General features: G+C 63.5%; 43 protein-coding genes, 1 tRNA gene and 2 pseudogenes (1 of these 46 only partly in view). 22 read left to right on the top strand and 24 right to left on the bottom strand.

From position 1 onward, the window contains the following. Window positions 1-91: 91 nt before the first annotated feature. The 5 genes and pseudogenes from UCD39_RS13515 to UCD39_RS13495 all read left to right on the top strand — a co-directional run bounded on the left by UCD39_RS13515 (window position 92) and on the right by UCD39_RS13495 (window position 5,058). Entirely contained in the window at window positions 92-511 is a 420-nt protein-coding gene (locus UCD39_RS13515) for a plasmid mobilization protein (protein WP_330496510.1), read from the top strand. Window positions 512-1,705: 1,194 nt separating this feature from the next. Next, window positions 1,706-1,765: pseudogene (locus tag UCD39_RS28525) on the top strand (hypothetical protein); the annotation flags it as partial. A gap of 154 nt (window positions 1,766-1,919) precedes the next feature. Beyond that, window positions 1,920-2,441, top strand: coding sequence for a hypothetical protein (locus UCD39_RS13505; RefSeq protein WP_330496508.1), 522 nt, complete (start codon window positions 1,920-1,922; stop codon window positions 2,439-2,441). 596 nt (window positions 2,442-3,037) lie between these two features. Beyond that, window positions 3,038-4,213, top strand: a complete 1,176-nt coding sequence (locus UCD39_RS13500; protein ID WP_330496507.1) for a DUF3991 domain-containing protein — start codon at window positions 3,038-3,040, stop codon at window positions 4,211-4,213. A 404-nt stretch (window positions 4,214-4,617) separates the two neighbouring features. Then, window positions 4,618-5,058 carry a Ros/MucR family transcriptional regulator gene (locus tag UCD39_RS13495; protein ID WP_330496506.1) on the top strand — a complete coding sequence of 147 codons (441 nt, stop codon included), beginning with the start codon at window positions 4,618-4,620 and terminating at the stop codon, window positions 5,056-5,058. Window positions 5,059-5,147: 89 nt separating this feature from the next. Here the strand turns inward: UCD39_RS13495 and UCD39_RS13490 are convergent, their stop codons facing one another. From UCD39_RS13490 to UCD39_RS28520, 4 genes are all read right to left on the bottom strand, one after another. Next, window positions 5,148-5,534 (bottom strand): hypothetical protein, encoded by a 387-nt coding sequence (locus UCD39_RS13490; RefSeq protein ID WP_330496505.1) that lies wholly within the window; start codon window positions 5,532-5,534, stop codon window positions 5,148-5,150. Window positions 5,535-5,566: 32 nt separating this feature from the next. After that, window positions 5,567-7,408 carry a replication endonuclease gene (locus tag UCD39_RS13485; RefSeq protein ID WP_330496504.1) on the bottom strand — a complete coding sequence of 614 codons (1,842 nt, stop codon included), beginning with the start codon at window positions 7,406-7,408 and terminating at the stop codon, window positions 5,567-5,569. Then, window positions 7,336-7,689 (bottom strand): hypothetical protein, encoded by a 354-nt coding sequence (locus UCD39_RS13480; RefSeq protein ID WP_330496503.1) that lies wholly within the window; start codon window positions 7,687-7,689, stop codon window positions 7,336-7,338. Before UCD39_RS13480 ends, UCD39_RS13485 begins: the two co-directional genes overlap by 73 nt. A 360-nt stretch (window positions 7,690-8,049) precedes the next feature. Next, window positions 8,050-8,391, bottom strand: a complete 342-nt coding sequence (locus UCD39_RS28520; RefSeq protein ID WP_442943638.1) for a helix-turn-helix transcriptional regulator — start codon at window positions 8,389-8,391, stop codon at window positions 8,050-8,052. A 367-nt stretch (window positions 8,392-8,758) separates the two neighbouring features. On the opposite strand from UCD39_RS28520, the gene UCD39_RS13475 reads away from it, so the two are divergent. From UCD39_RS13475 to UCD39_RS13445, 7 genes are all read left to right on the top strand, one after another. Then, window positions 8,759-8,844, top strand: a tRNA-Glu gene (locus tag UCD39_RS13475). A gap of 94 nt (window positions 8,845-8,938) precedes the next feature. Then, a complete protein-coding gene (locus UCD39_RS13470; protein ID WP_330496502.1) occupies window positions 8,939-9,598 on the top strand; it encodes a DUF6538 domain-containing protein in 660 nt (219 codons plus the stop codon). Beyond that, the gene (locus UCD39_RS13465) at window positions 9,553-9,903 is read left to right on the top strand and encodes a transposase (RefSeq protein ID WP_330496501.1); all 351 of its coding nucleotides are present in this window, start codon (window positions 9,553-9,555) and stop codon (window positions 9,901-9,903) included. The genes UCD39_RS13470 and UCD39_RS13465 overlap by 46 nt, the downstream gene beginning before the upstream one ends. Continuing rightward, window positions 9,903-10,343, top strand: a complete 441-nt coding sequence (locus UCD39_RS13460) for an IS3 family transposase (protein WP_330496500.1) — start codon at window positions 9,903-9,905, stop codon at window positions 10,341-10,343. Before UCD39_RS13465 ends, UCD39_RS13460 begins: the two co-directional genes overlap by 1 nt. 534 nt (window positions 10,344-10,877) lie before the next feature. Beyond that, entirely contained in the window at window positions 10,878-12,392 is a 1,515-nt protein-coding gene (gene ltrA / locus UCD39_RS13455; protein WP_442943625.1) for a group II intron reverse transcriptase/maturase, read from the top strand. Then, window positions 12,361-12,939, top strand: coding sequence for an IS3 family transposase (locus tag UCD39_RS13450; RefSeq protein ID WP_330496499.1), 579 nt, complete (start codon window positions 12,361-12,363; stop codon window positions 12,937-12,939). Before ltrA ends, UCD39_RS13450 begins: the two co-directional genes overlap by 32 nt. Window positions 12,940-13,281: 342 nt before the next feature. Next, complete coding sequence (locus UCD39_RS13445; RefSeq protein ID WP_330496498.1) at window positions 13,282-15,354, top strand: TIR domain-containing protein; 2,073 nt, start codon at window positions 13,282-13,284, stop codon at window positions 15,352-15,354. A gap of 314 nt (window positions 15,355-15,668) precedes the next feature. On the opposite strand, the gene UCD39_RS13440 is transcribed toward UCD39_RS13445, so the two are convergent. The 3 genes from UCD39_RS13440 to UCD39_RS13430 all read right to left on the bottom strand — a co-directional run bounded on the left by UCD39_RS13440 (window position 15,669) and on the right by UCD39_RS13430 (window position 20,031). Then, a complete protein-coding gene (locus tag UCD39_RS13440; RefSeq protein ID WP_330495033.1) occupies window positions 15,669-16,766 on the bottom strand; it encodes an IS5 family transposase in 1,098 nt (365 codons plus the stop codon). Window positions 16,767-16,838: 72 nt separating this feature from the next. Further along, window positions 16,839-19,358: a Crp/Fnr family transcriptional regulator gene (locus UCD39_RS13435; RefSeq protein ID WP_330496497.1), complete on the bottom strand. Its 2,520-nt coding sequence runs from the start codon at window positions 19,356-19,358 to the stop codon at window positions 16,839-16,841. Between the two features lie 13 nt (window positions 19,359-19,371). After that, on the bottom strand, window positions 19,372-20,031 hold the full coding sequence (locus tag UCD39_RS13430) for a hypothetical protein (protein ID WP_330496496.1): 660 nt from the start codon (window positions 20,029-20,031) through the stop codon (window positions 19,372-19,374). Window positions 20,032-20,891: 860 nt separating this feature from the next. On the opposite strand from UCD39_RS13430, the gene UCD39_RS28515 reads away from it, so the two are divergent. From UCD39_RS28515 to UCD39_RS13405, 6 genes are all read left to right on the top strand, one after another. Further along, on the top strand, window positions 20,892-21,308 hold the full coding sequence (locus tag UCD39_RS28515; protein WP_442943645.1) for a helix-turn-helix transcriptional regulator: 417 nt from the start codon (window positions 20,892-20,894) through the stop codon (window positions 21,306-21,308). A 214-nt stretch (window positions 21,309-21,522) separates the two neighbouring features. Then, window positions 21,523-22,134 (top strand): hypothetical protein, encoded by a 612-nt coding sequence (locus UCD39_RS13425; RefSeq protein ID WP_330496495.1) that lies wholly within the window; start codon window positions 21,523-21,525, stop codon window positions 22,132-22,134. Window positions 22,135-22,296: 162 nt separating this feature from the next. Continuing rightward, window positions 22,297-23,202, top strand: coding sequence for a tetratricopeptide repeat protein (locus tag UCD39_RS13420; protein ID WP_330496550.1), 906 nt, complete (start codon window positions 22,297-22,299; stop codon window positions 23,200-23,202). Window positions 23,203-23,225: 23 nt separating this feature from the next. Then, complete coding sequence (locus UCD39_RS13415) at window positions 23,226-28,529, top strand: beta strand repeat-containing protein (protein ID WP_330496494.1); 5,304 nt, start codon at window positions 23,226-23,228, stop codon at window positions 28,527-28,529. Between the two features lie 109 nt (window positions 28,530-28,638). Further along, complete coding sequence (locus tag UCD39_RS13410; RefSeq protein WP_330496493.1) at window positions 28,639-30,618, top strand: autotransporter family protein; 1,980 nt, start codon at window positions 28,639-28,641, stop codon at window positions 30,616-30,618. 93 nt (window positions 30,619-30,711) lie between these two features. Then, the gene (locus tag UCD39_RS13405; protein WP_330496492.1) at window positions 30,712-31,410 is read left to right on the top strand and encodes a sigma-70 region 4 domain-containing protein; all 699 of its coding nucleotides are present in this window, start codon (window positions 30,712-30,714) and stop codon (window positions 31,408-31,410) included. 1,063 nt (window positions 31,411-32,473) lie between these two features. Here UCD39_RS13405 and UCD39_RS13400 read toward each other — a convergent pair. The 8 genes from UCD39_RS13400 to hutI are packed head-to-tail and all read right to left on the bottom strand — an operon-like array spanning window position 32,474 to window position 39,902. Then, window positions 32,474-33,253 carry an ABC transporter ATP-binding protein gene (locus tag UCD39_RS13400; RefSeq protein WP_330496491.1) on the bottom strand — a complete coding sequence of 260 codons (780 nt, stop codon included), beginning with the start codon at window positions 33,251-33,253 and terminating at the stop codon, window positions 32,474-32,476. Then, window positions 33,250-34,020 carry an ABC transporter permease gene (locus tag UCD39_RS13395; protein ID WP_330496490.1) on the bottom strand — a complete coding sequence of 257 codons (771 nt, stop codon included), beginning with the start codon at window positions 34,018-34,020 and terminating at the stop codon, window positions 33,250-33,252. Before UCD39_RS13395 ends, UCD39_RS13400 begins: the two co-directional genes overlap by 4 nt. Beyond that, complete coding sequence (locus UCD39_RS13390) at window positions 33,983-34,693, bottom strand: ABC transporter permease (RefSeq protein ID WP_330496489.1); 711 nt, start codon at window positions 34,691-34,693, stop codon at window positions 33,983-33,985. Before UCD39_RS13390 ends, UCD39_RS13395 begins: the two co-directional genes overlap by 38 nt. Continuing rightward, window positions 34,690-35,604: a transporter substrate-binding domain-containing protein gene (locus UCD39_RS13385; RefSeq protein WP_330496488.1), complete on the bottom strand. Its 915-nt coding sequence runs from the start codon at window positions 35,602-35,604 to the stop codon at window positions 34,690-34,692. Before UCD39_RS13385 ends, UCD39_RS13390 begins: the two co-directional genes overlap by 4 nt. Continuing rightward, window positions 35,601-36,194, bottom strand: coding sequence for a HutD/Ves family protein (locus UCD39_RS13380; RefSeq protein WP_330496487.1), 594 nt, complete (start codon window positions 36,192-36,194; stop codon window positions 35,601-35,603). Before UCD39_RS13380 ends, UCD39_RS13385 begins: the two co-directional genes overlap by 4 nt. Further along, entirely contained in the window at window positions 36,191-37,858 is a 1,668-nt protein-coding gene (gene hutU / locus UCD39_RS13375; protein WP_330496486.1) for a urocanate hydratase, read from the bottom strand. The genes UCD39_RS13380 and hutU overlap by 4 nt, the downstream gene beginning before the upstream one ends. Continuing rightward, on the bottom strand, window positions 37,855-38,679 hold the full coding sequence (gene hutG, locus UCD39_RS13370; RefSeq protein WP_330496485.1) for an N-formylglutamate deformylase: 825 nt from the start codon (window positions 38,677-38,679) through the stop codon (window positions 37,855-37,857). Before hutG ends, hutU begins: the two co-directional genes overlap by 4 nt. A gap of 17 nt (window positions 38,680-38,696) precedes the next feature. Continuing rightward, on the bottom strand, window positions 38,697-39,902 hold the full coding sequence (gene hutI / locus UCD39_RS13365; protein WP_330496484.1) for an imidazolonepropionase: 1,206 nt from the start codon (window positions 39,900-39,902) through the stop codon (window positions 38,697-38,699). Window positions 39,903-39,993: 91 nt separating this feature from the next. Between hutI and UCD39_RS13360 the strand changes: the two genes are divergently transcribed. Then, on the top strand, window positions 39,994-41,370 hold the full coding sequence (locus UCD39_RS13360) for a formimidoylglutamate deiminase (protein ID WP_330496482.1): 1,377 nt from the start codon (window positions 39,994-39,996) through the stop codon (window positions 41,368-41,370). Beyond that, window positions 41,367-42,077, top strand: a complete 711-nt coding sequence (hutC, locus tag UCD39_RS13355) for a histidine utilization transcriptional repressor HutC (protein WP_145736692.1) — start codon at window positions 41,367-41,369, stop codon at window positions 42,075-42,077. The genes UCD39_RS13360 and hutC overlap by 4 nt, the downstream gene beginning before the upstream one ends. A 39-nt stretch (window positions 42,078-42,116) precedes the next feature. On the opposite strand, the gene UCD39_RS13350 is transcribed toward hutC, so the two are convergent. After that, entirely contained in the window at window positions 42,117-44,522 is a 2,406-nt protein-coding gene (locus tag UCD39_RS13350; protein WP_330496481.1) for a TonB-dependent receptor, read from the bottom strand. 100 nt (window positions 44,523-44,622) lie between these two features. Beyond that, window positions 44,623-46,635 carry a tetratricopeptide repeat-containing sulfotransferase family protein gene (locus UCD39_RS13345; RefSeq protein WP_330496480.1) on the bottom strand — a complete coding sequence of 671 codons (2,013 nt, stop codon included), beginning with the start codon at window positions 46,633-46,635 and terminating at the stop codon, window positions 44,623-44,625. 234 nt (window positions 46,636-46,869) lie between these two features. Between UCD39_RS13345 and UCD39_RS13340 the strand changes: the two genes are divergently transcribed. After that, window positions 46,870-48,360, top strand: a complete 1,491-nt coding sequence (locus UCD39_RS13340) for an HAL/PAL/TAL family ammonia-lyase (RefSeq protein ID WP_330496479.1) — start codon at window positions 46,870-46,872, stop codon at window positions 48,358-48,360. 201 nt (window positions 48,361-48,561) lie between these two features. Here the strand turns inward: UCD39_RS13340 and UCD39_RS13335 are convergent, their stop codons facing one another. The 6 genes and pseudogenes from UCD39_RS13335 to UCD39_RS13310 all read right to left on the bottom strand — a co-directional run bounded on the left by UCD39_RS13335 (window position 48,562) and on the right by UCD39_RS13310 (window position 57,286). Beyond that, a complete protein-coding gene (locus tag UCD39_RS13335) occupies window positions 48,562-49,287 on the bottom strand; it encodes a GntR family transcriptional regulator (RefSeq protein WP_145736643.1) in 726 nt (241 codons plus the stop codon). A 33-nt stretch (window positions 49,288-49,320) separates the two neighbouring features. Beyond that, the gene (locus UCD39_RS13330) at window positions 49,321-50,205 is read right to left on the bottom strand and encodes an N-acetylmuramic acid 6-phosphate etherase (protein WP_330496478.1); all 885 of its coding nucleotides are present in this window, start codon (window positions 50,203-50,205) and stop codon (window positions 49,321-49,323) included. After that, window positions 50,206-51,792 carry a sodium:solute symporter family transporter gene (locus UCD39_RS13325; RefSeq protein ID WP_330496477.1) on the bottom strand — a complete coding sequence of 529 codons (1,587 nt, stop codon included), beginning with the start codon at window positions 51,790-51,792 and terminating at the stop codon, window positions 50,206-50,208. 93 nt (window positions 51,793-51,885) lie between these two features. Next, window positions 51,886-54,636: a TonB-dependent receptor plug domain-containing protein gene (locus UCD39_RS13320; protein WP_330496476.1), complete on the bottom strand. Its 2,751-nt coding sequence runs from the start codon at window positions 54,634-54,636 to the stop codon at window positions 51,886-51,888. Between the two features lie 224 nt (window positions 54,637-54,860). Then, window positions 54,861-55,954, bottom strand: a pseudogene (locus tag UCD39_RS13315) (cysteine desulfurase). 177 nt (window positions 55,955-56,131) lie between these two features. Continuing rightward, on the bottom strand, window positions 56,132-57,286 hold the full coding sequence (locus tag UCD39_RS13310) for a CaiB/BaiF CoA transferase family protein (protein ID WP_442943636.1): 1,155 nt from the start codon (window positions 57,284-57,286) through the stop codon (window positions 56,132-56,134). 130 nt (window positions 57,287-57,416) lie between these two features. On the opposite strand from UCD39_RS13310, the gene moaD reads away from it, so the two are divergent. Continuing rightward, complete coding sequence (moaD, locus tag UCD39_RS13305; RefSeq protein WP_330496474.1) at window positions 57,417-57,668, top strand: molybdopterin converting factor subunit 1; 252 nt, start codon at window positions 57,417-57,419, stop codon at window positions 57,666-57,668. On the opposite strand, the gene UCD39_RS13300 is transcribed toward moaD, so the two are convergent. Then, window positions 57,596-57,671 carry the end of a HesA/MoeB/ThiF family protein gene (locus UCD39_RS13300; protein ID WP_330496473.1) on the bottom strand. The gene runs 767 nt beyond the window's last position, so only the last 76 of its 843 coding nucleotides appear in the window; its start codon lies off the right edge, out of view; the stop codon is at window positions 57,596-57,598. The two genes, moaD and UCD39_RS13300, sit on opposite strands and share 73 nt — an antisense overlap.

Here is a 57,671-nt window from a genome sequence, read left to right as displayed (position 1 = left end):
GGGCCGTTCGGACCTTGCCAAGGGGGTTACCCCCCTGGACCCCCCGGGGCCGCTGACGCGGCCCCGGCCCTAACTAGCTGGCGAGTGCAGCATGGTAGATCTGGCGGATCTTGGTGGGCGCGAGGGTGACGGTGGCGCGGGGCGTCGCCGTCACCGCCGCCCGCGTACGTCCCGCCGGCCGGGTCAGGTGCGGGCCTGCCGGATCCAGGCCAGGCTGTCCGAGGCCGAGGCTGAGGCCCTGGCCGCCCAGGCCGCAGCCGCCGGCCTCAGCCGCGGGGACTACCTTCGGGTCTTGGTGTCGGCCGGGCTCACGCAGCCGGCGGCCCGCGACCTAGCGGCCGAGGAGGCCGAGCGTCGCCGCGTTTGGTTGCTAAGTAATATCGCCAATAATATCAACCAGATAGCGCACCACGCCAACTTGTATCGCGAGGAAGCTGACGCCCGCCAAATAATTCAGGCACTTCGGAAAGTCGAGGTGGCTATTTCCCAGGCCATGGACCAAATCCAATGATGGTGATGTGGTCAGGGCACTCTGGCGCGGACGATAAGACCGGTCGAGGTGCGATAAAGTACCTCCTAGACGAGTCGGTTTACAAGGAAGGGCCGGACGGTAAGAAGTCATTGGTCCTTCGTGACCCAAAGCCGGAAATCCTTCGCGGCGATCCGAAGTTGATGGCCGCACTTATTTCGTCCATTCCGTTTGAGCGAAAGTATTCGTCCGCTGTCTTGTCGTTCGCCGCGAGCGACATCAATGTCGCCGAATTCAATGCCGGGGACAAAGAATTACGTCACAAGATCAATGATTTAATCGATGGATTTGAGGACGTGGCATTCGCGGGTATTCCCCGCGAAAATCGCCCTATGACGCTTTGGTCGACCCATACGCACTTGGGTAGACTAGAATTGAACGTGGTTATACCACGCGCCATACTTCATGGCGGGCGTTTAAAGTCGGTCAATCCTTGCCCCCCGGGCGCCGAAGCACGAAATACTTACGATGCACTTCGGGATTACTGGAACTGGCGGGAAGGCTGGGCTGATCCGACGGACCCGGCCCGGGCCCGGCCGGTCGCGCCGGCCGGCCATCTGGCCAAGGCCGGGCGAGCGGATCAGCGGGAGGAGCTTGCCGCCGGCGTCATGGCTGAGATCCAGGCCGGCCGGATCTCGGATCGGGCTGGGGTGTCCGCCTGGCTTGCCGGCCAGGGCTGGACCCTGCGGCGGGAGGGGGCCGACTATTTGAGTGTCGTTGGCCCCGCCGCCCCCCATGGCCTGCGGCTTAAGGGCCCGCTTTTTTCCTCGACTTTTCAGAAGGTTAGCGACCTACCGGCGGGCTTGATCCCGGCCGCCGCCGCCGAGGCCACGCCGGCCCGCCGGACAGATCCGGCCGAGGCCGCCGCGCGCCTGGCCGCCCTGGTCCAGCGGCGCGGAGACTACCACCGGAGCCGCTTTTCCTGGGGCGGGGACGAAAAAACGCGCTCTGATTTGGCCCTACGTCGCGCGAAGGCTGACGGAAGGGAGTGGGTCCAGAGAAAGGCCACGGAATGGAGCAAAAAGCGCTATCCCCTGCCCCCCGCTGTCCTCGCCCGCCTTCGCTTTATAGATCCGGCCGCCGGCCGCCTCGTGTTGACCGGCGGGACGCAGATCCTGGCGGGGACGGCGCGGATCAGAACCACCAACAGCCGCGATTCAGAACTCCATCAACCTGATGATCCAGGAGGCCAAGAGCCGGGGGTGGGGGTCGATCAGGGTCCTCCAGGGTGATCGGGCCTTCCGCAGCCAGGTGACCCGCGCCGCCCGCGCCGCCGGCCTGGCGGTCGAGGCCGACAGCGGCCCCCGTGTGGCCCGCCTTGTTCCCCAATTGTTCTTATCAACCGCACCCCAACCGCCGGGAGCGCCCGGCCGCAATAGTGAGGAAAAAAATGACTTTGTTGCCCACCATCGACCTGCCGGAATGGGACGCGCCGCCGTCTCTGTTGTCGAACGCGGCGCCAGCCCCAGCCCGGGAGCAGGACCCGCTGGCGCTGGAGGAGGCGGGCACGGACAGCCTGCCGCCGCTCCCGGATCTGGCGCAGCCGACCCCGTCGCCGGGGACGGCCTTGGCTTTGGCCCGGGATCCGGAGGCCGAGCGGACCGCGGAGATTCAGGAATGGGACGATTCGGCCGGCCGGGGCGTCAGCGTGGTCCCAGGGGTCCCGCTGCGCCCCGGGCGCCAAGCCCTGGTGGGCGGCCAGCACTCCCCCCGGGTACCATTGAGTCGATGCGAATCGTGCCACTGGGCGATCTGGATGGGGCTTGGCGAGACCAGCGGACGGCCGGCATCCGACCCGATTTCGGCCCAGGTGTTTTGCCAGGTCATGCGGGCCATCGTCTGGAAAAGCGAGGAAAATCAACCACCTATCCTAACCTGCGACGGGGCCTCGATCCCGCCGCGCGAGGATTAGAGGTCGCCCCCTCCCCGCAGCCGTCCTTCGAAGGGGGCGAAGCCCCTGGCGCCGCCGGCGCCGTCGCGCCGACGCCCGTTCGGGCGTCCTCCGCTCCCCCTCCTTCTCTCCCTCCTATCCGGGTCCAGACAGCGCCGCAGGCGCTGTCGCCCTCCTCCGAGCCGGACATCACCCATGCCGCACCAGCCTATGCAGCCTATGCGCCTATCCCGGCCCTCACTGGACTTTCTGTCCGGCCAGCAGCCGCCCCCGCCCTCTTCGATCCGCGTTCCGCCTCCGGGGCTCGCCAGGGCGGCCAACCGCCTGCTGTGGCAAGTATACCTGTCGTTGCTGGCCGCGAACCGCAAGTTATCGGCGCCGCACTCAGCGGACCCGGAGAGTCAGCAACACCCAGTTCAGCCAATAATTCAGGAGGCTATCGAGGAAATGGCGGACTTGATGGCAATTCTCTCGCTCAACCCACCAATTCCGCCGGACTTGACTACTCCAAGCCCGACACCAAGGCCAACACCGCCGCAGCAGAAGCCAGCCACACAGATGATGCTCGACTTGTTGGACCTCGCCAATCTTCAATTCGCAAAGAAAGAGGGGTTATTGTGACTCAGAGCGCTCCACGTTTCGACCCCGCCAAGTCAAAAGAAGAAGCCGAGCGAATGAAGTCAGGCATAGATTTGCGGCATGTCGCCGCTCATTTCGGCTTTACCGTGGATAGTTCCGCGTCTAGCGCTAATCATACGGTAATGAGAAAGGATGCGGCTAAAGTCATTATTGGACGCTCGCCTAAAAATGGCCATTGGGCATGGTCGGACAACACGGGCCACCAGGGGTATGTCTTTGATTTTCTTTGTGAATACGCCGGAATGAAGTACGGCGATGCCAAAGACTTCCTGCGTGATTTCGCCCCTGGCGTCGGCGTCGCTGACCTCCCTGCGGCGCCCAGGGTCCGCACCCCGGAAGAAAAAATAGCGGCAGCCGAGGCAGCACGGGAAGAATGGGCCGCCCTTCCTAGTAATTCTGATGTACCCGCATTCCTGACCAAAGTCCGCGCTATCCCTGAGAATGTTATTCGTAGCGAGCGTTTCGCGGGGACTTGGAAGAAAGATAGCCGGCATAATGCCATCTTCCCATATCGCGACAGCAAAGGTCAAATTATCGCGGTCGAGAAACGAAATCGTGCAACGGCAGATGGCGGACGTTCATTCCGTCTTTATTCCGCAGGAGCGGATATAGGCGTGTGGCGTAGCAATATCCGCCCGAATGACAGTGAATTGGTGGTTTGCGAAAGCCCGATTGATTGCATGTCGCATTACGCCATTCACAGAGAATTGCGTAATACAGCCTATATTGCGATCCGTAACGGCGTCACTCGGCGTCAGCTTGAAGCTATTTTCTCTTCTTTGCCAGACGGGATGCATATTACTTCAGCCGTTGACTCAGACGCCGCCGGTAATGCCTATCACTCGTTGATCGAGGAGGCCGCGAAGCGGGTCGGGCGGCCCTTCGGCGATGGTCGACCGACCAGCACTGACGGTGGGCGGGACTGGAATGAGGTGCTGGCTTCACGGGCAGCCGCCCGCGAAGCTGAGGTAAAGGCCCGCCCACCTGGCCCGCCCCGCGTCGCACATCTAGTTGATTCAAAAGCCCCTTTCGTGGCGGGGGAGGCGAGGGAAGCGGCGCGCCTCCGGCAGGAGGAACAGCGCCGCCAGGCCCAGGCCGCCCAGACGGAGCAGGCGCGCCGGGCCGCGGATCGCCCGGGGCCGGCACCAGGCTGACCCAGGTTTGGTCTGGGCCTGGCCCAGGATCGGCCAGGCGCGGCGGGCGGGGCGGTGGGCCAGAACCGGGCCCGGGAGCTTGAAAGTAAAGGGTTCGTCTTTGGTCGGGGCCGCCAGGATAGGCGGCCCCTTTTCTTCCTTTTCTTTGCAGGCGCCTGCGGCGCCTGGGCCCTGGTAGGGAGGAAAAGGGGAAGTTCAGAGAAGAGCCCCACCGCTGCGCGGCTGAGAAGGTGGCGGGCTCCGCCCCTATAACGCAATGCTGGCCAGCATTGTTGACTTTTTATTTGTTTTATGTGCCGCCATTCATTTTCATATTGAAGATAGCGGGTCTTACTACTAAATTACGCTCATCAAACTGACCTACAGCCCCTTCCTGATGCTAAGTTTTATTCGGAGATACAGATATGGACAATGAAAAGATTGTCACCTTGGCCGCCAGCATTGTTGCTGCCAGCGCCGCCAACCCTGCTACGCCCCCGGATCGACTGCCGGCTCTACTTGCCGAGGTCCATTCCGCTCTGACCCGGCTTTTGTCGATCCCGGTTGCCGAGCCGGTTGTCGCCGCCCTTGTTGTCGAGCAGCCTGCCCCCGCGCCGAAGCCGGTCCCGGCGGTGCCAGTCCGCAAGTCTGTGACGCCCGACTACATCGTCTGCCTGGAGGACGGCAAAAAGCTGAAGATGCTGAAGCGTCACCTGCGCACGGCCTACAACCTCACGCCGGACGAGTACCGGGCGAAATGGGGGTTGCCGGCGGACTATCCCATGGTCGCGCCGAACTACGCCGAGCAGCGTTCCGGGCTGGCCAAGGCCGCGGGCCTGGGTCGGCGGGCCGAGGCCGCCGAGTAGATCTGACCTAGTTAATGCCTCACCCAAGCCCCGGCGATCCCATTGCCGGGGCTTCTCTTTTTCCGATCTTTCTTGCCTATTTCGTAGCGTTATTCTACCGCCACAGACCCCGGATCCGGGGGATGGTTTGCCTTCCCACGGGGCCCGGAGGGCCAGGTCTGGCCCCGGCTTGAAACACTCAACTCTAACTGTAGCTCGCCTTTTGCGGCTTTACCCCAGATCTCCGACATGTCGATGACCTCGTAACGGTCCCGCAGTACCTCGGTTCCGGTCCGCGTGTCGGCCACGCCGATAATGACCTCCCGGAGGTCGCCGAACTCTTCCCCCACCTTTGATTCGCGGACGAACTCAAGCCGCTTCTTGCCCTCTTGGATCTTGGCCTTGATGGCTCGGATGTCTTCGCAAAGGGTGCTGATCTGGCCTTTCAGGTGCAGGATGTGGGCCCTCACCGCCTCGCGTCTCGCCTTGTCGGCCACGCCCAGGGCCCTAGCCTTTTCCCTTTCCCTCTCTATCTCTTCGGCTGCCGCCTTGGCCTCCCTGCGCTTGTTCCAGGCTGCCAGGTCCCTCGCTGGATCCAGGGCGCCCATGGCCAACAGGGCGTCGGCCGCGCGGCGGTTGCGCAGGGCGCGCCAGATCCGGGGGATGATCTCCCCCGATCTTGCTCCCACGGCTGCGCTTCTTCGCTCCAGCTATCTTTTTTTGCGTATAAAATATCCCATTTTTTATGGGTGCCGGCCGACAACCCGAAGAACTGCCCTCGTCGCAAGCGGTTGGCGCTCGCCCACGCCATGACCTTCAGGGTATCGCCTTGCTTGCCCCCCGCGCCATCCGAGGCCGCCGCCGTCGAAATCGTCGACGCCGCAAAGCAGTTAACATAGCGGCTGACATACGTTGACGCTCGCGCCCCCTTCTTCCCGGTCCGCTTCTCGTACTCCTTCGGGTCGACCCTAATAATCGCGCAAGCAGGATGAAATTTTTCGTCCTGCTTCTTTTTGGTCGGGTCACCATCGATGCGGCGGCGTGGATCGCCGCAAGTCACGCCATACCTATCAAAGAATATCTCGGCAACCTCTTCCTCAGCGCCGCGAGGAACGTGAATAATAATATGTAAATGGGCCGTACCGTCGTCGTGCGGCTGCTGTCCCCAGCACCCAAAGTGGGGATAATGCCCCTTTTTTAACGCCGCGCGCACCCGCTTCCAGGGCGTCATTATGTATTCTGAACTATCTTTTGGCGTATAGGCGTAGTTGATATCAGCGGTGTCGTTCTCTCCTTTTTTTTCCTTATTTTTGTTCTTTGGGTTTAGATGGTATTCTTTTGGCGCCGTCACGGTCACGAACAACGCAATGAAGTTGTTACGTTCGGCGACTTCATCCAAAGCGGTAGAAATGGCGTAGAATTTAGCCATCTTATTCTGCGCTGATTTTTCGATGACATCGTACAGCGATATTTGCGGCAGTTCCTTTTCCCCTTTTTTCCTCACACCCTGCATCTTTGAATGTTCAATATTCTTTCGGACCATGTGCATATACAGGTTGAGCGTGTTCTTCCCGATGATCCGTTGACCGCCCGTGCGGCCATGGACCATTCCGGCAACAATTTCCAGATGGCACAAAGTAGCGATGGAAATTTCGCGCAAATACTTAGACCACCATTTGACGTTTGTGAGGCGTCGATATGTGTTCTCTTTTATATTGTCGTTCTCGCCTTCAACCAGATGCGCAAATTTCTTACTTTTTTCGACATATTTTCCGGCCTCTTCCATAATGTTCTCGTCATAATAGCGCGCATCAAAATCAAGAATGGAAAAATTCTGGATTTTTACATTATCAACTATATGCGCAAGCATCTTTCTAATTTCTCTGATCAGGGTTAGATACCTGACGCTATATTCTCTTCTTTCGACCGCGAACGCCCGTTCCATTAGTTCTACATATTTATCGCACTTTTCCTCGTATTCTTGCCGCGCGCGGACCCAGTCAGGGCAGTATTTTGGCGCTTTATCGATTTCCGAAGCGTCTATTATTTCGCGGAAATTGAGATTGTGAAGCAGGCGGGCCCGCTCGAAGGCGACGGCCTGATATTCATCGATCCCGCCCCTGGCACAGGTCGCGATGAAGGAGTCCCGGCGCGCCGCCTCCGCTTTCACCGTCCCAACAAGGGCGTAGCCGTCTAGGTCTTCCGGCTGTGGCTGTTCTGGGTCGGTCGGCGGATACAGGGCCTCCCCAAGTTCGTCGTCCTTTTCGCGCCAGACCAGCCATAACGGCTTGATTTTAGTCAGTTCTCTTTCGCCGAAGCCCGCTTTCCTCGCCGCCGACCGGAGAACGAATGCCGCGACCGAAACGGGCAATTCGCATAGGGTCGACAAGCTGGCCGCTTTTTTTCGACGCCGAGCGCCATGATTCGGGCGGCCAGGTCGCGCGCCCGCGCGTTCGCTTCGCTGGCGCTGGCGCGGTCGACGGTAGGGGCGTCAGGGGCGTCATCGTCGTCGTTGTCGCTGTCGCTGTCGCTGGGGTCCAGGTCGGGGCCCAGGTCGGGGCCGATCAGGACAACGGCGGGACCAAAGATGGCGTCAAGGTCCGCGTCGGTGAGCGCGCCGGCGGTGTCGAGGGTGTCGGCCGCGGGCGTCATGGCCGATCCTCGACCTGGCTTGCCGTGGGGACCGGGGCTGGCGCTGACCAATCGATAGCCGGCGCCAAGCGGGCGTCATACTGGCGCCAGCGGGAAAGCAGTCGTTCGGCTTCGGTTCGGGGGATGCGCCCGAAGGTGGGGGCGGCGGGATGTACAGTCAATGCAGCCTCCCTGAGGGGGAGGCGTGAAGGCTTGGGCGCGGTCGCGGATTAGGCTAATTTATGGTCAATAGCGCTAATTTCTGTTGACCATCCTCATCCGGTCAGACAATATCAGGGTGTCAATTTGTTCTGATACTGTCTGTCCTTCCATCCACACCCAAAGCAAAGGCTCGGCAGCTAGCAACTGCCGGGCCTTTTTTCACGCCTGGGGGTGGGTGGGGATTGAATTGCGACGGGTGGCGGCTTGGGCGATTGGCGCCTTGCGAGGTCGCCCGCGGCCGCGCTTTGCCAGGCCCGGGGACGCCGGCGGCGGAGTAGCCGGCCGGCTCGACCAGCCCTGCGCCTGGATCTGACGCCGGATCCAAGCCTCCACATCCAGGCGCGGAAACATCCGGCCTCGGCCAAGGATGAAACTGGCGGGGGCCGTGCCCGCCGAGACCAGGGCGTCAAGCGCTCGGACCGAGATCCGGAGGAAGGCAGCGGCTTCCTTACGGGTCAGAATCTCGTGGATTTGGGTTTGGGTAGTGGTGGTGGGTGCCATGGTGCGCGCCTTCGCCCCCTTTTCGGAGGTCAAATCGCGCGGCTACCAGGGTACTCTGCCGCTGTTTTACTCGGTTCCCCGAGGCCCAGGTTCTTCCCCCTGGGCAGCCCGACCGCGAAGGGCCGGGACACTACCTGGCTACGCCTTGGATCACCCTTGTTCCGCTCGCCTTGGCGGCGGGGGCTCCTACGTAGGTCCGATGATTTTGTTGCCTTTCCGGGTGCCGGTCAAGGTGAATATGGGAGCTAAGATGCTCCTCGACTGCCCTTAGGCGCTCTCCGTCGCATTCTTCTGCGGGACAATTGCGGGACAGTTGAGATGCGCTTATCGTGCCTTAGCCGCTTTTATCTGCGCTATAAACTCCAGGAAATCCGCCAAAAACGGCTGAAAGCCTGGGGTTGATTTCGCCCTCTCACGGCGGTAACAGGGGTTCGAATCCCCTAGGGGACGCCATACTTTGGCTTAAATGTTTGAGTTACCTGGCAAAATAGGCGCCCAGCCTGGATCGGTGTGACACACGTCTGTGACACACAAGGGCGACGCCATCTTGGCCAGCATCCCATACATCGTCCAACGTCGTCAGCGACTCTACCTGCGCGTCCGTCAACCCGCCGACGTCGCCGCCCTGACCGGCCGAACCCATTACGTCCGCTCCCTGCGTACCAACGATCCTCGCCAAGCCCGGGCCACCGCGGCTAAACTCCTGGTCGGGGCACACCACCTTTGGGGCGAGGTCAGGCGGACCATGCTTGCGGCGCTGCTGGGCAAACCGGTCGAGGACCTGACGGTCGGCGACCTCCAGGTCATGGACATGGCGCAATACGCAGCCATGGTCGGCCAGATCGAGGCGCTGCCCGAAGCCGAACGCCAGCGGGCAGTCGCCCACTGCAGCAGCCTCTACACACAATGGGACCTGACGCGGAAACAGGGCGAGTTGGAGGTGGACCAGACGGAGCTTAGAACCGAACAGGTCAATCACGCCACGCGCCGCCTTCTTGACGCCGTCGACGGCCTGGAACACGACCGGTCCGCCAAGGACATGCTGGAACGTGTGTCAGTGGCGGATGAATACTCCCCAGAAAAGTTGGAGTGCGCCCCTTGGGGTGGACACAGCGGGTATAAAAGATTGACGGTGATGTCGGGCCTTGCAGGAGTGGGGTCATGGCGAAGCACCGAGTTTACAGCATCGCGTTCAAACGCCAGGTAGTTGACGAGTACGCGGCCGGGGAAGCCTTGTACGGCTTGGCGAGGCGGCATGGCATCTGCCGCAACCTGATCCGGGTCTGGGTCGCCAAGGCAGAGGCCGGCGAATTCGACGAGGAGGTTGAGGCGTCGAACCTTCTCGTGGAATACGAAGGGCGGATCGCCGCCCTGGAAAGGCTGGTCGGCCGGCAGGCGCTGGAGATCGAGTTTCTAAAGGGGGCGCTGAAGCACGGACGCTCCAGCAAAAGCGGGACTACATCCGTAATTGCCGGCCCGCCGGTCTCAGCGTCGCCGAAGGCTGTCGGCTGATGGGGATCGCGCGCTCCACCTACTATGACGTGCCCGTCGAGACCGATGGCGACGCCATGATCCTGGACCGGATGAAGGCGATCTGCGCCGAGTTCGAAAGCTACGGCTATCGGCGGGTCGGTGCGGAACTGCGGCAGCAGGGGCTGGTGGTCAACAGCAAGAAGGTGCGCCGGCTCATGCGCGAGCACGACCTCCAACCCCGGCGCCGGCGGCGCTTCGTCGCCACGACCGACAGCGACCATGACGAGCCGATTTTCCCGAACCGGGCGGCGGACATGACCCTTACCGGGCCCGACCAGCTCTGGGTCGGCGACATCACTTATGGTGCGCCTCGTCCCGGATGGTCCGGGGTGCATATGACTGGAATGCCAAGGAGAAAGGAGGAATTGAACGAAGGCCCTGCCCTCTGCTGTGGGGGGCATGAGCCCAAGCGGCGGTGACCTGTCGTCAACTGACAGGGTGACGTAGCCCGCAGGAAAAGGGGACTGAGGCGAAGCCGTTACGCCGAGATGGTCCCCGAGGCTGAAGTGCTGGAAGGTTGAGGAACACGAACCGGTTAAACCGCATCCGAGGGCTGAAATGTCGCCTTCGCCTACACGGCTTAACAGGCGGAATGCCGATGGTGCCGTCGGACACGTAAGTCGATGGCATCCGAACTCGGGCGCAGATGTAAGGCGACCCGAGGGGACCCATGGGGAGAACGCAGCCAGACCATGGATCGGCGTCGACTTGCGGGACGCAAGGACAAGGACTGCGACCGGCAACCTCCCCAGCGCGTGAACGTCCAGCATATGAACGAGGGAAGGCGTGATGGAATGCCAAGGGAGTTGGCCCCGATGCCCATCATGCTGGCGGAGTCCTCGTAGTAGTCCGCGACAGGGAAAGCCTGTCACATGGCGAAGGGGGACAGTTCAACCGGCTTGGCGTGCAAACTACCTGACCCAACGAGGTGAAGACCTTTGATAATCAGCGAAATGCAGCACAAGCTCGCGACATGGGCCGAGAGCGACCCGAACCGCCGGTTCGATCGTCTCCTCCGGCTCGTGGCCGATGGGGAATGGCTTGCCGAAGCCGCCCGGATCGTCCTGGCGTCGAGTGGCGCCAAGACACCGGGCATTGACGGAATGGACAAGCGGTGGATGCAGGCTGAACTGGGGGAACACCTGGCCAGCCTGCGAACGGACCTGCTGTCGGGGGACTACCGCCCACAGCCGGTCAAGCGACTCTATATTCCCAAAGCCAACGGCAAGACACGACCACTGGGTATTCCGACCCTGAGGGACCGCATCGTCCAACGCGCGATGCTGATGGCCATGGAGCCGATCTGGGAAAGCGACTTCCATCGCCTCTCCTACGGCTTCAGACCGGAACGCAGCGTACATCACGCCGTCCGGACCGTGAAGCTCCAGTTGCAGGATGGGGACGCCGGAACGAGGGGACGCTGGATCGTCGAAGGCGATCTGGCGAGCTACTTCGACACGGTTCACCACCGGCTTCTGCTTCACTGCGTCCGGCGGCGCATTCGGGATGATCGGTTCATCGATCTGCTCTGGCGTCTCCTGAAGGCGGGCCACGTTGACCGTGGCCTGTTCGTGGCGTCGAGCGAAGGGGTTCCGCAAGGCGGCGTGTTGTCGCCGCTCCTGTCCAACATCATGCTCCATGAGTTTGATGTGTGGCTGGAGGCGAAATACCTGAGCGCGAAAGCCCGCAAGGACCGCTGGGCCTGGAACTTCGGCATTCAGCAGGGGCGCCCCATCACGGTTCGAGAGAACCGGCAATGGAAGCCCGCTGTCGCCTACTGCCGCTATGCCGATGACTTCGTCGTCATCGTCAAAGGGACAAGGGCGCAAGCCGAAGCCATCCGCGAGGAATGCCGGGCCTTCCTGGAAGGCTGCCTGAAGCTGACGCTGAATATGGGCAAGACCCATATCACCCACGTCGACGACGGGTTCGTCTTCCTCGGGCACCGGATCATTCGCAAGCGGGGGTCGAGCGGAAGGATGTCCGTGGTTACCACCATACCCAAGGAGAAAGCCAAGACCTTCGCCCGTCGCTTGGTCGAAGCCCTCTCCGGCAATCATGATGTTGCTGCGGTGGACATGATCGACAGCCTGAACCGCCAACTGGTGGGATGGGCCGCGTTCTACAAGTTCACCGACTTCACGGCGCGCACGTTCCGGCGCATCGACACCGTCGTGTTCTGGAAAATGGCGCACTGGCTGGCGCGGAAATATCGCTCCCGCATCAAGCCATTGATGCGGAAATGGTACCAAGCTCCAGCCACCGGCCAGGCGAAGACTTGGCTGGTCTATGGCCGAAGCAATCGGGGAAATCCCGTCGGCAAGGCGCTGCGTCGACTGGTCTCCAGCCAGAAGGCGCAGTTCCGGTGGCGGAACCCGGAGCGAAATCCCTACATCTTCAGGGACGAACTCCGAAACACCGTCACCTCCCGCTATCATGATGTCGCCATGGCCCTGGGCCAAGGTTGAAGGGAGAGCCGTATGCGCTGAAAGGTGCACGTACGGTTCGGGGAGGGGAAGCGCTCCAGCGCTTCCTACTCCACTCGCCACCTGGGAGGGCTTCGTCTACGTGGCCGTGATCCTGGACGCCTGGTCCCGCCGCGTCGTGGGCTATGCGATCAGCCGCTCCATCGACACCCGACTGACAATCGCGGCCTTGAAGGCCGCTATCGCCGCGCGAAACCCACCCACCGGCTGTGTTCAGCACACCGACCGGGGCAGTCAATACGCCAGTGCCGCCTATCGAAAGATCTTGGCGGACAACGGCTTGGTCGGCTCCATGAGCCGGCGCGGCAATCCCTACGATAACGCCAAAGCTGAAAGCTTCATGAAAACCCTGAAGGTCGAGGCCGTTTATCCCATGGCGTACGAGACCTTCGACGACGTCGTGGCCGATCTGCCGCGTTTCATCGATCTGGTTTACAATGCCTGGCGCCTTCATTCAGCGCTGGGCTATCTCAGCCCTATCGCATTCGAGGAACAACACGCCCGATCACCAGTCAATTCCGCGGCTTGAAGCTGTCCACCCCAAGGGGCGCACTCCACCCGCCGAAGCGAAGCTGACCGCCCGCCCCAAGGGCGCCGACCGCAAGCGCGAGCGGGTCGAAGTGATCCGGCAGTTGGATGCCGAATTAGGCATCGAGGTCGAGGTGTGTATGAATTGGCATGGAATAAGGGCTCTGACGCAAACTTGATGATGGGCAGATCATTCGGCACCGATGACGCGGGCCTGGAGGAGGTCAAGCTTTCCGCGGCCATACATCTGGCGTTTGACGAGTTTGAGCTTGGTGATCTGGCCTTCGGTTTGGGCAGCAGCCCAATTGAGTCTATCAGTTAAAACGATAGGTGACGTGAGAAGATGCCCACGACGACTACAGCTTCTCGATACGCTGCTTATATCTCCTACAGCCACAAGGATGGGGCCATTGCGGCGCGGCTGCACAAGCGGCTGGAGCGCTATAGCATTCCATGGGGCGTTGCGTCTGCCTACGGTAAGAAATATTGGTTTGGTCGCAAAATCGGCCGAGTCTTCAGGGATCGCGAGGAACTTGCCGCCGGCCAACCCCTGGCGCCATTGCTCTATGATGCTCTGGCTAGATCCGACGCACTGATCGTCCTCTGCTCCGCCAACGCAGCCACTAGCCGCTACGTCAACGACGAGATCAAAGAGTTCCGCCGCCTTGGAAAAAGTGACAGAATATTTCCTGTCATCATCGATGATGATCCTCCTGCTTGCTATCCGCCGGAATTACGCCAAGCTGGCGAGAAGCTGAATGCGGATTTCCGCGCCGGGAAGGACGGCGAGGTATCCGGAACAATGAAGATTCTGGCCGGCTTGATGGGGCTTGGCCTTGACCAGCTTATACAGCGTGAGCAACGAACACAGCGACGGCGGATCATCGGCTTGAGCATGGCCGTCGGTGTCTTGGCCTTTTTGGCAGGCGTTGCCTGGTGGAGTTATCTTGAAGCCCAAAGGCAACACGAAATCGCGGTGGCGAACCTGATCACGGCGATCAAGACCATCAACAGTATGACCAAACAGGTCACCAATATGAAAAACCAGATCGGGATACGCTCGGATTCCCTGAAGGCTTTTCTGAGTGAAATCGCGAGCAACGTAGCCGAACTGCCAAGCCGGGTCGATCCAGGGGACATCCAGAGGGAGGGTGGCGATCTCGCGACGGTGATCATCACTCTGCAGTATCGCTATGCTGAGGTTTACGATCTGCTGGGCGACCGTCCAGCGCAGCGCGCGGCGATCGATGAGGGGCTGCGCCAGGTAGCAGCAAGGCTCGCGCCAGCGCCGCGCGACCTCCACTGGCTCGATCTGAAAGCGCAAGGGCTCATGCTTCTGGGCGACGTCCTGCGCGCAACGAAATTGGAGGATGCGCGCGCGCCTTATGCCGAGGCGGTCGACATTCGCAAGGCAATTGCCCAAGTGTCTGGACAAGATGCTGATTGGCAGCGTCTTACGGAAAGTTACGACCGCCTGGGTGATGTAGAGCGCACGACACAACATTTCCCGGAAGCGTGGGCCGACTACATGCTCGCATTCGATCTGCGTGCCCAGCTTCTCGCCAAAGATCCCAATAACGAGGATTGGCGGCGGGCGGCGGCCCAGGAGGAAAATCGGCTCGGCGACACTCTGCGGCGCGGTGAGGAGTATTTTGAGGTCACAAATACATCTCCACCACCGTCGCTGCCGTTCCCCAAGACGCATGAGGAAGTGCTTTACGCGGCACTTACCCACTATAAAAGGAGTCTAGCTCTGCGTGAGGACATAGCGGCCAAAAACCGGCTCAATGCCAATGACAAGTGGAACTACGTCTGGAGCCTAGGTCTGGTTGGTGATGGGGAGCGGGAGGTGGCCGATTTCACGTCGGCGCTCGATCATTTCCGCCATGCCCTCGATCTAACCACCAGTTTGCTCCAACTGGATCCCGAGCGTGTCGATCTTCTAACGGAAATGGCGAAAACTCTCGAACGCTTGGGAAAATTTCATCAAGAACTTTCTCGTATCGACCAGGCCCTGCAAGGTGTTGGTGTAGTCGATCAGATGGAGCTTCAGGAAGCCCTGCTCAATTTTATTAATAGCCTTAAGCAATTCCAAGAACTATCCGTCAGCCATCCAGACGACAGGCGCTGGAAACTACGATTATTCTTCGCTGAATACTTCCTCGGCGATTTGCAGCGCAAGATGGCTTGCCTTGCCCAAACTGGCGAAGACCGCCGTCTCTCCCTCTTCAAGGAGGCGAAGGATCATCAAGCCGCCGCCTTGCGGGCGGCAGCGGATACCCAGCATCAATTCGAAAGGGATGCAGGCTTTCAGCAGACAATCGAAGCCGTTCGGCATTGGCAGTTCGGCTTTCCGTGCGCCCTGACGGGCTTGCCAACATCATCCGAACCGACGGCTCCGTCTACAAGACGGTAACGCGCCAACGGATGTCGTGATCGACCGGTCCTACTGGGCGGGAGCGATGTCATTGCGGCGAAGATTGGCCGGCGCGTCCTTGACTGGAATGGGCTGGCCCACGCCGTGTTTGGCGCCTACACCGACATTCCGGGAACAGGTCAATTGTTAATGCCATTGGCGCAACATCGCTCTAACAGGGTGCGGAAGAATGGAGCGTTAAGGCCCCTTTCCCCATGAGCCAAGCCGATTGAAGGCTTGATCGAGGGGCTACGGGCCGCTTTTGCGGCCATCTTCCCCGGCTTCCGCCGTTTGCAGGCGGAATCCGGGCATGGTCAGGCCGCCACCATCAGCTTGGGCAGTCTGACGAGGTTGTAGGCGGCGGCGGTCAACATGAAGGCCCAGCCGACGCGATCGGTTCCCTTGTGGCGCGTCTTGCGCAAGGTGCCGGTGGTCTTGATCCAGCCGAAGACCTCCTCAATACGCTTGCGGATACGCAAGGACACGCCATAGCCGGGGTGGCGGGTGGTGCGTCCATCAATGGCGGACGTGCGCCGCGCCCCGGTCTTGGTCAGGTGATCATTCCGGGCGATATGCGGCGTCACCTTGCGGGCACGGAGTTCCCGGACGAACTCACGCGCATCAAAGGCCTTGTCGGCGCCCAAGGTGATCCGCCGCGTCGGCTTCAGCCCGTCGACCAATGCCAACGCCGCCTCGCGTTCGGCGGTGCCGGTCGCTTGGGTCAGCGTCGCACCAACCACCAGGCCGTTGCGGTTCTCCATCAGCACATGCCCCATGTAGGCTAGGCGCGATGGCTGGCCATTGCTCTTGCGGTACAGTTTGGCTTCAGGGTCGGTGGTGGACGCGTGGGTCTGGTTGGAGCGCTTCTCCCCGTGGAAGTCGCGCTCCCCGTTGCGACCGGGGCCCGGCGGGTCGCCACCGCCATCCTTGGGCCGGAAGCTCTTGATCGACGCCCAGGCCTCGATCAGCGTGCCATCCACCGAGAAGTGGTCGTCCGACAGCAAGTTCCGGCCTCGCGCCTGGGCCACCACCGCCCCCAGGAACTTCGCCGCGACGTCGCCTCCAAGAAGCCGCTCACGGTTCTTGGTGAACACCGTCACGTCCCACACCGGGGCGTCCATCGCCAACCCGACAAACCAGCGGAACAGCAGATTGTAGTCCATCTGCTCCATCAGTTGTCGCTCCGACCGGACCGAATAGAAGGCCTGGAGCAGCAGCGCCCGCAGCAGTTTCTCCGGCGGGATCGAAGGACGACCCACCTTCGCGTACATCGCCTCAAAGTCCGGCGACAAAACCTCCAGCGCCTCGTCACAGATCGCCCGGATCGCCCGAAGCGGATGCCTTGGCGGAACACGCGCTTCGCAACTCACGTACGAAAACAAGCCTTCCGTCCGAATGTCTCCGCCACGCATCCCATCCTCCTCAGCGTCATGAGGAAGCGAATCACGACAGGAACTCAGACGGAAGGGTTTTTCCGCATCCTGCTAAGCCGCAGTTTGCCGCCGTATCGTCCACAGTTGGGGGTGACTCGGCTTGTTGTCACTCGGGTATTGGCCGGAGGGATTGAAGGACAAGTCGGGGCGATTCAGCAAAACGAGCTCGGCCAGGAAAAATGCCGTTGCTTTGATGTCTCCCGGCGGCGGCGCCTTCTGCGTCATGATCCGACTGGCCAGGAAGGCTTCGGGGGCATGCCAGTCGGCCTCGGTGCCGATGTCGCAGCAAATCGAGATCCGCCTGCCGGACCAGAGCGCTCGATCCAGCACCTGGAAAGCTGTGTCCAGAGCCCCAGTCACGGAAGGGTGGCACGTTATTATGCTAGCGCCGAGTTGCCGGCGGCTGGTCACCCCCTCCCCTGGCAGACCGGTGACGATCGCATCAAGGTCGCCTTCCGCTATCACGCGGACCAAGGCAACAAAGCCGGCGGTAAGATCGTCGGGAGCAGCCCAAGCGGGCAGGCACTCGGTACGGAGGCTCTCGCCAGGGCTGCTTAACCGGTCCGCCTGAACTGTTTCATCCCCGGTCACCAGAAAACAGGGACGTTCCTGATGGCGCGCGGCGGCCAGAGCCAGCCCCAGCGCCGATCGATTGGTCTGACGTTGCCAATTGACCGGCTGTTCGGGATCCAGGCCTTTTGGGCATAGACGCATCAGATTGATGGCGCCCTTGCAGGCATTGAAACGCTTCGACCAATTCCCGCCCCCAGGCCGGATGGTTCGAGTTTCATACGCCGTGGGGGGCTCGGGAATAATGGCGGACACGGCGGTATGCCCGTCGGCAAGCAATTGCTCCGCCAAGTCGATGTCCCGGCCCCAGCCCAGCCCACCCATATACACGGCACTGGGCTTCAAGCTTTTGACCAAGCTGAATAATTCCGGGCTAGCTGCCCAGCTTGCCCCAGGCGGCACGGCGGAGAGGGCAATGATGGGGGGTAATTTGAACACCCCCATCAGGGTGCGCCATCCTTCATCTTGGGTGGCCGAATGGAGCCGGGAGAATTGGGTGAACGTTGATGCAACGGTACCGGGCTGGGCATCAGGCTGGTTGATCGCCTCGGCCAATGCGGTGGCCGCCTGATCGAATTGGCCGAGCAAGCCTAGGGCCTCCGCCCGAGTTGCCAGCGGCCAATAGCCGCTGGCCTCCGGCAACTGGCGCAGGATTTCCGACGCCAGTGTCCGCCCGTCGTCGGCGCGGCCCGCGCAAACAAGCATGGCGGCAGCGTTGATACCGGTATAATAGCCCCCCGTCCGTTGGTGAACGGAGCGATACCCCGCCGCTGACTGTAAGGCCAAGAATTGGCTTTTCTCCGGGTTGGCCGACTGGAAGCTGCGATCCTTCAGGAGCCGTGGGGTCAGAGCAGCGTAGTCCTCGACCGGGTCGTCCATGGTAAACTTCCGACCCCGTGTCAACAGCCGCTCCGCCGCATCCAATGCCCCATCCCGTAGATGCGCCAGGATTTGAAGATGGGCGATTTTGCGAGATTGCGGATGATAGCGGGTTGCCTTTTCCGCCACCTGGCGGGCCCATAGAAGATTGGCCTTGTCGATCAGGGTTTCTCTCAATTCCTCAAACCAGATGTGGGCGTCGTTGTCGCGGTCATCCGCCGGATCATGCGTAGGACCATCATCCAGATCATCGGCCGGCCGGAAGGCGGCGATCATGGCGAGCCGCCCTCGGTCAAGCAGGGTCAACCGCGACGCCCTGCCATTCGCCAACGCGCGGAAGTCCTTCAGGAATCCCAGGTCGTCGTTGACCTGCTTGCGCGATAGGCCCAAGGCCGTCGCCAGATGCTGCTGAAGGACACCCTTGGGAAGGCTAGCTTTGCCCATTGGGTTCAGCGGCTCCGCGGCGGCATCAAAGAGGTCCAACAGCAACCGGGCCAGTCGGACGTGACTTTCATCCTTCAGCACCACCAGATCCTCGGCCAAGCCTTGGGCGCGACGGAACTGTTCGGTGATCACGCGCGCCAGTCGGTCGCGTACAGCGGGCTCGCGTTCCAAACACTGGGCGAATGCCTCTCTGGTAATCGCGGCCACCACCGTATCGCCGACGGCCAGCGCGGATGCCCCATGGCGGGGCACGATCGCCGCAGCGGTGGCCAGGGGGATCAGATCGGTATCGCAAACCAGCTCGTTGGGGATGCCGCTTTCCAGGGGGCGAGCGCTATGGAGGCCAAGATGTAGCCAAGGCGCTTCTTCATCCAGGGGCAGGATGCCGCCCCCCAAGGCTGTCATCGCCTGCCCTTCATGGCCTGCGGGAACCGCACGGCGCTGAATGATGCCCGAAACGACGAACACCAGGGGACCGGCGGTTTGGCCCTGTGCGAAAACCAGTTGTCCGGGTTGGCAGACGACAAGATCGGATGCAGAGACAAGGTCCGCCAGGGTCTCGCGGCTGCTTCCCGCCAGCAAGGGGCAGGACTGGAAGTAAAGGCCACGTGCCTCACGTGTCGCCGATTTGTTGAGTGTCGTTAGCCGCACGCAATGGAGTTCAGTCGGCGGCGGCACTGGGCAAACTCCATCAGAAAGCGGCGTCCTGCCCCCCATCGTCAGTCAACGCGGTCCAAGATGCCAGCAAAAGCCTAAGGGTTGAATTATCAAGATTCTCGCCCTCGTTGCAAGACACCCCGACCTGAGGTCGTAACAGTCTTGGCGGAAATTCTTCCGTGGCATGTAGCCAGATCACAGGAATTCCACGCGCCAGGGCTTGGCCGATCAGGTCGCGGGTTCCACCAGCCCCAGCACTGGCGCCGCCATCCCAGATAGCGATGAGCAGGCCCACATGGTCCAGCATCCACCCTCCAGCCAAGGCGTAGGCCGTCGCGGTGCCGTCCCTGCGCCCAGGCAGGATGACGACCTCTCTCGCGCGCGCCAACAGGCTGTGGAACTCCGCTACAGAGGCCGCATCGGCAAAATCACGGCAGTATTCGTCAATAGGGAACGGAAGGGGGCAAACCAAGGCGACAAGTCGCGCCAGCGCGGCCGAGGCGGCAATCCGATCCGCTCCTTCGGCTAGGCTGGAAACCAGAGTGAGCGAGTTACCTGGGGGAGCGAAGTCGCGCAATCGATCCAGCAAGTCCCCCACATCCCCGGCCAGGGCACTCAGCCGGTTGAACGCCAGGCGATTTGGGCGATGGCCGGTGATGCCGAGGGTAAGTGGGTGGTGGGGCATGAGGGCCATTCTATATCTGGCAGGCAGCAGGGCAAAGGCGCCGTCGCCGACAAATTATAGCCTCATGAACGCGGTCGCGTACTGACAATACCAATGGGAAACCGCAAGGGATGTGTGATCCGCAAAATCGGCTGTCCCCCCCGGGCTGCTTCACCGTTGCCGGGAGTGCTGGGGCTTGCCAGACATATGGCTCTGCTCGCGCGACCATATCCTTCCGGTACGCGATTCTTGCAGAAATTCTAATTTCTGTGAACGCGTACCCATAAAGCGGCCCCCATTTCCCCGAATATAACGGCGGCTTCAACGACCGGCCAGCACTCCCCAAGACCTACGATGACCGGCGCCAGGACAGCCCTTTCGGCGCCAGCGCCCGCTAACGCATAGGAGACATGCCATTGCAATAAGGCACAGCAAAATAGTTAGAAAAATACCCCATATGGGTGATGCGTCAGCATCAAATGCATCTCACACTCGAGTTAGAGCACGCTGCACCCTGAAATTCAGCCACAAGCAAAACCACCTTTCTGAGCGCCTCGTTCTAAACATCGAATAATAATACATGACAACACAACCACGTCATCAACAATCAATTGGCCGAATATATAAATATAACATTTTACGCCGCAACATTTACAGAAGGAGCAAAATTTAATTTGCTGAACAATACGTGAGTTTATTTTGATGTCACGCCATTGAAGGAACAGGCTGTGAGCGCCAATAGGATACTTGATCATCTGGCAATAGGAATAATTTTAACCGAAAAAGATGGAAGTATCATATATAAAAATCACGAGTCCGACAGAATATTTTCAGCCAGTAACATAATATCTCGTAAGAGCGGGACTTTAATTGTAAATGGTAAAAAGATTATGAGCGTCTATAACCATTTTATAGAAACCAGGCCATCTGAACAGGTAACCATATTGGATTGCCATCCGCACGATTCTGGTTTCTACATAATAAGCATCCAGAAGTACAATCACAATAATCAGGAATTATACGCGACATTTATCTACGACCCAAAGTATCATGACAGCATAAATATCAGGAAAATACAAATAATTTCAAACATCAGAAAGATATATTCTCTATCAAATTCTGAAGCGGAAGTTTCGTATTGTATATACGCAGGCATGAGCATCGATAAAATCGCAAAACATAGAAAATCTAGCGTGAATACAATAAGAACTCATATCAAAAATATCCTATCAAAGACAGGACTCGCAAGGCAGCAAGATATTGTTCGTCTAATGGCCGACATATCGATGATGCCGAAAATACAGTAAAGATTGATCCATAAATGATTATATTGAGAGTCAATATTAAATATAATTAATAATTATTACAAAATTCGGATTATTTAATTCACATATGTATTTTTCCAATGCTTGGAATATCTTGGAGGGGCTTATGCTAATTAAATTACGCGCCGCAATGTGCCATATCGCTATCCTCGCAGCCGTACTGGGTCCAGGCGGTTGCGCTAGCCAAGGCACCGTCATGGGCGGCAGCACCGGCCCCGTAAGCGGAGCATCAGCGGGCGCGACAAGCGTCAATGCTTCCCAAGTCATTGAACGGTGCCCCCAGACGTTGGGCACCTTGGCCATCGACGATTCCCGCCGGGCGGCCTGGTGGGGTGAATTCACCCGATCCACCCAGTTGACCACCATTGAACCACTGATCAGGGTGATGGTCTCACAGTCCAACTGCTTCGAGATCACGTCAATGGGCAACGCTGATCTCGACGACGCCATGACGCGGATGATGGACAAGGGCCGTGACGGCGAATACCGCATCGGCTCCAACGTCGGCAAAAACCAAGCGATTATGGCCGATTACTTTCTGCAGCCCGCCATCCAATTCATCAACGACAGCAACAGCACGTACAAGGTCGTTGGCGGGATGATGGGCGGAGTGCTCGGTTCCATGGTCGGCAATGTCAGCAAGCGCCAGGCTGAGGTAACGCTGACATTGATGAACATCCGGTCCCGCACCCAGAATCTCGGCGGCCGTTGGCACAGCCACCACGACGGACTTGGGCGGCATCTTCCAAATAGTGGGGGCTGCCTCCACCGGTCAGTTGAGCGGGTTCGAACGGACGCCGGAAGGTAAGACCACGGTCGCTGCCTTCGTCGATGCCTATAACCAGATGGTCATCGCGGTCCGCAACTACAAACAACGGGAAATCGCAGGCGGGGCCGGCACGGGTGGCCTGCTGAAGGCCCAAGGCCAGTGATGCGCCCAGCGGCAGGATGGATGGTGGCGTCCTTGGCGGTGGTTGGGAGCTGCGCGGCCCCCCCACCGTCCACCACCAATACGGTACGCATCTGCGATGATACCGGTTGCGGTGATCGCGACCGATCGACCGCCAGCTTCCTGCCGGCAGAACCTCCGCGCCCGGCCTCGGCCGACGACAGTGACACCTACCGCGGCGAGGCGCTAGCCACGCTCCAGGCCGAGGCATCAACCCAACCCGCCGCCGCCTATAAACTGGGGCTCATCTACGCCTACGGTCTAGGTGGCGTGAACAAGAGCCTAGTCGCCGCTGCCCGCTATTACGACCAAGCGGCGGCGGCGGGCCACACTTGGGCTCAATACCGTCTGGCACAGTTGTACCTGGACGGAACCGGGGTTCCACGTAACCCGCAAAAGGGTCTGGAGCTGCTGTTCAAGGCGGCGGATAGCAACCATCCCGCCGCCGCCTTCAACGTGGGAATGTTGTACCTGACCGGCCGGGATCTCCCGCCAGACAATCAACTGGCCGTTCAATATTTGAAACGGGCGGCCGATTTGGGCGTGCCCGACGCGCAGTACAACTTGGCCCTGCTGACCTTCCGGGGCATCGGCACACGGCAAGGTCTTTACGAGGCATTCCAGCTGATGACCAAGGCAGCCCAAGGCGGCATGGTCAAGGCGCAGACGGCCTTGGGCCGCTTGTGCATGACCGGACTGGACACCATGCGGCAAGACCTTCCGCAGGCGGAAAGATGGCTGACCCTTGCCGCTGGCGGGGGGGATAAGGATGCGGGGATTTTACTTGCTCAAGTACAACAAGCACAAAAAGAACAGCAAGATTATCAGCGACGTCTCGGCCTTCTTGCGGCTGAAACCGCGCTTTATTGGGCCAAGGCTGTCTATCAAAGTTGGCTGACACCTACAATCGTCACCTACTATTACTAAGCGCCAATCGTTGGGGGATGGGCATGTTGATCGATACGTCGAAGCGGAAAACGGGTCTGGCTGCGCGGACACGGGGGCTATTGGCGGGCTCGTCGGCGGTCGCGATCGTGGCAGCCCTGATGGCCGGTGTCGCACGGGCTGACGTCACCATTGCCACCTCCATCGTTGGCCCATTGTCGCCCACCGGCGGCGACGTCATTATAACCGGCACAGGGACGCTAACCGACGGGGGCACCTTTTACGGTGGGCACCCCGCCCTGCTTCTATTCGGTAACGCGACCCTCGGCCGCATCAATAATGATGGGCTGATCAGCGGCGGCAACGCCTCCATCGCCCAGGGCCGGGGCATAGAGCTGAACACTTCATTGATATCCGGTGTGGCAGCGGGAACAAGAATAGCGACCATATCCAATGGCCCAAACGCCACGATTACGGGTTACTATTCAGGAATAGCCTCACAAGGCGGCAGCATCGGTACCTTGGTCAATAGCGGGCTGATCGCAGGCACCGCCGGTTCCGGGTTGCAGGTCACTCCAGGCGCAGAGACTCTCGACTACAACACATGGCTCTTTTCCCGTGGGCAGTTATCGACCTTGGTCAACAACACCAACGCTACGATAGCGGGCTATTTCGGTACTGAGTTTCTGGGCAGCGATGTCGGCGAGGTCCGCAATGCCGGCGTCATTAAAGGGTCGATAGTCGGCATAGACGTGGGACAGTCCCAGTTCTTCTACAATTCTGTTGCGCTTCCTGTGCAGTCGGGCAGCCTGGGCACTTTAAGCAATCAGCAAAGTGGCACGATCACCGCGGGCAATACGGCGCTGCGGCTTGGCGGCATTTCCGCAGGCACCATCCTTAACGCCGGCATGATTAGCGCCAGCGGGTCTTTAAGCACCGGCGTAAACGTCGGCTCCGGTTTCGCAACTCATCAAGTCTCCACTCTCGGACTTCTGCTTAACGGCGACACCGGCACCATCGCTGGCGGCAGATCTGGCCTCATATTGGGCGGCAGCACCATCGGTACGCTGGCGAACAGCGGACTCATCGTTGGAGGTTCGGGCGCAGGCATTAATGTCTCTGACGAGACATTCTACACTATCTATACTATCGGCGGGACAACCTCCACGCTGCTGGGGATGGTGCCAGGGGCGATTGCCAGTCTGGGCAATTCCAGCGGCGCCACCATCGCAGGTGGTGAATACGGCCTGCAGCTGAGTGGCGGCACCATCGGCACGTTGAACAACGCGGGCCTGATCAAAGGTACTGGCACCTTAAGCCTGGGCCTTTATCTCCCCTTTGATGTTTACGCGACAGTAGCCGCTGGTGTTGTGACCAACTTGAACAACCAAGCGACGGGTACCATCACCGGCGGAAAATCCGGCATCCAGTTGAGTGGCGGTACCATCGGCACGCTCGCGAACAGCGGACTTATCGTTGGTAGCTCGAGCGCTGGCATTAGTGTCTACGACAACGCGTTCTACCGCCCCAACGGCACAATCTTCATGCTGGAGGGAATGGTGCCCGGGGTGATCGCCAGCGTGGGCAACGCCAGTGGCGCCACCATTGTCGGTGGAAGTTACGGCCTGCAATTGCATGGGGGCACCATCGGCACGCTAGACAACGCAGGCCTCATCAAGGGCGCGGGAGCATTCGGCCAAGGCCTTTTCCTCTCCTTTTATAGTTACGGGACAGTGGCTGCTATCGGCGGCGTGGCCACCCTCACTAACGAGGCGACGGGTACCATCGCTGGCAGCTACTCCGCCCTCGTATTGAGTGGTGCCACTATCGGCACACTGGCGAACAACGGACTAATCGTTGGCAACTCAAACGCCGGCATTAGCGTCTACGAAAACGCGTTCTACACTTACAACGGAACAACCTCCACATTCACGGGGGCAGTATCAGCGGCGATTGGCAGCTTGGTCAATGCCAGCGGCGCCACCATAGCGGGTGGCAGCAACGGCCTGGGGATGGGTGGCGGGACGATTGGCACGCTGGACAACGCGGGCCTGATCGAGGGCACAGGGACCTTCAGCTCCGGCCTTTACCTCTCGACGTATAATTACGGGAGCCTAACTGCCGCTGGCGCTGTGGCCAATTTGATCAACCAAGCGACGGGCACCATCGTCGGCGGCTATAACGGCCTGCAGATCAGTGGGGCCACCATCGGCACGCTGGCGAACAGCGGGTCGATCGTTGGCGGCTCGGGCACAGGCATTGGTCTCTACGATAGTGCATTCTTCACCTACAGTGGCACGACCTCCACGCTGCTGGGAATGATGCCGGGGACGATTGGTAGCCTGGTCAACACCAGCGGCGCCACCATCGCCGGCGGCAATAACGGACTTCAGTTGGGCGGCGGGACCATCGGCACGCTGGACAACGCCGGCCTGATAAAGGGCACAGGCACCTACAGCCAGGGCCTTTATCTCTCGATGCATAATTACGGGAGCCTAACCGCCGCCGGGAATGTGGCCAACTTGATCAACCAAGCGGCGGGCACCATCGCCGGCGGCAATACCGGGCTGCAGTTAAGCGGCGGCACCATCGGCACGCTCAGCAATGGCGGTGTAATCTCCGGTTTGACCTACGCTGGCATCGCGGTGCAATCGTCTCAGGCACGAATTGACACCATCATCAATTTGGCGGGTGGCACCATCGGCAATATCAGCGGCACGGTGGGGGCCTACGGCACCAGTGCCGCAGGCATCGTGAACACCAGCAGCAGCATCGGAACCATCGCCAACAGCGGCGCCATCAGCGGTGGCATCGAGATTTACGGATCGGGTGCTGTCGTTGGAGCCATAGACAACCGGGCGGGTGGCACTATTAGTGCTTTGAATTCCGGCATCTGGATAGGGGGCAGCGTCGGGACCCTGGTCAATGCCGGCCTGATCTCGTCCGCCTGGAATATCGGCGTCAATGTCAGCAATCGTCAGACGCTGGACGCACTATTCAACGCCGCCACCGGGACGATCGATGGAATCGGGATTGGTGGCACCATCAGCACCATCGACAATGCCGGCCTGATAAGCGGCGGTGGCACGGGCATTCTTGCGCGTCAACTTACCGTCGTTTCCGTGACGCTGGCCAACAACGTCCAAGCTACCACCACATCCGTTCGGACAAGCGGCGTACCGGTTCTGCATAACAGCGGCCTAATCAACGGCACCTTGGCCGGGGTCGCCAATGCGGGCGTGATGGGGCTTCTGGACAATAGCGGCACGATCGTCGGTGTCGCGGGAACCGGCGTCGCCAACGTCGGCCAATCCGCCATCTCCACGTCGCAAAGCCAGCCCACCTATTTCCATTCCTCGGTCCTCAGCAAAGCCGGCGGCACCCTGGGAACGCTGACCAACAGCGGCCTCATCTCCGGCGCGCTGACAGGCGTGGCCAATGCGGAGGCCAACGTCATGCAGACGATCATGACGTCAACGTTCGACAGCGTTAACGGCACCTACGTGGGCACGACCAGCATTATTGCGGCAGGAACGGCGGCCGGCACCGTCGGCGTTCTGGTCAACAATGGCACCATTTTGGGAGGCACGGAGCGGAACCTGACGGCAGGCATCGGTTTGGATAACGGCGGGGCGGCGGCGATCATTGGCACGCTGACCAATACGGGACTGATCCGGGGCGGTCAAACGGGCATTCTCAACGCCGGAACGATCGGCGCGCTGATCAACAGCGGCACAATTTTCGGCGGTGTCGCCGCCATCCGCAATACCGGGACTGGTCTCCTGGATACCATCACCAACAGTGGGCTGATCGCGGGCAATGTCCTGAATCAAGGGGCCCGCGGTTTGACGGTCGTGGGCGGCGCCGGTTCCATCTTCGGTACGTTCGCGGCAGGCTCCAACGGAACGGCCACACTGACCAACACCGGAGGTGACGTGGTGCTGGCCGGCGGCAATGTGGCGCTGGGCACCAATATGGCCATCAATGTGGGGACCCACACAGTCGCCAACACCGCTGGCGCGACCTTGCGGCTGGACAGCTTGGTCAGCATCACCGGCAATTACGCACAGAGCGGCGACAGCGCCCTGCTGGTCAACGTGGCCTCGGCCAACAGCTATGGCGGTCTGCAAGTCAGCGGTGCCGCCGCCGTGACCGGCGGCGCCATCATCCTGAACCCCAGCGCGGGCTATTCCCTGGTTGATGGCCAGAGCTACACCATCGTCGCCGCTGGCGATGCGTCTTCCGCCTATTCGGGATACACCGTGGTCGCTCCAGGCCACGCGCTGAGCAGCATGACAACGGTCGTCGGGGGCCTGACCGACCTGATTGTCACGCTGGGCAGCCTGAACGGCGGGACGATTGGAACCCTCGGCTCGGGCTCATCCACCACCATCGGCGGCGGGGCGTCTACCGTGGGCCAGGTCTCTGGTGGAACGGTCACAGTAACAGACGGCACGCCGACTTTGAGCACCATCAGTGGCGGTTCGGTGAACATCGGGGGCGGTTCCGCTACGCTGGGCACCGTCGCAGGCGGCACGGTCAACATCAGCGGCGGCAACGCCAGCGTCGGGCAGGTGTCCGCCGGTTCCATCACCCTGGGCAGCGGCGCCACCATCAGCGGCACCCAGACGGTGAACGTCAGCGGCGGCTCGTTGGCCGTGTCGGGGTCGGTAACGTCCCCGGTCGCGGTCAGCGGCGGCACGGTGGCGGTGGGCAGCGGTGGTATCGTCAACAGCTCCACTTCCATCCAGGTATCTTCCGGTTCGCTGTCCATCAGCGGTGGCGGCATTGTCGCGAGCGATCAGCCGCTGCAGGTCTCCGGTGGCAGCTTGAATGTTGCCGGTGTGGTAGCGGCACCAGTGCAGGTCACTGACGCCGGCGCCACCGTCTCGATCAGCAGTGGCGGCCTGGTGACACAGAGCGTGACCGCCAGTGCCGGCGCGATGAACGTCGGCGGGACGATCACGGCGCCCGTCTCGGTGTCGGGCGCCGGCGCCACCGTCTCGATCAGCAGTGGCGGCCTGGTGACGCAGTCGGTCACGGCCAGCGCCGGTGCGCTGAGCGTTGGCGGGACGATCACGGCACCCGTCTCGGTGTCGGGTGCCGGTGCCACCGTCTCGATCAGCAGTGGCGGGCTGGTGACACAGAGCGTGACCGCCAGCGCCGGCGCGCTGAGCGTTGGCGGGACGATCACGGCACCCGTCTCGGTGTCGGGTGCCGGCGCCACGGTTTCGATCAGTAGTGGCGGGCTGGTGACACAGAGCGTGACCGCCAGCGCAGGCTCGCTGAACGTGGGGGGACGATCGCGGCACCCGTCTCGGTGTCAGGCGCCGGCGCCACGGTTTCGATCAGCAGCGGCGGCCTGGTGACACAGAGCGTGACCGCCAGCGCAGGCTCGCTGAACGTGGGGGGACGATCGCGGCACCGGTCTCGGTTTCGGGCGCCGGCGCCACCGTCTCGATCGCCAGCGGTGGCGTGGTGACACAGTCGGTCACGGCCAGCGCCGGCAGCGTGAACGTTGCGGGCACCATCACGGCGCCGGTGGCGGTCAGCGGCGGTACTGTGTCGTTGGCCAGCGGCGGCACCATCGTCAGTAGCCAGCCAGTGCAGGTCACGGGCGGTAGCCTGTCGATCTCGGGCAACGTCAACGCGCCGGTGCAGGTGGCGGGCACCACGGTCTCGGCCTCGCAGATCGCCAGCGCCACGCCGGTGATGACGGTGGACGCGGGTGGCACCATCAGCCAGTCGGTAACGGTGGATGCGGGTAAGGTGTCTATGAACGGCACTATCAGCGGCAATGTCGCCATCGGATCCGGCGGCGCCCTGCGCGGGTCCGGTGTGGTGACGGGCCAGGCCTCGGTGTCCGGCATCCTGGCGCCCGGCAACTCGCCCGGGACCCTGACCTTCACTAACGGTGTGACCCAGGCGGCCAAGTCGGTGCTGTCCATCGATATCGATGGCACGGGCACCGGGGCCGGCTACGGCAACTACTCCCGCGTCCTGGTCACGGGCGGCAGCTACGTCATCGGTTCCGGTGCCGTGCTTCAGCCCAACCTGCGGGGGATATCGGGGAAGGCCACCAACACCTACACCCCGGGCCTGGGCACGGACTTCAATATCGTCCAAGCGGCGGGTGGCGTCTCCGGCACCTTCGCCGGCATTACCCAACCCAGCAGCGGGCTGCTGGCCGGCACGCAGTTCACGGCGCTGTACGGCAGCAACGCCGTCGACCTGTACGTCACCCCCACCTACGGCAACTTGGCCAGCCTGGGGGTCAGCGCCAACCAGCAGACCATGGGGCGCGTGGTGGCCGGGCTGACGCCAACGGTGGGTAGTGACCTCAACGCCGTGCTGAAGGCGCTGTACGGCTTGCCCACGGTGGGGGCGTCGCTGGATGCCCTGGCGCAGATCGGCGGCAGCAGCCAGGCCAACATCGTCGCCTACAGCCTGAACCGGGGCCTGGCCGCCACCCAGGTGCTGGGCCAGCGCCTGGCCGCGGTGCGCGATGGCGTGGCGGGCGGCATGCAGGGCACGATGCAGGCGCAGCTGGTCGGCCGCACGCTGTACACCAGCATGGCCAGCAGCGGTGACGCCCTGCCGGTGGAGGATGAGCGCGGTGTGGCCGCCGGCTCGGCGCCGGAGGAGGGCTGGCACTTCTGGGCCCAGGGCCTGGGGGCGTTCACCCGGGTGGACAGCGACGGCAACGCCGCGGGCGGGCACAGCAACACCGGCGGCGGCCTGTTCGGCGGCGACCGCACGGTGGCGCCGGGCGTGACCCTGGGCCTGGCCGGCGTGCTACTACAGAGCACCTCGGGCGGGTCCAATGAGACCAGCAGCTATGGCCTGTCGGCCTATGGCAACGTCGACCTGGGGGACGGCCTGTTCGTCACCGGCAACGCCGGCTACACCTACGACCAGTACGACACGGCGCGGACCATGGGCTTTGGCAGTCTCAGCCGCACGGCCTTCGGCCATACCACCGGTGACGAACTGTCGGCGGGTGTCACGGCCGGCTACCGAGTGCGGGTGTCCAACCTGACCTTGGAGCCGCAGGCCGGCATCCAGTGGCTGAAGGTGGGCCGCGACGGCTTCACCGAGACGGGCGCCGGCGCCCTGAACCTGGTGCTGCAGGACCTGGACGCCACGGCCCTGCAGAGCAGCGTGGGCGGCCGCACCTCGGCCAGCTGGAAGACGGACGGCGGCACGGTGATCACCCCGGCGCTGCGGGCGGCTTGGCTGCACGACTTCCGCGACCGGGCGCTGACCAGCCAGGCCGCGCTGGCGGGCACCAGCTTCGCGGTGACCGGCCCTGACACCGGCGCCAACGCGCTGGGCATCGGCGGCGGGCTGACCCTGCAGGAAGGCAACAACCTGAACCTCTACGCCAACTACGACGGCACGCTGCGCCGGCATGAGACCGACCACGTCTTCACCGCCGGCTTCCGGCTCATTTGGTAATATATTCCGAGTTGGGATGATGATTTTCCTAAACATCAATGAGAATTCGGAGGATGGCAGCCATTGCCAAAATAATAACCGAGGAATTAGGTTATGGTGAACCCATCAAAATCTGGAAATGCAGAATTGGCCCACAACACGGTGTCGTGCGATATTCCAGAGGGGAAAATTCGCCATAATTCTGACACTATCATGATAATTAAGGAAATGTATATAGAGGGATACTCTATGGATCGGATCGCGCGGGCCATCAATATGAGTCCCAGCTATATTTCGATCGTCATAAATTGGTATTTCCCGGAGATATCAAAAAAACATTACTCTAAATGGCTAGAGATTAAAATTGACATCGAAATGCTTCTAAGTTCTGGTGAGACCATTCCATCAATAGCGAATATTCTCGGCAAAAAAATTGGAACAGTACGACAATACATTTATCGCAATATACGAGGCTATGGCGGAACAAACAATATAGATGAAGAAAAAATAAAACTTATAGGTGAAATGTACGCTTCTGGAAAAAAATACAAAGAAATAAGCAAGGAGGCCGGTATATCAGAATACTATATAAGAAATGTGATAGGCCAATTCTATCCGAATATGAGAAAGTATAATCCAGATTCCATGAAGGAAAGATTGTCAGAAATTCAGGAAATGCTCCGCGGCGGCTACAGCTACAAGCGCATCGCCGAAGAGCTGGGAATAAGTGAGGGCAACGCTCACGCACTTATATTCCGACATTTCCCGGCATCACGCCGGGGTCCGCGGGGTGGAAAATTTGTCAAGAAATAGCTACGAGGGCGGGCATCAATGGCCTGCCCATCCGGCCATGCGCCTGCACATGCGTGTTCAAACAGGATGTCGTGAAGTTACTCGAAAGCCGTAGCTTGCTGCTTGACCAAGCGTCCTCCGGATCAGGCAAACGAACCGGGGTTGATTTGGCTCCAACGTATGGTTCAACGCGAGCAGACATGCCATGCCTTGCCAGCTAGGGCGGCATCATCTGTGTCGGGACCGTTCGCTGCCGAAAATGAAGCTATAGGGCATCTCGCCCATCGTTCACTTGAATGCCGGGCAAAAGTGCGACGCACTCCTTCGCACGACCTCACCGCGCTTCTTGACGGAGATATGTTCCGATAGATGCTCCTCAATGTAAGCGATAACCTGGCGCACCTGCCGAGGCGCAAGTCCGCCACCATCCGTCCCACACATGACGGAGGCCCCTGTGAAGATTGGCCCTGATCGGCTCAATTGAATCTGATCCGGGCCAATCTTCACAGGGGACGAAGATGAACTCCAACATGGCGGGCGGCGCTTGCGGCGGGTGCCTGACGTGGCATACAGTCGTGATACACGCCGATCCACAAAATCTGGCATCCAAATAGCCAAGGCACTCAATCCCTTGGGCCTCGGTCGGCGAAACCTCCCCTAGGGGACGCCAAATCCGGCCTAAGCGCCTGATTTGCTGGTGTGTCAGCCTCCGCTGGAAAAATCGCGTGGCACACGGATGTGACACGCGCTGCGGAGGTCAAAAATGTCCACCATTCCCTATGTCATTCAGCGCCGTCACGGGCTCTACTTGCGCCTCCGGCTGCCCTCGGATATCGCTACCTTGACGGGGCGGAGCCATCTCACGCGGTCCCTGCGTGTAAATCAGCGCGATCAATTGACCCCACCGACTTCAATAAAATCAAACGGATACCGCGCCGATCGGCATCCAAGCTGCGCGCCAATTAACGCTGATCACCCCCATCCTGTCGCTGCGGGATGGTGACGCACGGCGAATGGCCGCCTGGCGGTTCTTCAGACACAATAAGCCACGGCATAGGGGCTTGAAGGGGAACGCGGCGCCTTGTCAAAGAGCTGCGGGGGATAAAAAGGCGCGGAACGCCGGGGACGCGTCGGGCCCAAACATCTGGGCGGGCGGGCCGCTGGACTCGACCCGCCCGTTCATCAAATGCACCACCCGGCTGGACACATCGCGCGCGAACGCCATTTCGTGGGTCACGACGATCATGGTGCGTCCCTCCTCCGCCAGGGACCGCATCAGGGCCAGCACTTCGCGTACCCGCTCAGGGTCAAGGGCGGAGGTCGGCTCATCGAACAGGACCAGCTTCGGATTGGTCGCCAAGGCCCGGGCAATGGCCACCCGCTGCTGCTGCCCGCCGGAGAGCCGCTTGGGATAGGCGGCGTGGAAGCCGCCCATGCCCACGCGGTCCAGCAGCGTCCGCGCGGTGGCAAGGACCTCATCACGGTCACGGCGATGGACGCGCAAGGGCGCCTCCATGACGTTCTGCAACACCGTCAGATGAGGCCAGAGATTGAAGCCTTGGAAGACCATGGCCGTCTGTGTCCGCAGGCGGGCGGCGGCACGGCCATCGAAAACCTCCAGGCGGCCGTGGCGGTTGCGCGCCAGGGGCGCCTGCACGTCGCCAATGGCGATCTGGCCCTCATCGGGAACCTCCAGCAGGTTGAGGCAACGCAGGAAGGTGCTTTTGCCCGAACCGCTGCCCCCCAGGATGGAGATGACCTCCCCTTCCCGCGCCTCCAGCGAAATGCCGGCCAGCACTTCCCTGTCGCCGAAGGACTTGCGGATGTTGGTGGCGGTCAGCACGGTGGGGGATAGCGGGGTCATGACAGCGGCTCCACGACGGGCGGAACGAAGATGGATGGGACGGCGCGGTCGACATCCAGCCGGCGTTCCAGGGCCGCCAGCAGGGCCGACAGACCGGCGTTGATCAGCAGGTACAGCGCCGCGGCGGCGCAGAACACCTCCAGCGTGCGATAACTGTGGGCGATGACCTGCTGCGCCACACCGGTGATGTCCAGAACCGTAATGGTGCTGGCCAACGAGGTCGACTTGGTCATCATGATGATTTCGTTGGAATAGCTGGGCAGCGCGATGCGGATGAGCGACGGCGCGATCACCCGCCGCAGCAACATGAACCCGGTCATGCCACAGGCGCGGCCGGCCTCGATCTCCCCACGCGGCACGGCGGCCAAGGCCCCACGGAAGATTTCGGCGATATAGGCCGAGCAACAGCAGGTCATGGCCAGGCAGGTGCAGAACACAGGGTCCCGGAACGCCGTCCAGAGCATGCCGTGGCGTATCCAGGGGATCATGGCGAACGCATAGTATATCATGAAGATCTGCAGGATCAGCGGCGTCCCCCGGAACAGGAAGGTCCAGGTGCGCTGGATCAGGCGCGCCAGCGGCGACCGCGCCACCGACATCGCCGTAAGGCCCGTGGCCAGCGCCGTGGCGCAGACGCCGGAAACCGCCAGGATCAGCAGGGTCACGGGCACGGCGCGCACCAGCTGCGCAGTGACCGACCCGATGAACGTCAGATGTTCCCCATCGCGCTCAGCCCCTGTCCCACCGGTTGGAATACCGGCCGCCATAGTGGAAGGCCGTGCTGGAAAGGGTGGTGAGCACCAGGTAGAGCGCCATGGCCATACCGAAGAACAGGAAGGGATGCCGGGTCGACCCGGCGGCCACCAGGCTGGTGCGCATCAGTTCGCTCAGCCCGGTGACGGCGATGAGCGCGCTGTCCTTCAGGTTGAACTGCCAGACATTGCCCAGCGCCGGCAGAACGACGCGCGCCACCTGTGGCAGGACGATGCGGTGGAAGCACAGGAGGTCACCGAAGCCCATGGCCCGCGCCGCCTCGAACTGGCCCCGGGGAATGGCGCCGACACCGCCCCGGAAAATCTCGGCCTGGTAGGCCGCGGACACCAGGCCGACGGACAGGCTGCCGACCAGGAAGGGCGGCGGCAGGCCCGGCGCCTCCCAACCGAAGGTCTCCGACAGCGACAGGATCAGCGACGGCAGGCCGAAGTACAGCAGCAGGATGACCAGCAGCTCCGGCACCCCGCGCAAGACCACGCCATAAACCAGCGCCGTCCGCCGCAGCCAGCGCGGCCCCTTCAGCCGGGCCCAGGCCAGCAGGACGCCCAGCGCCGTGCCGATGACCATGGAGGTGGCGGACACCGCCAGGGTGAGCACACAGCCCTTCAGCAGCAGGGGCGCCCAGCCGTCCGGCCCGAAGCCGAGGAGCGCGAGGTCGTCCATCATGGCTGGAGGCTCCCGGCGGCGGCGCCCGGCCGGGCGTCCAGGGTGGGGGTGGCGTCCGCCTTGAACCATTTCAGGCTGAGGCGCCGCACCGTACCATCCTCCACGGCGGAGCGGATGGCGGCGTTCAGGCGCTCCGCCAAGGCGGTGTCGTCTTTGCGCAGACCGAAGCCCTCACCGGCGCCCAGCTCGCCGCCGATCAGTTCCGGCCCCACCAGGACCAGATCCTGCGCGTCGGGAGCGGCCAGCAGCGGCCGCAGGTAGGTGGTGTCATCCAGCGTCAGGTCAATGCGGCCGCTCAACAGGTCCAGGTCCCGTTCGCCCATGGTGCGATAGGATTTAACGGTGATGACGCCGGCCAGGTATTTGTCCAAGAAGCCGTCGTAGGTGCTGGAAATGGCGACACCCAGGGTCTTGCCGCGCAACTCCTCGCGCAGGGCCGCCAGCGCCTGGGTCTGGCGCTCGGGCGTGGGATTGGCGTCCAGATCCAGCACGAGGCCCCGGTTGGCCATGCGGGCCAAGGGGCTGTCCTTCTGGGTGACGAAAACCCCGGTGGTGATGGCGTACGGCAGGGAGAAGGCCAGTACCGCCTTGCGCGCCGGCGTGATCTGCAACGCGTCGGCGATGACGTCGATCTTATGGGCCTGCAAGGCACCGATCATGCCATCCCAATCCTGGGCCACCAACTGGCACCGCAGGTTCGCCCGCTGGCAAAGGATCTGGAGCAGATCAGGTTCAAAACCGATCAGGGTGCCGTCCGGCCGGGTTATATTCCATGGCGGGAAGGCCCCCTCCGTGCCGATGACGACGGTCCGGGGCGGCGGCGGCTCCGCCCCTGCGGCCCCTTCCCAAGCGGCGGATAGGGAAAGCGCCGCCAGTCCGAAACCAATACCCGCGCGCCAAAGCCTTCTCATGGTTCGTCCGCACCGGCCGGGGGGACGATATCGACCAGCCAGCAGGCTGCGGCGGCTTGGACCAGGACGGGCGCTGTCGTGCCGGGGGCGAACAACAGGGCGTCCAGCCGGCCGAGGGTGTAAGTCTCGCCGCCGCAGGTCACCTGCGCCTCGCCGGCCGCCACCAGCAAGCGGGTCGCCGTGGGGTTGGGCGACAGCGATGACGGGCCCGGGGACAAACGGAGTTGGGTGCCCCGCACGGCCCCCCGGCGCACCATCAGGTTCAGGTCGGTGACGGGGCCGCCATCCGGCGTTCCCGATACCGGCACGTCGCCAGGAAAGGCGTGCGCTGCCGTTTCCGGCGTCACCAGGACGGGGGCCATGCCGGCGCCGAAGTCCAGCAGCAGGAGGCCTTCCAGCACCGCCAGCACGCGGTCGATGCCGGGGAAGTGGGAGAAAGGCCCCGCCTCCCGCACGTCCGCGATGCTGACCCGCCACAGGATGTCGCCCGCGCCATCGTCCTGGCGGGCGACCTCGCGCGTGACGCCGCCCCCGTTCTTCCACGGCTGGGCGGGCCGTGAGGCCGAGGGAAGCAGGCGGACACCGCTCATCCCAGGATACCGGGCAGGTCAAGGCCCATGGCGCGGGCGCAGTCCTGGGCGATGTCATAACCGGCGTCGGCATGGCGCATCACACCGGTGGCCGGGTCGTTCCACAGGACGCGCTCCAGCCGCTTGGCGGCTTCGGGGGTGCCGTCGGCGACGATGACCATGCCGCTATGCTGGGAATAGCCCATGCCCACGCCGCCACCATGGTGCAGCGAGACCCAGGTGGCGCCCGACGCGGTGTTGAGCAAGGCGTTCAGCAACGGCCAGTCGGACACGGCGTCGCTGCCGTCCCGCATGGCTTCCGTCTCGCGGTTGGGGCTGGCGACGCTGCCGCTGTCCAGGTGGTCACGGCCGATCACCACCGGGGCCTTCAGCTCGCCCTTGGCCACCATTTCATTGAAGGCCAGGCCCAGGCGGTGGCGATCCCCCAAGCCAACCCAGCAGATGCGGGCCGGCAGGCCCTGGAAGCGGATCCTCTCCCGCGCCATGTCCAGCCAATTGTGCAGGTGACGGTTGTCCGGCAGCAGTTCCTTCACCTTGGCATCGGTCTTGTAGATGTCCTCGGGATCGCCGGACAGGGCCGCCCAGCGGAAGGGGCCGATGCCACGGCAGAACAGCGGGCGGATGTAGGCGGGCACGAAGCCGGGGAAATCGAAGGCGTTGGCGACCCCTTCGTCCTTCGCCACCTGGCGGATGTTGTTGCCATAGTCGACGGTGGGCACCCCCGCCGCCTGGAAGTCCAGCATGGCCTGGACGTGCACCGCCATGCTGGCGCGCGCGGCGGCGGCCACGGCCTGAGGCTCGCGTTCCCGCCGCTCGACCCACTCCGCCACCGTCCAGCCCGCCGGCAGGTAGCCGTTGACGGGATCGTGGGCCGAGGTCTGGTCGGTCAGCAAATCCGGGCGGATGCCGCGCCGGACCATCTCGGGCAGCAGTTCGGCGGCATTGCCCAGCAGGCCGACCGAAACCGCCTTCTTCTCGGCACGGCTGCGTTCGATGATGGCCATCGCCTCATCGATGGTTTCGGCGGCATGGTCCAGATAGCCGGTCCTCAGTCGCATCTCGATGCGGCTGCGCTGGCATTCGATGGCCAAACACGAGGCGCCGGCCATGACGGCGGCCAGCGGCTGCGCCCCGCCCATGCCCCCCAGGCCGGCGGTCAGCAGCCAGCGGCCCGACAGGTCGCCGCCGTAATGCTGGCGGCCCATCTCGACGAAGGTCTCATAGGTGCCCTGGACGATGCCCTGGGACCCGATGTAGATCCAGGAACCGGCCGTCATCTGGCCATACATGGCCAGGCCCTTGCGGTCCAGCTCGTGAAAATGCTCCCAGTTGGCCCATTTCGGAACCAGGTTGCTGTTGGCGATCAGAACGCGCGGGGCATCGGGGTGGGTGCGGAAGACACCCACCGGCTTGCCGGACTGGACCAGCAGGGTCTGGTCGGCCTCCAGCCGCGTCAAAGCCTCCACGATCCGGTCGTAGCTCTGCCAGTCGCGGGCGGCGCGGCCGATGCCGCCGTAGACCACCAGCTCCTCCGGGCGCTCCGCCACGTCGGGGTGCAAGTTGTTCATCAGCATGCGCAGCGCCGCCTCGGTCAGCCAGCTTTTGGCGGTGCGTTCCGTGCCGGTGGCGGGGCGGATGACGCGGGTGTTGTCGATGCGGCTCATAGGGTCCTTCCCAGGCTGGTGGCGAAGGCGAGGCAGTCGTTCAGGATCCCGGTCAGGATCGTGACGAGAGGTCTCGCGTAAACAGGATCGAAGGGGGGCGGCCAGTTGCCGGGGCCGGGCTCGTCGGGTTCGACGAGATAGCCCCGGATGGCCAGTTCCATCTGAATGGCGTGGATGCCCTCGGCGGGGCGGCCATAGTGGCGCGTCGTCCAGCCGCCCTTGAACCGGCCGTTCAGCACGTGGCTGTGGCCACTGGCGGCGCAGCGGTCGTGGATGGCGGTCGCCAGCGCACCGTCGCAGGTGACGCCGCCGTTGGTGCCGATGTTGAACTGCGGCAGGGGGCCGTCGAACAGGCGCGGGATGACGCTGCGGATGGAATGGGCGTCATAGAGGACGACGGCGTCATGGTTTCGCCGCAGCCGCGCCAGCTCAGCCCGGATGGCGGCATGGTAGGGATCGAAATAGGCCGCCCGCCGCGCGGCGATGTCGGCGGCGTCGGGCGGAACCCCGGCGTAAAGCGGCTCACCGTCGAAGGTGGTCACGGGGCAGAGGTCGGTCGTCGCCTGCCCAGGATACAGCGACGCGCCGGAGGGATCGCGGTTGACGTCAATGACGCTGCGCGACAGCCGCGTCCGGATGATGGTGGCCCCCAGGTCCGCCGCGAAGGCGTACAGCCGGTCGATCCACCAATCGGCGTCCTTGCGCGCCAGCCAGGGTGACGCGAAACGGCCCAGCAGCCCATCCGGTATGTCGGTGCCGGTGTGGGGGAAGGTCACGACCAGGGGCGCATCGCCGCGATGGATTTCCAGCCAATCCGTCATCTCACCAGTCCATCACCTCAGTTGCCCCGCCAGACGCGCGCATGCAGGGGATTGAAGCCCATGCGATAGACCAGGTCCGCCGGCCGCTCGATATCCCAGATCGCCAGGTCGCAGGACTTGCCCGCCTCCAGTGTGCCGATCTCATGCTGCAGCCCTAAGGCGCGAGCGGCGTTGCGGGTGACGCCGGCGATGCATTCATCGACCGTCATGCGGAACAGGGTGGCGCCCATGTTCATGACCAGCAGCAACGAGGTCAGGGGCGAAGTACCGGGGTTGCAGTCGGTGGCCAGGGCCATGGGCACGCCGGCCGCGCGGAAAGCGTCCACCGGCGGCAGCTTGGTTTCCCGCACGAAATAGAAGGCGCCGGGCAGCAGTGTCGCCACGGTGCCGGCCGCGGCCATGGCCGCGACGCCATCGGCGTCCGTATGTTCCAAATGGTCGGCCGACAGGGCACCATGCCGGGCCGCCAGCGCGGCGCCGGACAGGTTGGACAGCTGATCGGCATGCAGTTTGACCGGCAGGCCATGGGCGGCGGCGGCGGCGAACATCCGTGCCGTCTGATCCGGCGTGAAGCCGATGCCTTCGCAGAAGGCGTCGACGGCGTCGGCCAGCCCCTCCCCCGCCGCCGCCGGCAGCACGGTGTCGCACAGGAAGTCGACATAGCGGTCAGCGTCACCGCTGAATTCAGGCGGCAGCGCGTGGGCGCCCAGGAAGGTGGTGGTGATCCGGACCGGTCGCGCCTGCCCCAACCGCCGCGCGGCGCGCAGCATGCGCAGCTCCGCCTCCAGGTTCAGCCCGTATCCTGACTTGATCTCCACCGTCGTCGCCCCCTCCGCCATCAGGGCGTCCAGCCGGGGCAGTGCACTGGCCGTCAGCGCCGCCACGTCGGCGTCGCGCGTGGCGCGCATGGTGGAAAGGATACCGCCACCGGCCCGCGCGATCTCCTCATAAGAGGCGCCGGCCAGCCGCAGTTCGAACTCATGCGCCCGGCTTCCACCATGGACCAGGTGCGTGTGACAATCGATCAAGCCGGGGGTGATCCACCGGCCGGAGCAATCCACCACCACGCCGGCATCGAAATCGGGCGCGTCGGCGATGGCGCCGGCATAGGCGATCAGGCCATCGCGGACGGCCACCGCGCCATCGCGAACGATCCCCAGCCCAGGCAGCGACCCGGCCAGGGTCGCCAAATGGGCGTTTGTCCACAGCTTGTCGCAACGCATGCCCGTTCTCCCGGCGGATCCCAAGTCCGCCTCTATGGTTGCGTTCGCACCTTAGAATGTATAGACATATGGCGCAACAGGAGAATGCACCATGGGCACTGACGGCGGTTCGGACGGGGCTTTCCACTTCCAGCAGGCCCTGCTTCCCGAGGGGTGGGCGGACAATGTGCGGCTGACGGTCCGGGATGGCATCATCGCCACCCTGGAACGGAACGCGGCCCCCCAGCCCGGTGACGAGAGGCGGCCGGCGGCCATACCGGGCCTGCCCAACCTGCACAGCCACGCCTTCCAGCGCGGCATGGCCGGTTTGGCGGAGGTGCGCGGGCCGGTGGGCGACAGCTTCTGGACCTGGCGCGATGTGATGTACCGCTTCGTCGATCGCCTTTCGCCCGACGACCTGCACACCATCGCGGCCTTGGCCTACATGGAAATGCTGGAGGCCGGGTTCACCCGCGTCGGGGAATTCCATTACCTTCATCATGATCGGGACGGCGGGCGGTTCGCCGACCCGGCGGAAATGAGCGCCGCCATCGTCGCGGCGGCGGATGAGACCGGCATCGCCCTGACCCACCTGCCCGTGTTCTACGCGCATTCCGGTTTCGGCGGGGCGGCACCGGGGCATGGACAGCGCCGTTTCCTGAACGACCTGGACGGCTTCGCCCGCCTGCTGGACGCGGCGCGGATCAAGGCGCGGGCCCTGCCCGATGCGGTCGTCGGCGTGGCGCCGCACAGCCTGCGCGCGGTGACGCCTGAGGAATTGACTCAGGTGGCCGGCCTAGCCGGCACCGCCCCCGTGCACATCCACGTCGCCGAGCAGGTGAAAGAGGTCGAGGACTGCGTGGCCTGGGGCGGGGCCCGGCCGGTGGAATGGCTGCTGGCCAACGCGCCGGTGGACAGCCGCTGGTGCCTGGTGCACGCCACCCATGTGACGCCGGCGGAGGTCGCGGACATGGCGGCGCGCGGCGCGGTGGTTGGCCTCTGCCCCATCACGGAGGCCAACCTGGGCGACGGCATCTTCCCGGCCGCCGCCTATCTGTCCGCCGGCGGCCGGTTCGGCGTCGGCTCGGACTCGAACGTCCTGATCGACGCGACCGAGGAACTGCGCCTGTTGGAATACGGTCAGCGCCTGGCGGGCCGCAGCCGCAACGTGACCGCGCAGGCGCCAGGACGATCGACGGGCCAGGATCTGGTAGAAGGCGCGCTGGCGGGTGGCGCCGCCGCCCTGGGCGCGCCGTCCGCCATCGCGGTCGGCCATGCGGCGGACCTGGTCAGCATCGACACCCAGCACCCCTCACTGCATGGCCGCCGGGGCCCGGCGCTGCTGGACGCCTTGATCTTCGCCGCCGGCCGGCCGGCCATTGACGGGGTCTGGCGCCGGGGCAAGCAGGTGGTTAATACTGGCCGGCACCAACGGCGGGACGCCATTGTCACCCGTTACCGCCAAGTCCTTGAAAGATTGACCCAGTGACGCTTTCCCTGCATGAGCGCATTCGAACGGACATAGAGTCGGCCATCCTGTCGGGAAAGCTGGCACCGGAAGACCGGCTCCCCGTCGAGCATGAGCTGATGCAGACCTATAAATGCTCGCGCATGACGGTCAACAAGGCGCTGTCCGCCCTGGCTGCGGCGGGTCTGATCGAACGGCGCAAGGGGGCCGGTTCCTTCGTGGGGCGCCCACACGCCCATTCCATGATCCTGGACGTCCCGGACCTGCCGGTTGAGGTGGCCAAACGCGGCCATGTCTACGGCTATCAGCCGCTGGTGCGGAAGCTGCGGGCGGCCGCCCGCGGAAACGCCGAGGAGGAGTTGCTGGCCGGCGGGCGCCGGCTGTTGCAGTTGGATGGCCTGCATTCCGCCGATGGCGCGCCCCTGGCGGTGGAACGCCGCCTGGTTAGCTTGGCCGCGGTGCCGGCCATCGCGGACGCCGACCTTGAGAAGGAGCCGCCGGGAACCTGGCTGTTGCGGCACGTGCCATGGACGGAGGCGGAAACCCGCATTTCCGCCGTTCCCGCCGATGCGGAGATCGCGGGTCTATTGAAAACACCGGTCGGCACGGCCTGCCTGTTGGTGGAACGGCAGACCTGGCGCAGTTCGGAACGGATCACGGCCGTGCGCCAGTACTTCCTGGGCACGGCCTATCACCTGGTCGCGCGGTTTGGCAGCAGCCGTCCGTGACGGCCCGCGGCCCCGAAGGAGCGCAGGCCGGACGGGACATCAGAACTTCTGACCGAACTTGACGCCGAACAGTCGCGGCTTCGTGGGATAGATGCGCGCGTACTGGCCGGAGATTTCCGGGGCGGAGAAGGTGTTCCGGGTCAGCCCCCCACGTTCGTCGAACAGGTTCTGGATATAGAACTCGGCGGTGGTGTTGCCGATCTTGCCGCCCATCGAGACGTCAACGGTGGTGAATCCGGGGCTGTCGCCGACGAGATCGTCCGCCGTGGTCCCCAGGAAGCTGCGCGTGCTGGTCTGGTGGTTCAGGGAGCCCTGGACGAAGCTGTCCACCTCCCCCAGCATGAATTCATAGCGGGCCGTGGTGTTGAATTTGATACGGGGCTGTACCGGCAGCCGCGTGCCCTTCGGCGCCGCGATGATGCCGGAGGCGCAGTCCGGGTTGCTGTTGGCACCGATGGCGCAGAAGTCGGTCGTCAGTCGGGCGTCGTTGAAGGCTCCCGATGCCGACAGGGTCAGGCTGCGGGTGACGGCCCAGGTGATGTCCGTCTCGACGCCGTACACCCGGGCGTCGCCGGCGTTGTAGATGTTGGTCACGCTGCCGGAGTTGAGCGCCACCAGGGCGTATTGCAGATTGTTCCATTCCTCGTAATAGACGGCGCCGTTAAAGCGCAGCTTTTGATCGAACCAGGTCGTCTTCCACCCCAGCTCGTAATTGTCCAGGGTATCCGAGCCATAGGGCTCAACCGCCGCCCGCCGGTTGTTGCCGCCGGGCCGGTAACCGGTGGAATACGTGGCATAGACCATGCGATCCGGGTCGATCTGCCACGTCACGTTCAGTTTGTGGGTCTCGCCGGAATCGTTGAAGCTTTTCTTCAGGTAGGAACAGCTGTTGAGCGACGGGAAGGGCGTCACGCAGCCAGCCTTCGCCGCGTCGCTGGCAAAGCCCGAGAAGCCGGTCAGCGTGTTGTCGGCGATGAACCCGCGCACGCCGCCGGTCAGGGTGACGCTGGGCAGGATGTCATAGGAAGCCTGGCTGAACACCGCGTAGTCGCGATCGACGATGTGCACGTTGGTCAGGAAGATGTCGTCTTCGTAAACGGGCGACCCCTGTTGGGACGACCCGTAACCAGGAGCGTAATAGTTCGCCTGGAACTGGTTGGTCTGCTCTTGATAGAACAGGCCGGCCGTGACCCGCCAACGGTTGGCGGCGGGCGAGCTGAAGCGCAGCTCATGGCTTTGCTTGGTCAGATCCTGGTGCCCATAGTAATATTGGGTCGGGTCGATCTGCTTACCCATGGAATTGGTAAAATATCCGTAGTTCGGATAGGCGTCGTACGCGACGGTGTAATAGCTGTAGTCGGCATGCGTGTCTATCGACCGCTGCATATAACCGCCGGAATAGAGGACATCCCAGTCCCAGACCTTGCCCTCGATGGTCAGGGCCGCCTGGTACCATTTGTCGATGTTGCGCTCTGGCGCGTAGTCGTGGACCTGAAGGTCACCGGCCTTGGGATCGTAGAGGAAAGAGCCGTTGGACCGCTGGTGCTGGGCGATGACCTGCGGCGTGACGGTCCAGTCGTCGTCCAGGTCGATGCCCAGGGCCACGCGGCCGCCATAGGTGTCGACATCGTTGAAGTTCTTTTTGACGAACTTGGAATTGTCCACGGTGATGGGGCTGTTGACCACCGTGCCGTCGTCCAGGGTGTGGGGGCTCTGGTAGGTGCGCTGGTGGTAGGTGTTGTCGATGTAGCCGCCGTCATGCTCGTCATAGCCGACGATGCGCACCGCCGCCCGGTCGCTGAGGGGGATATTGACGAAGCCCTCAATGGTGCCGCCCAGGCTGCCCTTGTCGAAGCGGGTGCCCTGGACATCATAGCCGGCGGAGAATTTGGAGGTGTCCGGCTTGTTGGTGATGATGCGCAAGGTGCCGGACAGGGAGCTGGCGCCGTAGAGCGTGCCTTGCGGCCCGGACAGCGCCTCGACCCGGGCGACGTCGTAGATATGGACGTCCAGCAGGGAGCCGATGGTCGTGACCGGAATTTCGTCCAAGTAAAAGCCGCTGGTGGGCAGCGCCCCAAACGGTAGGCCGTCACCGCCGGAGGAGATGCCGCGGAAGAACAGCTGGCTTTGGCCCGGCCCGAAAGACTGGAAAGACACGCTGGGCAACTGCTTGGCGTAGTCGTCGAAGGACTGGACCTGGTGTTGCTCCAACGTCGCCGCGCCCAGGGCCTGCAGGCTGATAGGCACGTTCTGCAGGTTCTCGCTGCGCTTCTGCGCCGTTACCAAGATTTCCGCCAGGGTGTCGTTCCCGGTCGAGTCCGGGCCCGCCGGCGCGGCGGGAGGGACATCGGCGGCCAGGGCCGATTGCATACCCGACAGTGGCGCCAGCGCCGTCGAGGCCAACAGCAGGACCAGCCTGCTGGCCCGCGTGGTCTTAACTCTCATTATGATCGCCCTTTCCCATGAAGTTCCGCTTCTGTCCCTGTTCTTGTGGGTCTTCCGCCCTTTGGTGTTTTGTTATTTTACTTTATGTTGCTCTATATAACTACAGTTCAACTTTAGGATATGTTTGCGGCACGGTTCCCAGCGCCGCTTTCAGCGGCGCCAGCCAGGGCTCGAAACGCCGCCAATGGTCCAGCCCCTCGGTGAAGATGGGCTGGCGTACCTGTTCGGAGCTGGGGGTGCGCACCGTGCGCCTGTTGTCCCAAAAAGCCAGGCAGCCGTCCTCGAACGGCAGGCCCAGATGGTCCAGCAGCGCATGGACTTCATTTTCGGTGTCGGTCACCAGCCGTTCATAGACGACACGGTGCACGCAGCCGGGGGCCGCCCGGTCCACATGAGCCAGGAGTGTGGCGTAGTCCGCGTAATAGCGCCCCAGTTCCGTCAGGTCGTAGGTGAAGGCCTGGCCGCGCGCGAAATGCTGCTTGTAGGCGGACCAGCCGACACCCAGGGGATGACGACGGACATCGATGATCCGGGCCTTGGGCAGGATGGCGCGGATGAGCGCGACATGCATCCAGTTGTTGGGCATCTTGTCGATGAAGAACGGCTTCGCCTCATGCCGGTGCACCCGCGTCCGCGCGATGTATTCCGCCCCCAACGCCGCCAAGGCGTCGGCGGGAAGATCGTCCAGGCATTCCGGATACCGTCCGGCGCCCGGCCCTTTGCCAGGGGACGCCAGCCGCGCGGCGATCGCCATCATGTCGGGCAGTTCGCTGGTGCCCTCGACCATGCTGTGGCTGGCCAGGATCTGTTCCACCAGGGTGGAGCCAGACCGGGGCAGGCCGACGATGAAGATGGGATCGGGCGCCTGGCAGCCACCTCGGTCCTGGGCCAGGAATCCCCGGTCGACCATGGCGGCGATGCGGGCGCACTGGTCGTGGGTCTCATCCGCGTCATAGCTCAACTGGCCCCGGCGCAGGCGATTGCCCTCGGCATAGGCCCGGAAGGTGGCCGCGTCATCACTTCCCGCATCCTCAAGCGCCTTGCCCAGCGCGAAATGCAGGTGCAGCCGGTTCTCGTCGTCCGCGGTGGCCCGCAGGCCGCGTTCCATGGCCGCCCTGTCGTCGGCGGAAAAGCGGAAGGTCTTCAGGTTGGCCAGGCTCCACCACGCCTCGCCCAGCGTGGGTTGCTGTCCGAGGGCGGTGCGATAGGCGTTGATGGCATCGTCCACTCGGCCGATCGCCTTCAGGACGTGGCCATAGCTCATCCAGCCCTTGGCCTGCTGCGGGTGGCGGGCCAGGACATGGGCATACACGGCGGCGGCGCCATCCTGGTCGCCAATACGGACCAGCAGCGAGGCCTTGAGCATCAACACCGACGGATTGTCCGGCTCGTCCGCCAGCAGATGCTCCACCTCGGCCAGGGCCTCCGCCGGCCGGTTGTGCCGTTGCAGCGTGCGGGCCAGCAGTTCGCGGGCCGCCGTGAAAGCGGGTGCCAATTCCAGCGCGCGCCGCAGCAGGGTGATGGCATCGTCGTAGCGGCCCAGGCGCACCGCCAGTTCGGCCATCATGCGGATGGCCGCCACGTCCGTGGGCTGGGCCCGCAACCGGTCGCGCAGCGCCCGTTCCGCCACGTTCAACCGGCCCTCAATCATGGCCACGGCGGCCTGGGCCAGGACGGGGTCGCGGGTGGAGGCCTTCACGCCGGCCAGATGGGCCCGCTCCGCTTCCTCATGCTCGCTGGCGAGGGCCAGCGTGTCGGCCAGCGCCCACCAGGCGGCGGCCAAGTCGGGGCTGAGCGCGCCGGCGCGGCGCATTTCAGCCAGGGCGTCGGTAAGCTGGCCCAGGTCGCGCAACGTCAGGCCCAGTTCCAAGGCCGTGACGGCCGATTTCGGCTCCGCCACCGCCAGCCGGCGGAGGATCTCCGCCGCTGCCTGGACGTCCCCCGCCAGCCTGAGGGCACGCCCCTGGATCAGCCGTGCGCGCGGGTGATCGGGTGCCGCGCCCAGCACTTCCAACACCTGCGCGATGGCCAGGGCCGGGGCGCGGTCGACCAGCGTGGCCGCATGGTCCAGGGCCGTATCAATGGAAACCAGGGACGGCGCGGCGCCGGTCATGCGGCCCTCGCCTGCAGACCGGGATGGGAGAGACATGCAAGGTCCGACATGGGATGCCAACTCCTGCTTCGTTTTGGTATGGCCCGTTTGTCCCCGCTGGGCCGGGTTCCGTTGCCGGCCGGCCGTTCATACATATTGTCTATACATTCCCGCCTCGATTTAGTCTATACATAATTGCCGTATCGCGCCGCCGGCCGCATGAATCTTGCGACTTATGGACCCAAGGAGCAAACAATGACGCCATCCGTCCTGCTGAATGGTCCCCTCACCTGGCGCGACCTCAGCGCCGTCGCCCGGGGCAGCGACCTGGTGCTGTCCCCGGATGCCTGGGCCCGTATCGGCAATGCCCATGCCGTGGTCGAGGCCATCGTGGCGCAGGGCATCCGGGCTTATGGCGTGAACACCGGTGTCGGCGCGCTGGTGAGCACGGTGGTGGATCGCGCCAAGCAGCGCGACTTGTCCCGGAACTTGGTCATGAGCCATGCCTGCGGCATGGGGCAGCCCCTGGAGACGGCCGCCGTGCGGGGCATCATCGCCGCCCAGATCAACAATTTCGCACATGGCCGCTCCGGTGTGCGGCGCGACCTGGTGCAGGGCCTGCTGACACTGTTGGCCCGGGGCTGCATACCGGAGGTGCCGTCGCGCGGGTCGGTGGGCTATCTGACCCACATGGCCCATATCGGCCTGGTCCTCATTGGCGCCGGCTCGGCCTATATGGGCGGACGCCGCCTGTCGGGGCGGGAGGCGCTGGACGCCATCGGCATGTCCCCCTTGGTGCTTGATTCCAAGGAAGGGCTGAGCCTGGTGAACGGGTCCCCCTGCGCCACGGGTCTGGGTGGCTATGCGCTGTCGCGGATCGAACGGCTGCTGGCCACGGCGGACGCCGTGGCGGCGCTGACGCTGGAGGCGCTGGGCGCCCAGATGTCGGCGTATGAGGCCCAGGTGCTGCAGATACGGATGTCGAGTGGCCTGCACCGTACGGGCGCCGCCCTGCGGAATTACCTGGCAGGCAGCCGACGCCTGGAACGCGCCGTGGGGACCCGGTTGCAGGACGCACTCAGCCTGCGGGCCGTGCCGCATGTGCATGGCGCCGCCCGGGACGCCTTCGACGGCGCCTGTGCCGTCATCGACCGGGAACTGCAATCGGTCACGGACAACCCCATCGTCTCCGGCACGCCGGCGGCGCCGGTCGTCGAGTCCGAGGCGCACGCCGTGGCGCCCGCGCTGGCCATCGCCCTGGACTCACTGGCTATCGCCATCGCGCACCTCGGCGCCATCTCCGAACGCCATACCGACCGTCTGGTCAATCCGCTGGTCAGCGGCCTTCCGCCTTTCCTGGCCAGCGATCCCGGCGCCACAACCGGCTTCATGATCGCGCAATACACCGCGTCCGCCCTGGTGGCGGACAACCGCCGCCTTTGCGCGCCCGCCAGCCTCGACGGCGGCATCAACTCCGCGCTGCAGGAGGATTACCTGGCCCATCCCACGGCGGCGGCCACCAAACTCCTGTCCGTCATCGACAACACCGAATACATCCTGGGAATTGAACTGCTGGCGGCGACCGAGGCGCATGACCTGGCGGTCGATCCGGCGGACCGCGCCCCCGGCACCGCCGCCATTCATGACCATGTGCGCGCCTGTGTCGGCCGCTACCGCGACGACCGCCCGCTGGCCGATCACCTCAATATCGGTGCCGACATCATCAAAAATGGACTGCCCGCGTGAAAGGCGAGCGATGGGCGCTGGATCGGTTTAAGCCCGTTTCCAAAGCCTTCGAGAAGCGCCGCGACGCCTATCGGGATAGCAATTATCCGATCCTATTGGAGACAGGCGAAGCATTTGATCGCGCCGGTTCATCCCCCGAGGCAAGAGGATCCGCCGCGCCGCACAAGGGCGCCGCTGATGGCGAAGCCTGGGGGATGATCATCATTCGCAGCGCAGCTCGCTCACGAACTCATACCGGTCGCCACGATAGGCGGAGCGGGTGAACTCCACCGGCGTACCATCGGCCAAACGGGTGATACGCTCGATACGCAGCACTTCGGCGTTCTCCTTGACGGAAAAAATGCCAGCCTCCGTCGGGGTGGCGAGCGAGGCGCGGATGCGTTGCTGGCCCTTCACCGGGCGATACCCATAGCCGCCCAGTGTTTCGTAGAGGGAGTCGCCCAGTTCCTCAAGCGCCGGCAGGAAGCGCGCCGGGACCACCGCATGCTCGATGGCCAGCGGCTCCCCATCCGACAGCCGGATACGGCTGAGCCGCGCGACCTTCGTCACCACGGGAATCTCCAGCATCGCCGCCTCGTCCTCCGTGGGGCTGGCATAGGCCTTCATCATCCAGATAACGCCAGGCTTGTCACCCCGGCGACGGGCATCGTCGCTGAAGCCGCTGAGGAAGGATGGGGCCTCTATCCGCGGCGCCACGAAGGTGCCCGAGCCGTGCTTGCGAAACAGCAGCCCTTCCTCGATCAGCTTGTCGATGGCCTTGCGGATGGTAACCCGCGACATGCCGGTCAGGTCGCTGAGATTGCGTTCCGATGGAAGGGCGTTGCCGGGATCGATGCCGCCTGACGCGATCTGTTCCCGCAGTTTCCGCGCGAGCTGCAAATAGATGGGGGTGCTGTCGCCGGGCTTGGGAACCAGTTTGTCTCGCATCGTCGTCACACTTCAAAAATGGTGAATCAGCCGTCAGGCAGGACCGTGGGCCAGGGCGGACTTCAGGTCCTTGGGGTAAAGCGACAAAAGTGTGTCGGCCTCCGCCGGGGCCCGGCCCGAGGCGACAAGGACCGCCTTGCGGATGTTATAGTCGGAAACCCGCAACGCGTCGTCTGCCTGTACTTCGGATACGCCGGTTAATTCCTGTACGATACCGCAGGCACGACGCGCCAGCTTCTCGTTGGAAACGCGCATATCCACCATCAGGCCCCGATAGACCAAGCCTAATCTTAGCATTATTGTTGTGGACAGAAGGTTAAGGACCACCTTCTGCGCGGTACCCGCCTTCATGCGGGTGGAACCGGCGATCGGTTCGCTGCCCGTTTCCGCCAGGATGGCGTAATCGGAAATGTCCAACAGCGGGCTGCCGGGATTGTTGGCGATGCCAATGGTCAGCGCGCCGGCGGCACGCGCGGCCCCGATGCCCGCCACGGTAAAAGGTGTGCGGCCGCTGGCGGCCACGCCGACGGCGACATCGTTGGGGCCCAGGGCCGCCGCCGTGATCTGGCGGCGCGCATCGGCTTCATCATCCTCGGCCCCTTCCACGCTTTCCGTCACCGCCAGGGTCCCGCCGGCCAGGACGAACACCAGGCGCTCGGCTGGCCAGCTGTAGGTGGGCGTCAGTTCCACGCCATCCTGCACGGCGATGCGGCCGGAGGTACCGGCACCCATATAGACGATGCGTCCGCCGTCGCGCAGCCGCCCGGCCGCCTCCTCGCTGGCGGCGGCGATGCGGTCCAGCTGGCCGTAGACGGAGGAAACGGCGGCAAGCTGCCCCTCCAGCATCGCCTCCAGCGCGACCTTGGTCGGCCATTCGGCGATCTCAACGAAGCGTCGACCGTAGGTTTCGGTGGACATTCAAATCTCCTGAAGGCGCGCGTGCCGGGCGGCGCCATCCGTCTGGCGGACGGCGCGCCCGCAGGCGCAGAGGGCGAAGGCGGCCAGCGTTCCCACGCACAGCTGCCAGGGAAAGGCGAGGGTCTGCAGCGGCGCCGGCAGGGACAGGGCCCGCGCCACGGCCGGCTGCAAGGCCAGCACGACGGCAAAGCCGCCGGCCAGCGCCACCATGACCGAGGCGCTGGAGCCCCGCTTGGTGAACAGGGCGGTGAAATAGACCCCCAGCAGGCCGGCATAAGCGAAGTTCATGACCGACAGCACGAAGTCCAGCAAGGGCGCCCGGGTGTAGTGCTGCCAATAGTACGAGCCTATGGCCATGGCCAGGGTGGCGGCGCTGACCGCCGCCATGCCGATGCGGCCGGCCGTGACGTAATGGTCCTCGCGGGCCTGGCGCCGGGCCGCGTGCCAGGGGCGGTAGAAATCCTGGATCAGCACCGACGACATGGCGTTCAGGGCCGACATGGTGGTGCCCACCGCCGTGGCGATGACGCCGATGGCCATCATGCCGCGGACGCCGGCCGGCGCCTCCGTCAGGATGAAGTGCATGAGGACGGTGATGTCCTCGCCCTGGAAGGCGCGGGCGGGGCCGGCGCCGGCGGCGGCCGGGCCCCGGTAGAACAGGTAGAGCAGGCTGCCAATGGCGATGAACAGCCAGACGATGGGGATGGCGGCGGCGATGGACAGGTACAGGCCCCTGGCACTGGTGCGGGCGTCACGGCAGGCCAACAACCGCTGCGTCGTGTCCTGGTCCAGCGCATAATTGCCGATGAACAGCAACACGATGCCGGTCAGCGACGCCGCCAGGCTGAAGGGCGCGGACAGCTTGGTCGACAGGTCGAACAGCCGCAACTTGTCATGCCCCCCCTGGGCCCCATCCGGGGTGGCCGACAGGGTCTGGATCATGGCGTCCAGCGGCATGTCCAGGCGTTGCAGCAGCAGGAGGGCGATGCCGATGGCGGCGCCGACATAGACGACGAACTGCAGCAAATCGATCCAGACGATGGCCTTCAGCCCCTTGTGGAAGGCGAAGATGAAGGAGGCCAGGATGAGGAAGGCGGAGGCGACGGAGACATTGGCCGCCGTGACGTTGCCGAAGATGATCATGGCCACGGCGATGGCCGCCAGGTAGAGGCGGGCGCCGCCGGCGATGATGCGGCCCACCAGGAACATGCCACCCGCCGCCTTCATGGCCGTTGCGCCGAACCGCTGGCCCAGCAGCTCATACACCGTGGTCACGTTGTGGGCGTAAAAGCGCGGGATGAAGACGTGGGCGACGATCACCACCGCCAGGAAGGCGCCCAGAAAGGTGCTGAGATAGGTGAAGTCGCCGCGATAGCCGAAATCGGGACCGCCCAGGAAGGTGGCGGCGGATTGGGTGGTGGCCAACACCGAGATGGCGGCCAACCAGGCCGGCACCTGGCCCGACGCCAGGAAATAGTCGCGGGCGTCGCCGCTGTCCTGCCGGTTGACCGCGAAACCCACGCCAGCGACCGCCAGGAAATACAGGCCCACGACCGCCCAGTCCAAGCCGGAGAAAGCGCCACTCATGCCACCCCCAAAACCTTGTCCCCGACACGGGGAACCCTTCGATTTGCGGCCGCCGGCGGGCACCACCAGATGGCGATGCCCGCCAACTTCCCCTTACTGCCGGAACGTCAGCGCGATGGAGAACACACGGCCCTCTACATTGTAGGTGTCGGGGAAGGTGTTGAACACGCCGCCGGAGACGAAGGGCGGGTCCTTATCCAGGATGTTCTGGATGCCGCCCGACACCGAGATGTCGCGGGTCAGCTTGTAAGAGCCGGTCAGGTCGAAATAGTTCTGGGCCGCGATGGTGCCGTTTTGCCCAGGCGCGCTGTTGTGGACGGAACCGATGCGCGTCCAGGCCAGCCGGATCATGGCCTCATCGAACAGCCAGCTGACGCTGGCATTGTGGCGGTAGTCCGGCTGCACCAGCGTGGTGCCGTCGCTGGAACAGGTGGCGCCATAGGTGCCGGCGCACTCCAGCGTGGCCACGGCGGCGTTGGGTTGGAACCCATAGCTGGAAACGATGTTGGCCTGGTAGGCGAACTGCAGGCCGGCACCGGGAAGCCAGTCCGGCTGGACGAAATAGGTCATGCCGATGTCGAAACCCTTCTGGTCCAGCAGGCCCAGGTTCTGGTTGTTGACGTAGGCGTTCGCCAGATGCCCGTTGGTGGGGTTGCGCGACACCAGCTTGCACAGCGGGTTGTTGGCCACCGGATTGGTGATGTAGCAGCTGGTCAGGGCATTGACCGGCTGGATGACGCCGATCGCGCCCGTCAGGTTCAACTGGTAGTAGTCGACTGTGATGTTCAGGTGGGGGATGAAGGTCGGGGTGATGACCGCGCCCAGGGTTTTGGTCTGTCCGGTTTCCGGCTGAATGTTGGCATTGCCGCCGTAGTAATACTGCCCCTCAAGGTAGGACGGCGCGAAGGAGTTGGTGGAACCCGCCGCCGGCGCGCCGAAACGGGCGCACTGGGCGGCATTGCCGGTGCCCAGCACGCACGGATCGCCGGCATAGCGCGGGGCCAGGCGTGCCACCGTCACCAGGCTGCTGAACGGCAGGGACGAGGTGGCCGCCGCATATTCGCTGAAGTTCGGCGTGCGGATGACACGCTGCATGGTACCGCGGAAGCGGATGTTGTCATCCACCGTCCAGGTGAATTCACCCTTGGGCGTGCCATTCACCCCCCACAGCGAATAGTCGGAATAGCGGTAGGCACCACCGACGTCGAAGCCCTTGATCAACGGCAGGTCCTTGAGCACCGGCACCAGCAGTTCGCCGTAAACCTCCTTCACGTCGAAGCTGCCGCTGTAAGCGGCCTGCACGCCCTGGCGGAAGGTGTTGCCCGTCAGCAGGGCGGAGTCCTGGGTATAGTTGCCGGTCTCGTTGCGGTACTCATAGCCCAGCGAGAAGCCCACGGGCCCCGCCGGGAGGGAGAAGAGGTCGGCCGACGTGCCACTTAGCACGCCCGAGCCGATCAGCTGTTCACGGGTGCGGTGGAAGGCGTCGAAGGTCGTGCCCAACTGCTTCACGCTGGACTGGTTGGGCCCGAAGAAGTCGATGGTGTTGGCCAGGGAGGCGACATTGTTCACGCCGGCGGCAGAGGTGACCAGGCCATCACCGGTGATGGGCGAATCCTCGGTTGAACGGCCGTACTGCACGTAGGCATCCCACTTGATGTTCTTGGTGATGTCGCCGCGCAGGCCGGTCTGGATCTGCTCCGTCTCGCGGTCGGTGTGATAGGTGATCAGGCCCAGCTCGGCCAGCGACCGGGTGATGCGCATCTGCGCCGTGCCGTTGACGAAGGTCAGCTGGTTGGCGATCTGCGGCGTCAGGAAGGGGTTGTTCTGGCTGATGGAGACGACCTGATCGATGGATGGCGGGTTAGGGCCGGGCGTGCCCGACTCTTCCGTCTTCGCCCGGGTGTACATGGCCCGGCCATAAAGTTCGACATTGTCGAACAGGTCGTAATGATAGAGCGCGGTGGCGTTGTAACGGTTCAACGGCTCGATCAGCGGGTATTCGGCGCTGATGTTCGAGGTCGCCGACGGGCTGGTGGTGAATTGGCCGCTGCCGTCGAAGCCGAACTTGCGCCCGCTGGCCACGTCGGTGAAGACGCCACCGACGTTGGGGATGGTGCTGCCGGGGGTCAGTGCCCATTTGCGCGACCCGGAATCCACCTCGTCCCGCTTGGTGTAGTTCAGGGCCACGACGACATGGCCACGACCATTGTTGATGTTGCCGCCAAAGGTCAGGTCAGCGCCATATTCGGAACCGCCATGCTGGGCGCTGCGGTCGGTGACCGTGGCCTCGATGCCCTCGAAATCGCGGTCCAGGATGAAGTTCACCACGCCGGCCACGGCGTCGGCGCCGTAGACCGCCGCGGCACCGCCCGTCAGCACGTCCACCCGCTTGATCAGCGCCACCGGAATGCTGCCGACGTCGACGGAATTGCGGAAGCTGAAGGGCGTCGCCCGCGTGCCGTCGATCAGCACCAGCGACCGGCTCTGCCCGAAGTTGCGCAAGTCGAAGACCTGGGCGCCGAAAGCGTCGCTGCCTTGCGAGGAGGCGCGCACGCCGCCCGCCAACTGCGGCAGCTTGGTCGAGAAATCCTGCACCGTCAGCGCCTGCTGCAGGCGGATGTCCTCGGACGTGGTCGAGGCCACGGGGCTGGCCGCCGTCAGGCCCGGCCGTGGAATGCGCGTGCCGGTCACCACGATTTCTTCCAGACCGGAATCGGTTGGCTCGGCGCCCGCAACCGCGGTGCCGCCGCCTGTGGTGGCGGTCTGCGCGTAGGCGGCGCCGGCCATCGCCGGCAGGAAAAGCAACGGTGCCGCCAAGGCGGCACGCCAATGTTTGTTCCGCATGCTCCAAGCCCCCCTGTTTTTTGACTCCAGATATACCACTTTACGGCATATCTCGAAGCAATTAATACCAATATAAACCAGATCGCGTCAAGCAACTCCCTGCAGTTTCCCGACGATTTCGGCAAAGATCGACAGGTTTTCAAGCAGTCCTGCACCCCAGAAGGGCGAAGCCGCCACCATGTGGACTCAAGTGGTCTACACTCACCGGGACGAAGCGGACGCTTTCAGCCCAGCATGTCCCGCGCGACCAGCAACGCGTCCGCCAGCCGGTCGACCTCGGCGCGGGTGTTGTACAGCGCGAAGGAGGCCCGGCAGGTGGCGGTGACACCGAAACGCGCGAGCAAGGGCTGGGCACAATGGGTGCCGGCGCGCACAGCGACACCGAAGCCGTCCAGGATGGTGGCCACATCCAGCGGGTGGGCATCCCCCAAGGTGAAGGCCACAATGGGCCCCTTTCCCGCCGCCGTGCCGACCAGCCGCAATGATGGGATGGCGGCCAGGCGCCGCTGCGCATGGGCCAGGAGGTCAGCCTCATGGGCCGCAGCGGCGGGCAAGCCTACGCCGCGCAGATAGTCCAGCGCCGCAGCCAAGCCGATGGCCTGGACGATGGGGGGCGTGCCGGCCTCGAACCGGTGGGGCGGATCGGCATAGGTGATGGCATCCAGCGTCACCCGCCGCACCATTTCCCCCCACCCAGCACGGGCGGCAACCGTTGCAGCCATTCAGCCTTACCGTAAAGGGCGCCGATGCCCGTGGGCCCATAAAGCTTGTGGCCGGTGACAACGTAGAAATCAACGTCCAGCGCCCGGACATCCACACCCAGGTGCACCGCCCCCTGCGTGCCGTCCGCCAGCACCGGGATGCCCCGGGCGTGGGCCAGGCGCACGATATCGGCCAAGGGGGTGACCGTGCCCAGGACGTTGGACATGTGGGTGATGGCGACCAGCCGTGTCCGCGCGGTCAACGCCCGTTCCACCGCGTCCAGCGACAGGCTGCCGTCCTCCTCCACATCGACCCACTTCAGGACCGCGCCGTGCCGCTCCCGCAAGAAATGCCAGGGCACGATGTTGGCGTGGTGCTCCATGACCGATAGCACGATCTCATCGCCCGGCCGGATGAGGGCCTCGCCAAAGGCGCGGGCCACCAGGTTGATGGCCTCGGTCGCCGACTTGGTGAAGACGATCTCCTCCACCGTGCCCGCGTTCAGGAAGGCGCGGACGGTTTCGCGCGCCCGCTCGAACCCGTCGGTCGCCCGGTTGGCCAGGGTGTGGGAACCGCGGTGGACATTGGCGTATTCGGCATAAATGGCTTGGGTCATGCGCTCGACGACGGCGCGGGGCTTCTGCGCCGAGGCGGCATTGTCCAGATAGACCAGGGGCCCGCCGTCGACCTCCAGCGCCAGGATGGGGAAGTCGGCGCGCAGGCGATCGACGTCATATGGGGCCGTTCCAACACCATCCATCATCCACTTCCCTTGCCCGGCCCACGATGCCGCTCAGATGGTGCCCTGGTCGCGCAGCCGCTCGACCTCCGCCTCGTCGGCGCCCAGCCATTCCTTCAGGATATCCCCGCTGTGCTCCCCTATGGCAGGCGCCCCCCGGCGCACGCTGGTGGGTGTATCCCACAGGCGCACGGCCGGCGCCTGGAAGGGAACGGAGCCCAGGATGGGATGGGGCACGTCGATGATCTGCTGGCGGGCCACCACCTGGGGATTGGTGACGACGTCGGCTATGGTCGCCACCCGCTCGCACGGCACCTCGGCCTCGTGCAGGCGGGCCAGGATGGTTTCGCCGTCCTGGGTCAGCGCCCATTCGTTGATGATGCTTTCCAGCAAGCCGACATTGGCGTTGCGCGCCACGAAGGTCGCGAAACGCGGGTCCTGCGCCAGGCCCGGCATGCCCATGGCGGCCGCGAAGCGCGGAAAATGGGCATCGTTCCCGGCGACGACGTAAATCCACACGCCGTCGCGGCTCTGGAAGCAATGGGAGGGCGAGAGGTAGCGGTCACGGTTGCCCAGGCGCGGCGGCTCCGCACCGTTCAGCAGGTATTCCGGGATGGCCGTGGTCATGAGCGCCATACCGCTGTCCATCAACGTGGCCTCCACCACCTGGCCGCGCCCCGTCTTCTCTCGTGCCCGCAGGGCGGCCAGCGCGCCGATGGTGGCATACAGGGCGGTGGTGTAGTCGCAGACAAAGACGCCCGACATGGTGGGCGGCCCGTCGTGGGCGCCGGTCATGCTCATGATGCCGCTGATGGCCTGGGCGGCGCCGTCGAAGCAAGGGTGCTGGGCCAGCGGCCCCTTCTGGCCGAAACCCGTGACGCGCACCAGGATCAGGCCGGGATTGGCCGCGCTCAGCACGTCCCAGCCTAGCCCCATGCCCTCCAGCGTGCCCGGCCGGAAATTCTCGATCAGAATGTCGGCCTTGGCCGCCAGGCGGCGGATCAGCGCCTGGCCCTCGGGATCGCGGAAGTCGACGGCGAAGCCGCGCTTGTTACGGTTGGCCGACAGGAAAAACAGGGTGTCCCCGGCAACGGCCTCGCCCACCCGGCGGCCATCCTCGCCCCCATCGATGCGCTCCACCTTCACGACGTCGGCGCCCAGGTCGCCCATCAGTTGGCCGCAGAACGGGCCAGCGATGTATCGCGTCATGTCAAGAACGCGAATACCCTCAAGTGATCCCAGCATCTTTCCCTCGCCATTATTTATAGATTGATCGGACGCGATAAATTATTGAAATCATCGTGCCGATAAGCAATAGTATCCGAAACAGGAGGCAGCCATGCGTATCGCTTATTTTTCCTGGCTTCGCGCCAAGACCGGCACCGCATCGGAACAGATAGACTTGCCGCAGAACTGCAACACGGTGAGCGAGCTGATCGATTACCTGTCTGGCCGACATCCGGCCCTGGCGGAAATCGCCACCGCGCAAGGCAGCCTGCGCTACACCGTCAACCGCCGCTATGTCGAGAAATCGCACCCGCTGGCGGCGACGGATGAGGTGGTCCTGTTCCCACCCGTCACCGGCGGCTGACCG

The sequence above is a fragment of the Nitrospirillum karajorum genome (genome assembly GCF_036348415.1).
Taxonomy (GTDB): domain Bacteria; phylum Pseudomonadota; class Alphaproteobacteria; order Azospirillales; family Azospirillaceae; genus Nitrospirillum; species Nitrospirillum amazonense_B.
This window is presented reverse-complemented; position numbering and strand designations above follow the sequence as displayed.

Bases quoted from the DNA above. Each gene is read 5' to 3' on its own strand.
- UCD39_RS13515 (WP_330496510.1), top strand. From the start codon at position 92: ATGGTAGATCTGGCGGATCTTGGTGGGCGCGAGGGTGACGGTGGCGCG.
- UCD39_RS13505 (WP_330496508.1), top strand. From the start codon at position 1,920: ATGACTTTGTTGCCCACCATCGACCTGCCGGAATGGGACGCGCCGCCG.
- UCD39_RS13495 (WP_330496506.1), top strand. From the start codon at position 4,618: ATGGACAATGAAAAGATTGTCACCTTGGCCGCCAGCATTGTTGCTGCC.
- UCD39_RS13480 (WP_330496503.1), bottom strand. From the start codon at position 7,689: ATGACGCCCGCGGCCGACACCCTCGACACCGCCGGCGCGCTCACCGAC.
- UCD39_RS28520 (WP_442943638.1), bottom strand. From the start codon at position 8,391: ATGGCACCCACCACCACTACCCAAACCCAAATCCACGAGATTCTGACC.
- UCD39_RS13465 (WP_330496501.1), top strand. From the start codon at position 9,553: ATGGCGAAGCACCGAGTTTACAGCATCGCGTTCAAACGCCAGGTAGTT.
- UCD39_RS13460 (WP_330496500.1), top strand. From the start codon at position 9,903: ATGGGGATCGCGCGCTCCACCTACTATGACGTGCCCGTCGAGACCGAT.
- ltrA (WP_442943625.1), top strand. From the start codon at position 10,878: ATGCAGCACAAGCTCGCGACATGGGCCGAGAGCGACCCGAACCGCCGG.
- UCD39_RS13450 (WP_330496499.1), top strand. From the start codon at position 12,361: ATGATGTCGCCATGGCCCTGGGCCAAGGTTGAAGGGAGAGCCGTATGC.
- UCD39_RS13445 (WP_330496498.1), top strand. From the start codon at position 13,282: ATGCCCACGACGACTACAGCTTCTCGATACGCTGCTTATATCTCCTAC.
- UCD39_RS13440 (WP_330495033.1), bottom strand. From the start codon at position 16,766: ATGCGTGGCGGAGACATTCGGACGGAAGGCTTGTTTTCGTACGTGAGT.
- UCD39_RS13430 (WP_330496496.1), bottom strand. From the start codon at position 20,031: ATGGCCCTCATGCCCCACCACCCACTTACCCTCGGCATCACCGGCCAT.
- UCD39_RS28515 (WP_442943645.1), top strand. From the start codon at position 20,892: ATGAGCGTCTATAACCATTTTATAGAAACCAGGCCATCTGAACAGGTA.
- UCD39_RS13425 (WP_330496495.1), top strand. From the start codon at position 21,523: ATGGGCGGCAGCACCGGCCCCGTAAGCGGAGCATCAGCGGGCGCGACA.
- UCD39_RS13415 (WP_330496494.1), top strand. From the start codon at position 23,226: ATGTTGATCGATACGTCGAAGCGGAAAACGGGTCTGGCTGCGCGGACA.
- UCD39_RS13405 (WP_330496492.1), top strand. From the start codon at position 30,712: ATGGTGAACCCATCAAAATCTGGAAATGCAGAATTGGCCCACAACACG.
- UCD39_RS13400 (WP_330496491.1), bottom strand. From the start codon at position 33,253: ATGACCCCGCTATCCCCCACCGTGCTGACCGCCACCAACATCCGCAAG.
- UCD39_RS13395 (WP_330496490.1), bottom strand. From the start codon at position 34,020: ATGGCGGCCGGTATTCCAACCGGTGGGACAGGGGCTGAGCGCGATGGG.
- UCD39_RS13390 (WP_330496489.1), bottom strand. From the start codon at position 34,693: ATGATGGACGACCTCGCGCTCCTCGGCTTCGGGCCGGACGGCTGGGCG.
- UCD39_RS13385 (WP_330496488.1), bottom strand. From the start codon at position 35,604: ATGAGAAGGCTTTGGCGCGCGGGTATTGGTTTCGGACTGGCGGCGCTT.
- UCD39_RS13380 (WP_330496487.1), bottom strand. From the start codon at position 36,194: ATGAGCGGTGTCCGCCTGCTTCCCTCGGCCTCACGGCCCGCCCAGCCG.
- hutU (WP_330496486.1), bottom strand. From the start codon at position 37,858: ATGAGCCGCATCGACAACACCCGCGTCATCCGCCCCGCCACCGGCACG.
- hutG (WP_330496485.1), bottom strand. From the start codon at position 38,679: ATGACGGATTGGCTGGAAATCCATCGCGGCGATGCGCCCCTGGTCGTG.
- hutI (WP_330496484.1), bottom strand. From the start codon at position 39,902: ATGCGTTGCGACAAGCTGTGGACAAACGCCCATTTGGCGACCCTGGCC.
- UCD39_RS13360 (WP_330496482.1), top strand. From the start codon at position 39,994: ATGGGCACTGACGGCGGTTCGGACGGGGCTTTCCACTTCCAGCAGGCC.
- UCD39_RS13350 (WP_330496481.1), bottom strand. From the start codon at position 44,522: ATGAGAGTTAAGACCACGCGGGCCAGCAGGCTGGTCCTGCTGTTGGCC.
- UCD39_RS13345 (WP_330496480.1), bottom strand. From the start codon at position 46,635: ATGACCGGCGCCGCGCCGTCCCTGGTTTCCATTGATACGGCCCTGGAC.
- UCD39_RS13340 (WP_330496479.1), top strand. From the start codon at position 46,870: ATGACGCCATCCGTCCTGCTGAATGGTCCCCTCACCTGGCGCGACCTC.
- UCD39_RS13335 (WP_145736643.1), bottom strand. From the start codon at position 49,287: ATGCGAGACAAACTGGTTCCCAAGCCCGGCGACAGCACCCCCATCTAT.
- UCD39_RS13330 (WP_330496478.1), bottom strand. From the start codon at position 50,205: ATGTCCACCGAAACCTACGGTCGACGCTTCGTTGAGATCGCCGAATGG.
- UCD39_RS13325 (WP_330496477.1), bottom strand. From the start codon at position 51,792: ATGAGTGGCGCTTTCTCCGGCTTGGACTGGGCGGTCGTGGGCCTGTAT.
- UCD39_RS13320 (WP_330496476.1), bottom strand. From the start codon at position 54,636: ATGCGGAACAAACATTGGCGTGCCGCCTTGGCGGCACCGTTGCTTTTC.
- UCD39_RS13310 (WP_442943636.1), bottom strand. From the start codon at position 57,286: ATGACGCGATACATCGCTGGCCCGTTCTGCGGCCAACTGATGGGCGAC.
- moaD (WP_330496474.1), top strand. From the start codon at position 57,417: ATGCGTATCGCTTATTTTTCCTGGCTTCGCGCCAAGACCGGCACCGCA.